42 protein-coding genes (2 of these 42 only partly in view) are annotated in these 57,671 nt (G+C 70.8%); 23 read left to right on the plus strand and 19 right to left on the minus strand.

Annotated elements, in window-relative coordinates; translation table 11 throughout:
- Nucleotides 1-39, minus strand: the beginning of a protein-coding gene (gene ngcE, locus IF28_RS0101755; RefSeq protein WP_030212735.1) for an N-acetylglucosamine/diacetylchitobiose ABC transporter substrate-binding protein. Its footprint begins 1,425 nt before the window's first position; the window shows 39 of its 1,464 coding nt (coding positions 1-39); its start codon is at nt 37-39; the stop codon falls past the left edge of the window.
- A gap of 376 nt (nt 40-415) precedes the next feature.
- Here ngcE and IF28_RS0101760 point away from each other — a divergent pair, with 376 nt between their 5' ends.
- Together IF28_RS0101760 and IF28_RS0101765 are read left to right on the plus strand one after the other, a co-directional pair.
- Nucleotides 416-4,213 carry a GH92 family glycosyl hydrolase gene (locus IF28_RS0101760; protein WP_030212736.1) on the plus strand — a complete coding sequence of 1,266 codons (3,798 nt, stop codon included), beginning with the start codon at nt 416-418 and terminating at the stop codon, nt 4,211-4,213.
- 166 nt (nt 4,214-4,379) lie between these two features.
- On the plus strand, nt 4,380-6,314 hold the full coding sequence (locus tag IF28_RS0101765) for an alpha-glucuronidase (RefSeq protein WP_030212737.1): 1,935 nt from the start codon (nt 4,380-4,382) through the stop codon (nt 6,312-6,314).
- Here the strand turns inward: IF28_RS0101765 and IF28_RS0101770 are convergent.
- Genes IF28_RS0101770 through IF28_RS0101795 form a run of 6 tightly spaced genes read right to left on the minus strand, consistent with a single transcriptional unit; the run spans nt 6,308 to nt 14,095 of the window.
- The gene (locus tag IF28_RS0101770; RefSeq protein WP_030212738.1) at nt 6,308-8,326 is read right to left on the minus strand and encodes a beta-galactosidase; all 2,019 of its coding nucleotides are present in this window, start codon (nt 8,324-8,326) and stop codon (nt 6,308-6,310) included. The two genes, IF28_RS0101765 and IF28_RS0101770, sit on opposite strands and share 7 nt — an antisense overlap.
- Nucleotides 8,323-9,006: a hypothetical protein gene (locus IF28_RS0101775; protein WP_030212739.1), complete on the minus strand. Its 684-nt coding sequence runs from the start codon at nt 9,004-9,006 to the stop codon at nt 8,323-8,325. The genes IF28_RS0101770 and IF28_RS0101775 overlap by 4 nt, the downstream gene beginning before the upstream one ends.
- Entirely contained in the window at nt 9,003-10,520 is a 1,518-nt protein-coding gene (locus IF28_RS0101780) for a GH39 family glycosyl hydrolase (protein WP_030212740.1), read from the minus strand. Before IF28_RS0101780 ends, IF28_RS0101775 begins: the two co-directional genes overlap by 4 nt.
- Entirely contained in the window at nt 10,517-12,172 is a 1,656-nt protein-coding gene (locus tag IF28_RS0101785; RefSeq protein WP_030212743.1) for an extracellular solute-binding protein, read from the minus strand. Before IF28_RS0101785 ends, IF28_RS0101780 begins: the two co-directional genes overlap by 4 nt.
- A gap of 55 nt (nt 12,173-12,227) precedes the next feature.
- Complete coding sequence (locus IF28_RS0101790; RefSeq protein WP_030212745.1) at nt 12,228-13,109, minus strand: carbohydrate ABC transporter permease; 882 nt, start codon at nt 13,107-13,109, stop codon at nt 12,228-12,230.
- Nucleotides 13,103-14,095 (minus strand): ABC transporter permease, encoded by a 993-nt coding sequence (locus IF28_RS0101795; RefSeq protein WP_030212755.1) that lies wholly within the window; start codon nt 14,093-14,095, stop codon nt 13,103-13,105. The genes IF28_RS0101790 and IF28_RS0101795 overlap by 7 nt, the downstream gene beginning before the upstream one ends.
- 264 nt (nt 14,096-14,359) lie before the next feature.
- On the opposite strand from IF28_RS0101795, the gene IF28_RS0101800 reads away from it, so the two are divergent.
- Nucleotides 14,360-15,352: an acetylxylan esterase gene (locus tag IF28_RS0101800; RefSeq protein WP_030212757.1), complete on the plus strand. Its 993-nt coding sequence runs from the start codon at nt 14,360-14,362 to the stop codon at nt 15,350-15,352.
- 62 nt (nt 15,353-15,414) lie between these two features.
- Here IF28_RS0101800 and IF28_RS0101805 read toward each other — a convergent pair whose 3' ends face one another.
- The 4 genes from IF28_RS0101805 to acnA all read right to left on the minus strand — a co-directional run bounded on the left by IF28_RS0101805 (nt 15,415) and on the right by acnA (nt 21,193).
- The gene (locus IF28_RS0101805; RefSeq protein ID WP_030212759.1) at nt 15,415-16,503 is read right to left on the minus strand and encodes a lytic polysaccharide monooxygenase auxiliary activity family 9 protein; all 1,089 of its coding nucleotides are present in this window, start codon (nt 16,501-16,503) and stop codon (nt 15,415-15,417) included.
- Nucleotides 16,504-16,685: 182 nt separating this feature from the next.
- Nucleotides 16,686-17,939, minus strand: coding sequence for a caspase family protein (locus tag IF28_RS39050; protein WP_051713567.1), 1,254 nt, complete (start codon nt 17,937-17,939; stop codon nt 16,686-16,688).
- A gap of 13 nt (nt 17,940-17,952) precedes the next feature.
- Nucleotides 17,953-18,345, minus strand: coding sequence for a hypothetical protein (locus IF28_RS0101815; RefSeq protein ID WP_030212764.1), 393 nt, complete (start codon nt 18,343-18,345; stop codon nt 17,953-17,955).
- Between the two features lie 124 nt (nt 18,346-18,469).
- Nucleotides 18,470-21,193: an aconitate hydratase AcnA gene (gene acnA / locus IF28_RS0101820; RefSeq protein ID WP_030212768.1), complete on the minus strand. Its 2,724-nt coding sequence runs from the start codon at nt 21,191-21,193 to the stop codon at nt 18,470-18,472.
- A gap of 295 nt (nt 21,194-21,488) precedes the next feature.
- Here acnA and IF28_RS37370 point away from each other — a divergent pair, with 295 nt between their 5' ends.
- The 6 genes from IF28_RS37370 to IF28_RS0101845 all read left to right on the plus strand — a co-directional run bounded on the left by IF28_RS37370 (nt 21,489) and on the right by IF28_RS0101845 (nt 29,418).
- A complete protein-coding gene (locus IF28_RS37370; protein ID WP_078620801.1) occupies nt 21,489-21,689 on the plus strand; it encodes a DUF4236 domain-containing protein in 201 nt (66 codons plus the stop codon).
- 70 nt (nt 21,690-21,759) lie between these two features.
- A complete protein-coding gene (locus IF28_RS0101825) occupies nt 21,760-23,289 on the plus strand; it encodes a helix-turn-helix domain-containing protein (RefSeq protein ID WP_030212771.1) in 1,530 nt (509 codons plus the stop codon).
- A gap of 454 nt (nt 23,290-23,743) precedes the next feature.
- Nucleotides 23,744-25,450, plus strand: a complete 1,707-nt coding sequence (locus IF28_RS0101830; RefSeq protein WP_030212774.1) for a M4 family metallopeptidase — start codon at nt 23,744-23,746, stop codon at nt 25,448-25,450.
- Between the two features lie 176 nt (nt 25,451-25,626).
- Entirely contained in the window at nt 25,627-26,523 is an 897-nt protein-coding gene (locus tag IF28_RS0101835; protein WP_030212777.1) for an SDR family oxidoreductase, read from the plus strand.
- Nucleotides 26,524-26,692: 169 nt separating this feature from the next.
- Entirely contained in the window at nt 26,693-28,066 is a 1,374-nt protein-coding gene (locus tag IF28_RS0101840) for a cryptochrome/photolyase family protein (RefSeq protein ID WP_030212779.1), read from the plus strand.
- 197 nt (nt 28,067-28,263) lie between these two features.
- Complete coding sequence (locus tag IF28_RS0101845) at nt 28,264-29,418, plus strand: polyprenyl synthetase family protein (RefSeq protein ID WP_030212780.1); 1,155 nt, start codon at nt 28,264-28,266, stop codon at nt 29,416-29,418.
- Nucleotides 29,419-29,797: 379 nt separating this feature from the next.
- On the opposite strand, the gene IF28_RS0101850 is transcribed toward IF28_RS0101845, so the two are convergent.
- Complete coding sequence (locus IF28_RS0101850; protein WP_030212781.1) at nt 29,798-31,048, minus strand: NAD(P)/FAD-dependent oxidoreductase; 1,251 nt, start codon at nt 31,046-31,048, stop codon at nt 29,798-29,800.
- Between the two features lie 224 nt (nt 31,049-31,272).
- Entirely contained in the window at nt 31,273-32,283 is a 1,011-nt protein-coding gene (locus IF28_RS0101855) for a MerR family transcriptional regulator (RefSeq protein ID WP_030212785.1), read from the minus strand.
- 161 nt (nt 32,284-32,444) lie between these two features.
- On the opposite strand from IF28_RS0101855, the gene IF28_RS0101860 reads away from it, so the two are divergent.
- The 3 genes from IF28_RS0101860 (at nt 32,445) to IF28_RS0101870 (ending at nt 34,633) form a co-directional block, all read left to right on the plus strand.
- Nucleotides 32,445-33,071, plus strand: coding sequence for an RNA polymerase sigma factor (locus IF28_RS0101860; RefSeq protein ID WP_030212787.1), 627 nt, complete (start codon nt 32,445-32,447; stop codon nt 33,069-33,071).
- A 91-nt stretch (nt 33,072-33,162) separates the two neighbouring features.
- The gene (locus IF28_RS0101865) at nt 33,163-34,002 is read left to right on the plus strand and encodes a DUF4397 domain-containing protein (RefSeq protein WP_030212791.1); all 840 of its coding nucleotides are present in this window, start codon (nt 33,163-33,165) and stop codon (nt 34,000-34,002) included.
- Complete coding sequence (locus tag IF28_RS0101870) at nt 33,995-34,633, plus strand: class F sortase (protein ID WP_030212794.1); 639 nt, start codon at nt 33,995-33,997, stop codon at nt 34,631-34,633. Before IF28_RS0101865 ends, IF28_RS0101870 begins: the two co-directional genes overlap by 8 nt.
- Before the next feature lie 4 nt (nt 34,634-34,637).
- On the opposite strand, the gene IF28_RS0101875 is transcribed toward IF28_RS0101870, so the two are convergent.
- Together IF28_RS0101875 and IF28_RS0101880 are read right to left on the minus strand one after the other, a co-directional pair.
- Nucleotides 34,638-35,387 (minus strand): hypothetical protein, encoded by a 750-nt coding sequence (locus tag IF28_RS0101875; RefSeq protein ID WP_158713633.1) that lies wholly within the window; start codon nt 35,385-35,387, stop codon nt 34,638-34,640.
- A gap of 26 nt (nt 35,388-35,413) precedes the next feature.
- Nucleotides 35,414-39,331, minus strand: coding sequence for an SGNH/GDSL hydrolase family protein (locus tag IF28_RS0101880; RefSeq protein ID WP_311709566.1), 3,918 nt, complete (start codon nt 39,329-39,331; stop codon nt 35,414-35,416).
- Nucleotides 39,332-39,656: 325 nt separating this feature from the next.
- On the opposite strand from IF28_RS0101880, the gene IF28_RS0101885 reads away from it, so the two are divergent.
- Together IF28_RS0101885 and IF28_RS0101890 are read left to right on the plus strand one after the other, a co-directional pair.
- Nucleotides 39,657-41,570 carry an SMI1/KNR4 family protein gene (locus IF28_RS0101885; RefSeq protein ID WP_030212801.1) on the plus strand — a complete coding sequence of 638 codons (1,914 nt, stop codon included), beginning with the start codon at nt 39,657-39,659 and terminating at the stop codon, nt 41,568-41,570.
- A 106-nt stretch (nt 41,571-41,676) separates the two neighbouring features.
- Complete coding sequence (locus IF28_RS0101890) at nt 41,677-42,186, plus strand: hypothetical protein (RefSeq protein WP_030212804.1); 510 nt, start codon at nt 41,677-41,679, stop codon at nt 42,184-42,186.
- 4 nt (nt 42,187-42,190) lie between these two features.
- Here IF28_RS0101890 and IF28_RS0101895 read toward each other — a convergent pair whose 3' ends face one another.
- Both IF28_RS0101895 and IF28_RS0101900 read right to left on the minus strand, forming a co-directional pair.
- A complete protein-coding gene (locus IF28_RS0101895; protein WP_030212806.1) occupies nt 42,191-42,376 on the minus strand; it encodes a DUF397 domain-containing protein in 186 nt (61 codons plus the stop codon).
- Nucleotides 42,373-43,257 (minus strand): helix-turn-helix domain-containing protein, encoded by an 885-nt coding sequence (locus IF28_RS0101900; protein ID WP_030212809.1) that lies wholly within the window; start codon nt 43,255-43,257, stop codon nt 42,373-42,375. The genes IF28_RS0101895 and IF28_RS0101900 overlap by 4 nt, the downstream gene beginning before the upstream one ends.
- A gap of 412 nt (nt 43,258-43,669) precedes the next feature.
- Here IF28_RS0101900 and IF28_RS0101905 point away from each other — a divergent pair, with 412 nt between their 5' ends.
- From IF28_RS0101905 to IF28_RS0101915, 3 genes are all read left to right on the plus strand, one after another.
- On the plus strand, nt 43,670-44,065 hold the full coding sequence (locus IF28_RS0101905; RefSeq protein ID WP_030212812.1) for a hypothetical protein: 396 nt from the start codon (nt 43,670-43,672) through the stop codon (nt 44,063-44,065).
- A 106-nt stretch (nt 44,066-44,171) separates the two neighbouring features.
- Nucleotides 44,172-45,167 carry a hypothetical protein gene (locus tag IF28_RS0101910; protein WP_051713570.1) on the plus strand — a complete coding sequence of 332 codons (996 nt, stop codon included), beginning with the start codon at nt 44,172-44,174 and terminating at the stop codon, nt 45,165-45,167.
- Between the two features lie 188 nt (nt 45,168-45,355).
- Nucleotides 45,356-45,805 carry an ATP-binding protein gene (locus IF28_RS0101915; RefSeq protein WP_030212819.1) on the plus strand — a complete coding sequence of 150 codons (450 nt, stop codon included), beginning with the start codon at nt 45,356-45,358 and terminating at the stop codon, nt 45,803-45,805.
- Between the two features lie 34 nt (nt 45,806-45,839).
- Here the strand turns inward: IF28_RS0101915 and IF28_RS0101920 are convergent, their stop codons facing one another.
- A complete protein-coding gene (locus IF28_RS0101920) occupies nt 45,840-47,159 on the minus strand; it encodes a hypothetical protein (protein ID WP_030212821.1) in 1,320 nt (439 codons plus the stop codon).
- 411 nt (nt 47,160-47,570) lie between these two features.
- Here IF28_RS0101920 and IF28_RS0101925 point away from each other — a divergent pair, with 411 nt between their 5' ends.
- The 3 genes from IF28_RS0101925 to IF28_RS38445 all read left to right on the plus strand — a co-directional run bounded on the left by IF28_RS0101925 (nt 47,571) and on the right by IF28_RS38445 (nt 52,343).
- Complete coding sequence (locus IF28_RS0101925) at nt 47,571-48,377, plus strand: hypothetical protein (protein WP_158713634.1); 807 nt, start codon at nt 47,571-47,573, stop codon at nt 48,375-48,377.
- A gap of 158 nt (nt 48,378-48,535) precedes the next feature.
- Nucleotides 48,536-50,635 (plus strand): GmrSD restriction endonuclease domain-containing protein, encoded by a 2,100-nt coding sequence (locus tag IF28_RS0101930; protein WP_030212827.1) that lies wholly within the window; start codon nt 48,536-48,538, stop codon nt 50,633-50,635.
- 367 nt (nt 50,636-51,002) lie between these two features.
- Complete coding sequence (locus IF28_RS38445; RefSeq protein WP_063829292.1) at nt 51,003-52,343, plus strand: DUF4157 domain-containing protein; 1,341 nt, start codon at nt 51,003-51,005, stop codon at nt 52,341-52,343.
- A 9-nt stretch (nt 52,344-52,352) separates the two neighbouring features.
- Here the strand turns inward: IF28_RS38445 and IF28_RS0101940 are convergent, their stop codons facing one another.
- On the minus strand, nt 52,353-52,646 hold the full coding sequence (locus tag IF28_RS0101940) for a trypco2 family protein (protein ID WP_030212833.1): 294 nt from the start codon (nt 52,644-52,646) through the stop codon (nt 52,353-52,355).
- A gap of 91 nt (nt 52,647-52,737) precedes the next feature.
- On the opposite strand from IF28_RS0101940, the gene IF28_RS0101945 reads away from it, so the two are divergent.
- The 3 genes in view from IF28_RS0101945 to IF28_RS0101955 are tightly spaced (at most 56 nt apart) and all read left to right on the plus strand, a layout consistent with a single transcriptional unit that may run on beyond the window.
- Nucleotides 52,738-54,060, plus strand: a complete 1,323-nt coding sequence (locus IF28_RS0101945) for a S1 family peptidase (RefSeq protein WP_030212836.1) — start codon at nt 52,738-52,740, stop codon at nt 54,058-54,060.
- A complete protein-coding gene (locus tag IF28_RS0101950; RefSeq protein WP_030212839.1) occupies nt 54,057-56,360 on the plus strand; it encodes a tetratricopeptide repeat protein in 2,304 nt (767 codons plus the stop codon). Before IF28_RS0101945 ends, IF28_RS0101950 begins: the two co-directional genes overlap by 4 nt.
- Before the next feature lie 56 nt (nt 56,361-56,416).
- Nucleotides 56,417-57,671, plus strand: partial view of a hypothetical protein gene (locus tag IF28_RS0101955; protein WP_037892315.1) — the 5' portion only. The gene runs 137 nt beyond the window's last position; the window shows 1,255 of its 1,392 coding nt (coding positions 1-1,255); the start codon lies at nt 56,417-56,419; its stop codon lies beyond the right edge, outside the window.

Raw genomic sequence — 57,671 nt, forward strand, 5'->3', positions numbered from 1 at the left:
GGAACCGGTGCCGTCGTTCTCGGCGGAAGTGGATCCCATGCTCAAGTCCTCGCCTTCTCCAGGACTCAGGCGGTGAACCGGATCCTCCCCGGCACCGCGTTCGGGTCAAGCTGGGTCGTGCAGGAAGTGCGGCTGGTACGTGGTCGGGTGCGGTGAAGATGCCCCGGAGTGCCGACAGGTATAGTCCACTTCCCGCCGACGGAGCAAGATCGAATGCAAGGTTCACCTCCGGTCTTTTCCGAGTTGAGACCTCGCGGAAATATCCGGCTCCGCCGTGTTCACCGGCGGAAGAATCATTGCCGTTGGACCTGAATGCCGCATTCAACCCCCTTGACACCACGCAGCACTTGACGCACTACTAGACCTTGCGCATCTCATTGACAACGTTGTCCGGCGCACGGGAGGGTGCTCACGCATGCGAAGCAGGGTTCGGCACAGATGGGGAAGGGCGGTCGTCGCGGCGACCGCCTTCGCTTTGGCCGCGGGTTCACAGGGCGTCGCGGTGGCGCTGCCCGAGGCGCCGCCGAAGGCGGACCGCGGGTTCGCCTCGTCGTTCGAGTCCGGGGATCCCGCCCCGGACTGGCTCAACACCGTCGACACCACGCGCGGCGGGAAGAAGCGCGCCTCGGGGGTGGACGGCGGCTTCACGTCCGGCATTCCGGGCAATGTCACCGACCATGTCACGGGCGCCCGCGCGAGCGCGGAGAACACCAACGGCAAGGAGGTGAAGGGCAACCTCTTCGACGGCGAGTCGTCCACCAAGTGGCTGACCTTCGCGCCGACGGGCTGGATCGAGTTCGACCTGGACGAGCCGGCGAAGATCGTCAAGTACGCCCTCACCTCGGCCAACGACCACGACGAGCGCGACCCCGTGGACTGGACGCTGAAGGGCTCGACGGACGGCGAGAACTGGCAGACGCTGGACACCCGTTCGGGAGAGTCCTTCGAGGAGCGCTTCCAGACGAAGACGTACGACCTCGCCGAGACGGCCGAGTTCCAGCACTGGCGGCTGGACTTCACCAGGAACAACGGGGCGGGTGACGCCCTCCAGCTGGCCGACATCCAGCTGTCCACCGGCATCGCCGACCCCATACCGGAGGACATGCTGTCGCTCGTGGACAGCGGTCCGGCGGGCTCGCCGACGGCGAAGGCGGACGCCGGCTTCACCGGTACGCGGGCGCTGCGGTACGCCGGCCGGCACACCGCCGAGGGCCGGGCGTACTCCTACAACAAGGTCTTCGACGTCAATGTGAAGGTCGACCGGCGCACGGAGCTGTCGTACAAGATCTTCCCGTGGATGTCGGACCGTGAGCTCGACTACGACGCCACGAACGTCTCCGTCGACCTCGCCTTCACCGACGGCACCCATCTGAGCGACCTCAGGGCGACGGACCAGCACGGGTTCCCGCTGAGCCCGCGCGGGCAGGGCGACTCCAAGGTGCTGTACGTCAACCAGTGGAACAGCGTGCGCTCGTCGGTCGGTTCGGTGGCCTCGGGCAAGACCGTCGACCGGATCCTGGTCGCGTACGACTCCCCCAAGGGTGAGACCAAGTTCCGGGGCTGGCTGGACGACGTGGTGCTGAAGCAGGCGGCGCCCGAGCGGCCCGAGGCGCATCTCTCCGACTACGCCCTGACGACCCGGGGCACCAACTCCAGCGGCGGCTTCTCGCGCGGCAACAACTTCCCCGCCACGGCCGTGCCGCACGGGTTCAACTTCTGGACCCCGGTCACCAACGCCGGCTCCACGAGCTGGCTGTACGACTACGCGAGCGGCAACAACGACGACAACCTGACGACGATCCAGGCGTTCAGCGCGAGCCACGAGCCCAGCCCCTGGATGGGCGACCGGCAGACCTTCCAGGTGATGCCCTCGGCGGCCTCCGGCACCCCGGACACCGGCCGCGAGGCACGCGAACTCCCGTTCCGGCACGAGAACGAGACGGCACGGCCGTACTACTACGGGGTGCGGTTCGAGAACGGCGTGAAGGCCGAGATGGCGCCGACGGACCACGCGGCGATGATGCGCTTCACCTACCCCGGTGACGACGCGAGCGTGCTCTTCGACAACGTCACCGACCAGGCCGGTCTCACCCTGGACCAGGAGAACGGCACCTTCACCGGCTACTCGGACGTCAAGTCCGGGCTGTCCACGGGCGCCACCCGCCTCTTCGTGTACGGCGAGTTCGACAAGAAGGTCACCGACGGCGCCGCGAACGGCGTCAAGGGCCATCTGCGCTTCGACGCCGGCAAGGACCGCACGGTCACGCTGCGTCTGGCCACCTCCCTGATCAGCGTCGACCAGGCGAAGGACAACCTGAGCCAGGAGATCGGCGAGCGCACCTCCTTCGACAAGGTCAAGCGGGACGCCCGCAAGCAGTGGGACCGGATCCTCGGCAAGGTCGAGGTCGAGGGCGCCACGCGCGACCAGCTGACCACGCTCTACTCCAGCCTCTACCGGCTGTACCTGTACCCGAACGCGGGCCACGAGAAGGTCGACGGTACGTACCGGTACGCCTCGCCGTTCTCCAAGGCGGTGGGCGCCGACACCCCGACGCACACCGGTGCGAAGATCGTCGACGGCAAGGTGTACGTCAACAACGGTTTCTGGGACACCTACCGGACCACCTGGCCGGCGTACTCCTTCCTGACGCCGTCCAAGGCCGGTGAGCTGGTCGACGGGTTCGTGCAGCACTACAAGGACGGCGGCTGGACCTCGCGCTGGTCCTCCCCCGGCTACGCCGACCTGATGACCGGCACCTCCTCGGACGTCGCGTTCGCCGACGCGTACGTCAAGGGTGTCGACTTCGACGCGGAGGCCGCGTACGACGCGGCGGTGAAGAACGCCACCGTCGTGCCGCCGTCGTCGGGTGTGGGCCGCAAGGGCATGGCGACCTCGCCGTTCCTCGGCTACACCAGCACCGACACGCACGAGGGCCTGTCGTGGGCGCTGGAGGGCTACCTCAACGACTACGGCATCGCGAAGATGGGCGAGGCCCTCTACAAGAAGACGGGCGTCAAGCGCTACAAGGAGGAGTCCGCGTACTTCCTCAACCGCGCCCAGGACTACGTGAACCTGTTCGACTCCGAGGCCGGCTTCTTCCAGGGCAAGAACGCCAAGGGCGACTGGCGGGTCGAGTCGTCGAAGTACGACCCGCGCGTGTGGGGTTACGACTACACGGAGACGAACGGCTGGGGCTACGCCTTCACCGCCCCGCAGGACAGCCGCGGTCTGGCCAATCTGTACGGCGGCCGGGACGGTCTCGGTGACAAGCTCGACGAGTACCTCTCCACGCCCGAGACGGCCTCTCCGGAGCTCAAGGGCTCCTACGGCGGTGTCATCCACGAGATGATCGAGGCGCGGGACGTCCGGCTGGGCATGTACGGCCACTCCAACCAGGTCGCCCACCACGCCCTGTACATGTACGACGCGGCCGGCCAGCCGTGGAAGACGCAGGCGAACGTGCGCGAGGTGCTGTCCCGCCTCTACACCGGCAGCGAGATCGGCCAGGGCTACCACGGTGACGAGGACAACGGCGAGCAGTCGGCCTGGTACCTCTTCTCCTCGCTCGGCTTCTATCCGCTGGTGATGGGCAGTGGCGAGTACGCCATCGGCTCCCCGCTGTTCAAGAAGGTCACCGTGCACCTGGAGAACGGCCGCGAGCTGGTCGTCAAGGCGCCGAAGAACAGCGCGAAGAACGTGTACGTGCAGGGTGTGAAGGTCAACGGCAAGCGCTGGAACTCGACTTCTCTGCCGCACTCGGTCGTCTCCCGGGGCGGAACCGTGGAGTTCGACATGGGCCCGCGTCCGTCGTCGTGGGGCACGGGCGAGAACGCCGCGCCCGTGTCGATCACCCGGGACGACGAGGTGCCGACGCCCCGCGAGGACGCGCTGAAGGGCGCGGGCGCCCTGTTCGACGACACGTCGGCGACGAACGCCACGGTGTCCACCGTGGAGCTGCCCGTCACCGGGAACACCGAGGCGGTGCAGTACACGCTGACGTCCTCGGACCACACCAAGGCGCCCACGGGCTGGGTGCTGCAGGGCTCGGCCGACGGCACGACGTGGACGGACCTCGACACGCGAGCCGACGAGTCGTTCCGCTGGGACCGGCAGACGCGCGCCTTCACGGTCGACAAGCCGAAGGCCTACGGCCACTACCGGCTGGTGCTGACCGGTGAGGCGACGCTGGCGGAGGTGGAACTGCTGAGCTGAGCCGACCGGCTCTCACACGGCGGGTCCGGGCATCGCCCGGGCCCGCCTTCGTGTCCGGATCTCCGCAGGCCGGGCGGGTACCTCCCGGGTCGGGGGTGGACCAGAATGGGGGCCTGCCCCCGGTGCTCTCCGGGCGGCGCCCGCCAAGCGAGGGGAGAGCACGGGGATGGATGTCGACGCGGCCTGGCTTCCGGCGGAGGCGTTCCGGGCGGTCGGGAGGCGGCGGTCGCTGGTCCCGGCGGGCGGACCGCTCGTCGACACCGTGCGCCGCGAACTGGAGGACGCCTGCGAGCGGTTCGGCGGCCGGGTCGTACGCGAGGACGCCGAACTGGTCTTTGAGCTCACCGGGGGGCTGGGCGAGGAAGGCTTCGCGCTGACCCGCCGCGACGGCACCACGACCGTCGCCGCGTCGGACGAACACGGGCTGCTGTACGGCCTGTTCCACGTCGTACGGCTCGAGGAGGAGGCCTTCGCCGGTGACCGGCCCCGCGAGGAGCACCGTCCGGCGTACGCCCGCCGCATGCTGGACCACTGGGACAACGTGGCCGTGCACCCCGTCATGGGACAGGTCGAACGGGGTTACTCGGGAGGCTCGTTGTTCTGGGCCGACGGGCGGGCGCGCGGGGACTTCGAGCGGGTGCGGGCGTACGGCAGGCTGCTCGCGGCCTGCGGGATCAACGCCGTCGCCGTCAACAACGTCAACGTGCACGCGACCGAGGCACGGCTGCTCACCGACCGGATCGGTGAAGTCGCCGCGATCGCCGACGTGTTGCGTCCGTACGGCATCCGCACGCATCTGTCGGTCACCTTCGCCGCGCCGATGGTGCTGGGCGGACTGCCCACCGCCGACCCGCTGGACGAGGCGGTGCGCGGCTGGTGGGCGGAGGCGACGCGGCGGGTGTACGAGGAGATCGGCGACTTCGGCGGGTACGTCGTCAAGGCCGACTCGGAGGGGCAGCCCGGCCCGTTCGCGTACGGCCGTTCGCACGCCGACGGGGCGAACATGCTGGCCGCGGCGCTGGAGCCGTACGGCGGCACGGTGCACTGGCGGGCGTTCGTCTACGACCACCACCAGGACTGGCGGGACCGCGGCACCGACCGGGCGCGGGCCGCGTACGACCATTTCACCCCGCTGGACGGGCGGTTCGCACAGAACGCGGTGCTCCAGGTCAAGCACGGCCCGATGGACTTCCAGGTGCGCGAGCCGGTCTCCCCGCTGATCGGCGCGATGCCTCAGACCCGGCTGGCGGTGGAGCTGCAGGTCACGCAGGAGTACACGGGCCAGCAGCGGCACGCGTGCTGGTTGGGCCCGATGTGGAGCGAGGTACTGGGTTTTTGTCCGGACGGCGAGGTGAGCACCGGCCGGCTGGCGAACGGACTGGTGGCCGTGTCGAACGCCGGCGACGACCCGTTCTGGACCGGCCATCCGCTCGCCCAGGCCAACCTGTACACCTTCGGACGCCTGGCCTGGAACCCGGCGGCGGAGCCGAGGGCGATCCTGGACGAGTGGATCGCGCTGACCCATCCGGGAGCCGACGACCGGCTGACGGCCGGCCTCCACACCGTCCTGGACGGCTCCTGGTCGACCTACGAGAAGTACACCGCCCCGCTCGGCGTCGGCTTCATGGTGCAACCGGGCCACCACTACGGCCCCGGCGTCGACGGCTACGAGTACAGCCCCTGGGGCACCTACCACTTCGCCGATCGCGACGGCGTGGGCGTCGACCGCAGCACGGCGACCGGCACGGGCTACGCCGGCCAGTACGCCACACCGTGGTCCGGACTGTACGACTCCCCCGACACCTGCCCCGACGGACTCCTGCTGTTCTTCCACCACGTGCCGTACACCCATGTGCTGCACAGCGGGAAGACGGTGATCCAGCACATCTACGACACCCACTTCGAAGGCGTGGCGGACGTGGAGGAGGCCCGCCGGGTGTGGACGGGCCTCGCCGGCCTGGTGGAGCCCGCCCGCCACGCCCGCGTCGCCGAGCGCTACGAGGAACAGCTCCGCGGCGCCCGCGAGTGGCGCGACCAGATCAACAGCTACTTCTTCCGCAAGTCCGGGGTGCCCGACGAACGGGGGCGGACGATCTACTGAAGGCGCAGGACCGCCACGCCGAGCGGGCCGAGGGGGAAGGGCCGGTCCCGCTCGGTGTGCTTGCCGGTGAGGAGGTCGGTGGCAGGGGCCGGCGCCGTCACGTGGGCCTCCGCGGGTGCGTGGTTGAGGAGGAAGAGGAGGCGGGTGCCGTCGGGGGCGACGCGGGTCGCGGTCTCGACGGCTGGGTGGCTGGTGCGGGGGCCGATCAGGTCGTGGCGGGTCAGGATGCGGCGGATGATGTGGGCGGTGCCGGGGTCGTCCAGGGCCGTGGCGATGTACCAGGCTTCGCCCTCGCCGACGTGGTGGCGGGTGACGGCCGGGGTTCCCGCGTAGAAGTCGGTGGTGTAGGTGCCGATGGGTTCGGCGCCGCGCAGCCGCACGATCTCGAAGATCAGACGGGCTTCGGCGGTGACGTCGCCCAGGCGGACGGGGTTCGTGGTCCTCTCCGGGCGGGCGTCCCACTCGTCGACGCGGATGCCCATCAGCGGGGCGAGTGGGCCCGGAACGTCGGTGAGGAAGGCGCGGTCGTGTTCGTCCACGCGGCCGGAGAGGAACGTGGCCAGTACCGTGGCGCCCCTCGTGGCCGCCGCCTCCAGGCGCGCTGCCAGGTCGTCCTTGATCATGTGCAGGGCGGGGGCGAGGATCACGTCGTACGGGGTGAGGTCGGCGGTGACCGGGACGACGTCCACGTCGGCGCCGGCCTCGCGGGCGGCGCGGTAGTGGGTGTGGACCACCTCCTGGTAGCGGACGAGCCGGGAGGGGCCGTCGGACATCTCCAGGGCCCACCAGCTGTCCCAGTCGAAGAGGAGGGCGGTACGGGCGGGTGTGCGGGCGCCCAGGGTCGTGCCGCCCAGGAGTTCCAGCTCCTTCCCCAGCGCGGCGACCTCCCGGAAGACGCGGGTGTCGTCGCGGCCCGCGTGGCCGATGACGGCGCCGTGGTACTTCTCGCAGGCGCCGCGGGAGGCGCGCATCTGGAAGTAGAGGGCGGCGTCCGCGCCGTGGGCGATGGCCTGGAAGGTGGCGAGGCGCAGTTCGCCGGGGCGGCGCAGCGGGTTGACGTCACGGCAGGCGGTGGTGGACGGGGTCTGTTCCATCAGCCAGAAGGGGGCGCCGTCCTTGAGCCCGCGCATCAGGTCGTGGGCGAGGGCGGCGACGGTCGGCGGAGCGTCCAGGGGCGGGTAGCTGTCCCATGAGGCGAAGTCGAGGTGGGGCGCCCAGCGGTGGTAGTCGAGGGGGCGGAACAGGCCCATGAAGTTGGTGGTGACGGGCGTGTCCGGGTCATGGGCGCGGATCGCCTCCTTCTCGGCGAGGAAGCAGCCGAGCAGGGCGTCCGTGGTGAAGCGGTGGTAGTCCAGGGTGATGCCCTGGAACGCCGTGTGGTCGGGGCCGCGCCAGTGCTCGGTGAGGGCGCTGGGCGGTTCGATCTGGTCCCAGCCGGTGTAGCGGTGCGACCAGAAGGCCGTCCACCAGGCGTCGTTGAGGGCGTCGAGGGTGCCGTGCCGGTCACGGAGCCAGGCGCGGAACGCCTCGGCGCACAGGTCGCAGTAACAGACGCCGCCGTACTCGTTGTTGATGTGCCAGGCGAGTACGGCGGGGTGGCCGGCGTACCGTCCGGCGAGGCGGCGGGCCAGCCCGGCGGCGGCGCTCCTGTACGCCGGTGAGCTGGGGCAGAAGTTGTGGCGCTGGCCGTAGCGGTGGCGCCGGCCCTCGAAGTCGGTGCGGTTGACCTCCGGGTACCGCTTCGCCAGCCAGGGCGGGAGGGCGGCGGTGCCGGTGGCGAGACAGACCTGCCGGCCCTCGGCGGCGGCGCGGTCGAGGATCCGGTCCAGGACCGGGAAGTCGTAGGTGTCCTCGACGGGTTGGGTGAGGGACCAGGCGAAGACGCCGACCGTGAGGGTGTCGATGCCGGCCGCGGTGAAGAGCCGGTGGTCCGCGTCCCACACCTCCTCGGGCCATTGCTCGGGGTTGTAGTCGCCGCCGTACGGGATCTTCGGGGTGCGGGGCGGGGTCATGCGGTGAACTCCTCCTGGGTCTCGGCGATCACCGGGCGGCCGCTGTGCAGCAGGGAGAGCAGCAGCGGGGCGGCGAGGAGGGCGGGCAGGGCCTCGGTGAGCAGGGCGGTGCCGGCGGCGGTGAGGATCAGCAGGGAGAGGGCGCCGAGGGTGACGCGGGGGTGCCGGAGCAGGAAGTAGGCCGCGAGGCGGGCGGTGTCGCGGGCGCGGAAGGTGAACAGGGTGGTGAGGAGCAGGGCGTGCGCGCCCCACAGGAGGGAGCCGGTGCCGATGACGGCGAGGAGCGCCGCCCACCAGCCGGGGAGCCCCGTGGCCGCGAAGTGGGTGAGGGTGAAGGCGATCACCGTGAGCCAGGCGAGCAGCGGCGCCCACAGCTTCAGCACGGGTACGGCGTTCAGGCGCCAGCCGCGCAGGAAGGCGCGGGCGGGGTGGAGTTCGGTGAGGTCGCGGCCGCGGTGGTGCAGGGAGTAGAGGGCGGCGGAGACGGCCGGGCCGAGCGGCAGCAGGCAGAGGGCGGCGATCGGGAGGTTGGCGGGGTCGGGGGCGAGGAGGAGGAGCCCGGCGAGGCCCGGCGCCGCGGTGAGCAGCAGCAGGGCCTCGACGGTGACGAGCGTGTGGATCAGCGCGGCGGAGCGGGACAGCGGGCCGGTGCCGAAGGCGGCCGCCCGTACGGTGCTCACGGCGACTCCCGGCCCAGCAGCCGCCGTTCGTCCCACCAGGGCGGGGCCTCGTCGTGGACGGGGGTGAGTTCGACGAGGGTGATCTCGTGCCGGGCCAGGGTGAGTGCGAGGTCCGTGCGGCCGTCCTCGACCGGCAGCCGGTGGTGGGCGCGGGCGGGTTCGGAGGCGTCGTGGAGGATGTCGAGCTGTCCCGGCCTGGGCGAGCGGGGGCTGCCCATGTGCCGCCAGGCGGTGTACGCGTTGCCGCGCTCCTCGTCGACGGAGGAGCGGCGGACGAACGCCGTGCCGCGCGGTGCGGTGCCGACCGGCAGGGACAGCCGCAGGGTGTGCCGGTCCGGGCCGGGTGTCTCCCCCGTCGGGTCGACGGGCGCCCAGGCGAGCACGGTGACCCGGCCGTCGGCGTGCCGCGTCACCAGGTGGTCGTCGCCCCGGGCCAGTTGCCGCTCGCCCATGCGGGCCATGAAGGCGTACAGGTGGTACGTCGGCTTGCGCAGCTGCCGGTGGGTGAGCAGGCCGAAGCCGCCGTGGAAGAGGGCGGTGGGAATGCCGGACTCCTCGAAGACGTCGCTGAACGTCCAGTAGGAGTACGAGTCCGCGTGGTCACCGCCCGCCGTCACCACCGGGGCGAGGTAGGCGGCGTGGAAGGCGGTGTCGTGGACATGGTTGTCGGGCCGGTAGGAGGAGTTGAACTCGGTGATGTGGACGGGCAGCCCCTCCAGCCGGGTGCCCTCAAGCGTCCGGCGTGGCTCGGCGAACTGGGCGAGGAGGTCGCTCGCCGGGGCAAGGGTCTGGTGGGCGCCGAACGGGACGTGCTGGGCGGGGCCGGAGCTGTAGGCGTGCCGGGAGACGAAGTCGACGGGCACGTCGCGGCGTTCGGCGAACTCGGCGAACCGACCCATCCAGCCGTCCGCGCCGGGCGAGAGAGCCGGACCGCCGACCTGCAGCCCGGCGTCCACCTCCTTCACGGCGTACGCGGTCGCCTCGTACAGCCGGTGGTACGCCGCCTCGTCGGCGTTCAGCCAGAAGTCGGGCAGGTCGGGCTCGTTCCACACCTCGACGGGCCAGGTGCGCACCTCGTCGGCGCCGTAGCGGTCGATCAGGTGGGTCAGGGTGGCGCGGACCAGGTCCGTCCACTCCTTCTCGTCGGCGGGCGGGGTGACGTTGCCCTTCCACCAGAACACCGTCTTCTCCCCCGAGGCGAGCCCGCCCGGCATGAAGCCGAGTTCGAGGAAGGGGCGGACACCGAGGCCGAGGCAGGCGTCGAGGACCTGGTCGAGGTAGGTGAACGCGTGGTGGGTGCGGCGGGTGCCCTGCCACTCGTAGGGGCGGTGGATGCCCAGGCCGTCGCTGAGCAGACCGTGGCCCCGCAGATACCGGAAGCCGATGTCGCGCTGGAGCAGGGCGAGGGAGTCCTGGTAGTCGCGGCGCAGGGCGAGGTCGAGCCGGCCGGTGCCGACGCAGCCGCGCCAGGCGGCGGACAGGGGGCCGGACGGCTCCCCGGGGACGCTGATCACGCGTTCTCCTTCTTGAACCGTTCGTAGGCCTGGTTGTGCAGCTCGATGAACCGGTCCATGTTCTTGGCCTTCAGCTCCTTGACGTAGTCGTCCCACTCGGACAGCGGGCGCTTGCCGAGGACGAACTGGAGGGCGTTCTGGGTGACGTGGTCCTTCAGCGGGGTGTCCCAGAGGGTGGCCTGCTCCTGCTCCTCGGCGCGCAGCGGGTGCGGCGGGTCGGTGGGCAGCGGCTCGCGCCGGGCCATGGCGTCGGTGAACTTCTTCTCGTCGGGGCCGAAGGAGGAGGAGACCAGGGCCCAGCTGCCGCCGTAGGTGAACACACCGTTGAAGAAGCCGAAGTCCTTCTGGAGGTCCTTCGGGGCGTCCGGGTCGGAGCCCATGAGGCTGATGCCGGGCCCGAGTGCGTACGCGCCGGGCCCGGAGCGGGTGAACGTGGTGTTCTCCACGCCCCACTTGCAGAACTCCTGGCCGGCGTCGGAGTACCAGAGCCAGTCCACGAACTGCATCAGCGCGACGAAGTCGTCGCCCTCCAGGGCCTTGCTGGAGATCATCATGCCGTTCTCCAGGCGGGAACCGCCCAGCACGACCGGCCCGGCGGGGCCCAGCGGTACCGGGATCATCTCGATGGTGGCGCCCTTGACCTGCTTCTCCAGGTTGTAGCGGTAGTTCTGCACCAGCTCCTGAGGATTGGCGCTGATCGCGAAGGACTTCTCCCCCAGCAGCTTCCTGACCGCCTCGTCGTCGGTCTGGGTGAAGCTCTCCGGGTCCATGAGCTTCTCGGCGACCAGTTTGCGCAGATACTCGACGACCTGGCGGAAGGCGTCCCTGGCACCGGTGAAGACGAACGTGCCCGCCTTGGCGTCCCAGCTGGTGTTCAGGTACGACCAGCCGGCCCGGACGCCGTGGGCCTGGCCCAGATACTGGAACAGGGCACCCGCGGGGAAGGGGGTGTTGGTGCTCCAGCGGTCGGTGAACGGGTAGCGGTCCGGGTACTCCTCCTTCAGCGCCCTGAAGGTCGTGTACACCTCGTCCCAGGTGGTGGGCAGGCTCAGACCGTGCCGGTCGAGGACGTCCGTGCGGAAGGACAGCGAGTAGCCCTGTTTGACCTTCTCGTGCAGTCCGGGCAGCAGATAGTAGTTGCCGTCGGACTGGCGCAGTGAGTCGACCTCCGGCTGGAGGTTCCATCTCTTCACCTTGTCGCGGAAGTTGGGCATCAGATCCACGTACTCGCTCACCGGGAGGATCGCGCCCGAGGAGACGAACGCGGTCTCCGCGCCCGGGTAGGTCTTGGGGATGAGGAGGGGGGCGTCGCCCGCGCCGATGAGGAGGCTGCGCTTCTTCTCGTAGTCGCTCAGCGGGACCGGGGTGGCCTTGAAGGTGACGCCGGTGCGCCGGGTGAGCTCCTTCCAGAACAGCCAGTCGTCCTTCATCGGGTAGACCGGGTTGTTGTTGTGGAGGAGGGAGAAGGTGAGCGGCTCGGTGGCCTTGAACTGCTGGCCGGCCCGGTAGTTCTTCATGGCGCCGTCGCGCTTCTTCGACAGGTCCTTGCCGTCGCCGCCGTCACCGCCGCCGCAGCCGGTGAGGGCGGCGAGGCCGATGAATCCGGCGGCACCGAGGATCTGGCGGCGCGACAGCTGTCCGGTGTTCTTCACGGGGACTCCCTTGGTACGTCGGCGCGTTGCGGGGACGGCGGGGCGGTGCGGGGGATCAGCCCTTGACCGCGCCGAGCATCACGCCCGAGACGAAGTAGCGCTGCACGAACGGGTAGAGGCAGAGGATCGGCAGCGAGGTCAGCACGATCGTGACGGCCTGGATGTTCGCCGAGACCTGGGTGAGCTGCTCGGTGGCCGCGCCGGCGCCGGCGCCTCCGGTGGCGCCGGCCAGAAGGTTGCGCAGATAGACCGTGACCGGCATCAGTTCGGTGCGGTCCATGTAGAGGAACGCCGAGAACCAGGAGTTCCAGAAGGACACCGAGTAGAAGAGCACCATCGTCGCCACGACCGCCTTCGACAGCGGCAGCACGATCCGCAGCAGGACGCCGTACGTACTGAGGCCGTCGATCTGCGCGGCCTCCTCCAGTTCGGACGGCAGGCTCTCGAAGAAGGCCTTCATCACCAGCAGGTTGAAGACACTGATCGCGTTCGGCAGGGCGATCGCCCACACGCTGTTCTTCAGCCCGAGGCTGGTGATCAGGACGTAGTGGGGGATCAGACCGCCGGTGAAGAACATGGTGAAGACGGCGATCCCGACCAGGGCGCCGCGCCCCTTGAGGTTCTTCTTCGACAGGACGTAGGCGTAGCAGGTGGTCAGCACCATGGCGACGGCGGTGGAGACCACCGTGTAGAAGACGGTGTTGCCGTAGTTGCGCCAGAACATCGAGTCGTGGAACACGATCTCGTACGTGGTGAGGCTGAACCCCTTGGGCCACAGGGTCACCTCACCGGCACGGATCTGCCGCTCCCCGCTGAACGAACGGGCGATGATGTTGAAGAAGGGGTACAGCGTCAGCAGGACGACCAGCGTGAGGATCACCCCGTTGACGCGCTGGAAGACGCGGTGGCCGCGGGTCGGCCGGACGGTGCTCACCACAGGCTCGTCCCCACCGTGCGGCGCGACAGCTGATTGGCCGAGGTGATGAGCACCAGGCCGATGACCGCCTCGAACAGGCCGATCGCCGCCGCGTAGCTGAAGCTGTTGGACTCCACACCGGTCCGGTACAGATAGGTGGAGATCACGTCGGCGGTCGGATAGGTCAGCGGGTTGTAGAGCAGCAGGACCTTCTCGAAGCCGACGGCCATGAACGTGCCGATGTTGAGGATCAGCAGCGTGATCATGGTGGGGCGGATGCCGGGCAGGGTGACGTGCCAGATCTGCCGCCAGCGGCCCGCGCCGTCGATGCGGGCGGCCTCGTACAGGTCCTCGTCGATGGTGGTGAGCGCGGCGAGGTAGAGGATCGTGCCCCAGCCGGCGGTCTGCCAGATCTCCGAGCCGACGTAGACGGTGCGGAACCAGCCGGGTTCCTGGATGAACCGGATCGGATCGTGCCCGAACCAGCCCAGGACATGGTTGACCGGGCCGTCCGTGGCGAGCATCTGCAGCGTGATACCGGCGACGATCACGATCGACAGGAAGTGCGGCAGATACGACACCGACTGCACGAACCGCTTCAGCGACTTTTGGCGCACCTCGTTCAGCAGCAGGGCGAGGACGATCGGGATCGGGAAGCAGAAGACGAGCGTGAGTCCGCCCATCCACAGGGTGTTGTGGAACACCTGCCAGAAGGTCGGGTCGGACAGGAACATCTCGACATAGCGCAGCCCCACCCAGTACTCGCCGAGGATCGAGCCGCCCGGCTCGAAGCGGCGGAACGCGATCACATTGCCGATCATCGGCAGATAGCGGAACACCAGGAAGAACAGCAGCGGCAGCACCGCCAGCGAGTACAGCTGCCAGTCCTTGCGCAGCGCGCGCCGCCGGCCGGTGCGCGCGGGGGAACGGGTGCGCCGCGGGGGTCTCTTCGTCGGCGGCGGGTCCTGCGTGCCCGGCGGTTGAGCCGACGTGGTGGAGGTGCTCATTGCTCGGGCCTCCCGTGCCGATGACGCGGAACCGAAACTTTCGAGCTCTTACCGATAACTTCGCGGCAACCTATGAGCAGTGGTAAGCGCTGTCAATGGGTGGTGCGCGGGGAATTCCAGAGGTCGGGACGGTGGTCGGATCCGGTGCGTACGGCTGTGGAAGGGGGCCCTGATCTGTTAACGTCCCCGGAACTTTCCGCGTCTCGTCCGCAACGATCGGCCGTATCGCTCATTCGACTCCGCTTCGACTCCGCGAGGTGTCCCGTGCCCGCGTTCGACCTGCCCCCGGCTGAACTGGAGCGCCACCGCCCCGACATCGAGGAGCCCGCCGACTTCGACGCGTTCTGGGAGCGCACGCTGGAGGAGGCGTCGGCGCAGGGGGATCCGCTGGTGTCGGTACGGCCGGTGGCGAACGGGCTGCGGCTGACGGAGTCCTGGGACGTGACGTTCCGCGGCTTCGCCGGCGACCCGGTGCGCGCCTGGTTCAGCCGCCCGGCGGGCGTGACCGAACCCCTCCCGGCGGTCGTGGAGTTCGCGGGTTACGGTCGCGGGCGGGGCCTGCCGCACGAGCGGCTGACGTGGGTGAACGCCGGGTACGCGCATCTGCTGATGGACAACCGGGGGCAGGGCGACCAGTACGGCTGCGGCGGCGGCACCCCCGACCCGCACGCACGGGCGCCGGGCGGCCCCGGTCCGGCGGTGCGCGGGCTGCTGGACCCGCGGGACTACCACTACCGCCGGCTGATCGCCGACGCGGTGCGTGCGGTGGCCGCCGTACGCGCGCTGCCCGGGGTCGACGCCCCGCGTGTCGCCGCCGTGGGCAACAGCCAGGGGGGAGGGCTCGCGCTGGCGGTCGCCGGACTCGTACCGGATCTGGCGGCGCTGCTGGTCACCGCTCCCCTGCTCTGCGGCATCCGCCGCGCCCTGGACCTCACCGACGTGCCGCCGTACGGCGAGATCAGCGCCTATCTCTCGGTGCACCGGGGCGCCGAGCAGGCCGCCTACCGCACGCTGTCCTATGTGGAGGGCGTGTCGTTCGCCCGCCGGGCACACGCCCCGGCCCATTTCGGGGTCGGGCTGCGCGACACGGTCTGTCCGCCGAGCGGGGCGTACGCGGCGTTCAACCGGTACGCGGAACGCGCGGACGGGGACCCGGCCAAGGTGCTGCACGCCTATCCCTTCAACGGGCACGAGGGCGGGGACGCCGTGCATGTACGGCGGCAACTGGACTGGCTCGCGGCGCTGTCGGGCGGCTGAGCGCGGGTGCGGGCGGCACCGATGACGACCGGACACGCCATCGGGGCCGCCCACGGGGCGGTTCAGCCGACCCGGCAGGGCAGGGTCGTCGTACCGTCACCGCCCGAACCGGTGACCACGTAGCCGAACGTCGCGCTCTCCCCCGGATCGAGGGAGCCGTTGTGGCCGGCGTTGTGGACCATCACGTTCTGACCGTCGTAGGTGGCGTCGCCGTTCCACAGGCTGGCGACGCTCTGCCCGGCCGGGAGGGCCCAGTCGACCATCCAGCCGAGCATCGGCACGTCGCCGCTGTTGGTGACGGTCACCTCGGACTGGTGGCCGCCGTTCCAGCTGCCCGTCGTACGGCGGGTGGCGGAGCATTCGCCCGGAACGGGTTCGGCCGGGTTGCCGGGGTCCTTGATCCCGGTCACCTCGCCGTTGCCGCCGTCGAAGACGACGTCCGAGCAGGAGTAGAAGGTCTCCGCGCTGTCCGAACGCTGCCAGACCATATAGATGATGTGCCGGCCGGACTTGCCGTCCGGAAGCTGTCCGCTCCAGCGGTAGTCGGCCTCGACACTGCCCGGGGACCCGTTGAGCGGCGGGTGGTCGACGGAGAGGAAGGGCTGCTCCTCCATGTCGTCCCAGGTGAGCGTGGCCGTCGGGTCGAAGCCGTCCTTGGTGATGTAGACGTGGAACCAACCCGGGTGCGCGGCCCAGGCGTTGTAGGAGAAGTCGACGGTCGCACCCGAGGTGAGATGGGTGACCGGCCAGTCGGCGCCGGGCGTGTTGAAGCCGCTGAAGTTGGTGTTGCCGCCGCTGCACAGCTGCCCGTCGGGCACGAAGCCGCTGGTGCGGCCGGCACCGTCGGAGCGCAGCACCGAGAACCAGTTGTAGAAGGCGGTGGTGCCGCTGACCTGCGCGGCGGTCCTGCAGGCCGGGTTGACCGGCTTGATCTCGCCGGTGTCGGACAGCGCGTCCTGCCAGCACAGGAAGGTGCGGCTGCCGGGCTTCATGGGGGTGCCGTGGGCCTCCGCGTCGCCGCCCGCCGTCACGACCAGGCCGATGGCCGGGATGGTGGCGAGCAGGGAGACCAGGACGAGGAAGAGGGCTCGGGTACGGGTGGGAAGCGGCGAGTGGGGAGCGGTATCACTCCTGGATCTTGATGTGATCATGACATACCTGTCCGTGGGGTGAACGGTCGTCGCAGGCGGGTGGCCGGGCGCGGCGGGAGGACCTCGACGGCGGGTTCCGGTCCACCGAAATATGGGAGCGCTCCCACCACGCCCGTGAGGGGACCGTAGCGCGGAGCGACGCTCTTGTAAACGCTTACTGCGCCGCGGAGTTGTGGGGTGGGTCAGCCGATGTCGTTGATCACGCGTCGGAGGTTCTGCGCGACTTCGCCGCCTTCGAGGAGGAAGACCAGCCTTGTCAGGTGGGTGTCCCCGCGTGGCGTATTCCGGACGGCGTGGGCGATCGCGACGGCGTCCTCACGCATGCGGACACCCCGCAGGTCGACCTGGCGGCCCAGCTTCTCGCTCAGGAGGATCGCGAACCGGATCCGGGACTGGGGGTCCTGTACGCACGGGAGGGTGATGAGGGCCTCGGTGAGGCGGACGAGGGGGTCGAGGGAGCTGTCGTCGTCCGATGCGGCGTCCGGGTGCGCGGGCGGGGGCTCCGCGGGCGGGAATCCCACGGGCCGGGACGAGCGAGGCGGCGGCGCGGGGGCCGGGACGAGCGAGCGCGGCGGAGGCGCCGGGGCCGGACCGAGCCGGGGCGAAGCCCGGTAGGAAGGTGACATCCGAGCCGACACGGGCGGTGCCGGGGCCGACGCGGGCGGTGCCGAACCCGACGCCCCCGGGTTCAGCACCGAGCGGGCGATCACCACCCGGCGTTCCAGCTCCGCCCACATCTGCGGGCGTTGCCGTACGTCCGCGCCCTGCAGTTCCTCGTACACGTAGTCGTACAGTTCGTGGACGCCGATCCAGCCGTCGCCGTCCCGGTCCGCCTCGCCGGTGCTCAGGCCCTTGATCACGGCCCGGGTGAACCGGGACGACTCGGTCTCCGGCTCCAGCCGCGTGACCGGGTCGCCGCCCTCCCAGGCATACTCCGTGCGGTTCGTCGCGGTGAGCACCGCGCGGCCGTGTCCGGCGAGTTCGTCCTCGAGGTGGACCGCGCCGTCACCCTTGCTGCCGGTGAGGAAGGCTCCGCTGTAGCAGCAGTCCAGCAGCAGGACGACCGACCGGGCCCGGCACTCGCTGATCCGCTGCCGTACGAACTGGGCGGAGACGGAGGTGGAGGCGAGCCATCGCGCGTCGGTGTCGGTGGCGGCGAAGTGCAGCTCGCCGTTGTGGTTCTTGAGGCCGTGGCACGAGATGTGCAGCAGCAGCACATCGTCCCTGCGCCGGTCCTGGAAGAAGTGCTCGATGGCGAGGGCGACTTCGTGGTGCGGGGCGTCGACGACCATCCCCACCTCGAAATCCCCGATCCGCGAGTCCTCGAGCACGTCCGCCAGCGCCTGGGCGTCATGGGCGGGTGAACGCAGCTGCCTCAGGGGCTGGTTGTCGTACGTACCCGTCGCGACGAGCAGCGCGTACCGTCGTGCGGCCACGGTCGTACGGCCCTCAGTCGCCCTGGCCGGCGGCCGGCTCCGGCTCCGCCTGCGGACCGTGTGCGGCCAGGAAGGCGTCGACGATGCGCCGCTGGTCGGCCGAGGACACGGCCTCCAGCTCCAGGCTGTCGTCGCCGAGGGTGACGCTGACCGTGCGCACCGGGCGGTTCTCGATCCAGGTCCGTACGAGGTCGAGCACGGAGCGGAGCGCGATGGGGGCCAGAGTCAGGGCGAGCGCGCCGACCGCGATGGCGTCCACGGGCTTGGCCCCGTCGGGGACGTCCCCGGAGCGGACGGTCTCCACGGCCTCGACGTCCAGTTCGAGCAGCCGCTCGCGCAAGAGCAGTGTCAGTTCGTCGAGTTCTTCCTGGTCACTGTCCTGACGTCCCGTCAGTTCCAGTCGCATGCGCCGTGTGCCGCCCACCGCCACCCCCGTCGTCCGGTGAGATGTCAGCGTACAACGGGGCGACGGCGAGGGCCGCGCCCCCGGTCGCCCGGGGACACGGCCCTCGATCGCTGTGCCGTACCGCCTACTTGCGGATCAGGCTGCGCAGCACGTACTGCAGGATGCCGCCGTTGCGGTAGTAGTCGGCCTCACCGGGGGTGTCGATGCGGACGACCGCGTCGAACTCGATGCCCTTGTCGGTGGTGACCTTCACCGTGCGCGGGGTGGTGCCCTCGTTGAGCTCGGTGACGCCGGAGACGGAGAAGGTCTCCTCACCCGTCAGGCCGAGGGACTCGGCGGTGTGGCCCTCGGGGAACTGCAGCGGCAGGACGCCCATGCCGATGAGGTTCGAGCGGTGGATGCGCTCGTACGACTCGGCGATGACGGCCTTGACACCGAGCAGGGCGGTGCCCTTGGCGGCCCAGTCGCGGGACGAGCCGGAGCCGTACTCCTTGCCCGCCAGGACGACCAGCGGGATGCCCTGGTCGATGTAGTTGCGCGAGGCGTCGTAGATGAACGACACCGGAGCGCCGTCCTGCGTGAAGTCGCGGGTGTAGCCGCCCTCGGTGCCCGGCGCGATCTGGTTGCGCAGGCGGATGTTGGCGAACGTACCGCGGATCATGACCTCGTGGTTGCCGCGGCGGGAGCCGTAGCTGTTGAAGTCGCGGCGCTCGATGCCGTGCTCCGTGAGGTACTTGCCGGCCGGGGTGTCGGCCTTGATGGCACCGGCCGGGGAGATGTGGTCGGTGGTGACCGAGTCGCCCAGCTTGGCGAGCACGCGGGCACCGGAGATGTCCTCGACCGGGGCCGGCTCCATGCCCATGCCCTCGAAGTAGGGGGGCTTGCGCACGTAGGTGGACTCGGCGTCCCACTCGAAGGTGCCGCCGGTCGGGATGGGCAGCGCCTGCCACTGGGCGTCGCCGGCGAAGACGTCGGCGTAGGACTTGGAGAACATGTCCTCGCCGATGGCGTTCGCCACGACGTCGTTGACCTCGGCCTCGGAGGGCCAGATGTCCTTCAGGAAGACCGGGTTGTTGTCCTGGTCGTATCCGAGGGCCTCGCGGGTGATGTCCACCGTCATGGAGCCGGCGAGCGCGTAGGCGACGACCAGCGGCGGGGAGGCCAGGTAGTTCATCTTGACGTCGGGGTTGATCCGGCCCTCGAAGTTGCGGTTGCCGGAGAGCACCGACGTCACGGCCAGGTCGTGCTCGTTGACCGCCTGGGAGACCTCCTCCGGCAGCGGGCCGGAGTTGCCGATGCAGGTGGTGCAGCCGTAGCCGACGAGGTTGAAGCCGACCTTGTCGAGGTACGGGGTCAGACCCGCCTTCTCGAAGTAGTCGGTGACGACCTTGGAGCCCGGGGCGAGGGTGGTCTTGACCCACGGCTTGCGGGTCAGGCCCTTCTCCACCGCCTTCTTGGCCACCAGCGCGGCGGCGACCATGACGTACGGGTTGGAGGTGTTGGTGCAGGAGGTGATGGCCGCGACCGTCACCGCACCGTGGTCGATCGTGTAGGTCGTGCCGTCGGCGGCGGTGACCTCGACCGGGTGGGAGGGGGTGCCGTTAGAGATGGCCGGGGCGTCGGAGGCCGGGAAGGACTCCTGGCCGGCCTCGTCGACGTCACCGCCGTCCTTGACGTAGTTGCGCACGTCCTGGGCGAACTGGGCCTTGGCGTCGGCGAGGACGATACGGTCCTGCGGACGCTTCGGGCCGGCGATCGACGGGACGACCGTGGCCAGGTCCAGTTCGAGCTTCTCGGAGAAGTCCGGCTCGGCCTTCGGGTCCAGCCAGAGGCCCTGCTCCTTGGCGTACGCCTCGACCAGGGCGACCTGCTGGTCGCTGCGGCCGGTCAGGCGCATGTAGTTCAGCGTCTCGTCGTCGATCGGGAAGATCGCGGCGGTGGAGCCGAACTCCGGCGACATGTTGCCGATGGTGGCGCGGTTGGCGAGGGAGGTGGCGGCCACGCCCTCGCCGTAGAACTCGACGAACTTGCCGACGACGCCGTGCTTGCGGAGCATCTCGGTGATCGTGAGCACCAGGTCGGTGGCGGTCGTACCGGGCTTGAGCTCACCGGTCAGCTTGAAGCCGACGACGCGCGGGATCAGCATGGAGACCGGCTGGCCGAGCATGGCGGCCTCGGCCTCGATGCCGCCGACGCCCCAGCCGAGCACACCGAGGCCGTTGACCATGGTGGTGTGCGAGTCCGTGCCGACCAGGGTGTCGGGGTAGGCCTTGCCGTCCCGGACCATGACGACGCGGGCCAGGTGCTCGATGTTCACCTGGTGGACGATGCCGGTGCCCGGCGGGACGACCTTGAAGTCGTCGAACGCGGTCTGGCCCCAGCGCAGGAACTGGTAGCGCTCGCGGTTGCGGCCGTACTCCAGGTCCACGTTCTGCTTGAACGCGTCGTTGGTGCCGAACTTGTCGGCGATGACGGAGTGGTCGATGACCATCTCGGCCGGGGAGAGCGGGTTGATCTTGTTCGGGTCGCCGCCCAGCTCCTTGACGGCCTCACGCATGGTGGCGAGGTCGACGACACAGGGCACGCCGGTGAAGTCCTGCATGATCACGCGGGCCGGCGTGAACTGGATCTCCTGCGACGGCTGGGCCTGGGAGTCCCAGCCGCCCAGGGCGCGGATGTGGTCGGCGGTGATGTTCGCGCCGTCCTCGGTGCGGAGCAGGTTCTCCAGCAGCACCTTCAGGCTGTAGGGAAGGCGCGCGGAGCCCTCGACCTTGTCCAGCCGGAAGATCTCGTACGACTCGTCGCCCACCTGCAGCGTGCTGCGGGCGTCGAAGCTGTTCGCCGACACGACAGTCTCCTTCATTGATGTGCGCGTACCACCGCATCCTGCCGCCACGCCGCCCTGGCCTATCCGTTAAGGTAAGGCTAAGTTAGGTAGCCCTTACCAGGGTGGCGGCTGCGGTGCGCCTCGGCAGATATCTCGATGTCGAGATAACTCTAGTACACGAGGGCCGAATGGTCATGCCCCGGACCCATCGCACCACCGCCACGCCCCGACCGCATCGCGACCGGGAGTCATCAGCACGCCCGGCCGGGGTAGGCGACTGATACGAAGTCAGTTCCGGACGGGAAGGGACACGGGCATGCCGCTCACGTTTCGCAAGAGCTTTCGGATCCTTCCGGGGGTGCGGCTGAACATCAACAAGCGGTCGTGGTCCATCACCACGGGCAGCAAGAACGGCCCCCGGTACACACGGAGCAGTACGGGGCGTCGTACGACATCGATGGATTTGCCGGGACCTTTCGGCTGGCGCCGGACTCGCCGGACGCGCCGCACCGGGTGACACTGACGTCACGTCACCCGAATGGACCCCCCAGGATGTGCCATCTCATATCTGAGATAACCTCATCCTCATGTCAGACGACTACCTCGTACGCATCGGCAAGCTCATCCGTGACGCCCGTCAGCATCGCGGGTGGACGCAGACGCAGCTGGCCGAGGCGCTCAACACCAGTCAGAGCGCCGTCAATCGGATCGAGCGCGGAAACCAGAACATCAGCCTTGAGATGATCGCCCGGATCGGCGAGGCCCTGGACAGCGAGATCGTCTCGCTGGGCTATGCCGGACCGATGCATCTGCGCGTGGTGGGCGGCCGCCGCCTCTCCGGCGCCATCGACGTCAAGACGAGCAAGAACGCGTGCGTGGCCCTGCTGTGCGGCTCGCTGCTCAACAAGGGGCGCACCGTGCTGCGCCGCGTCGCCCGCATCGAGGAGGTCTACCGCCTCCTGGAGGTGCTGAACTCCATCGGCGTACGCACCCGCTGGATCAACGACGGCGTGGACCTGGAGATCGTGCCGCCGGCCGAGCTGGACCTCGCGTCCATCGACGCGGAGGCCGCCCGCCGCACCCGCTCCATCATCATGTTCCTCGGCCCGCTGCTGCACCGCCTCGACCGCTTCATGCTGCCGTACGCCGGCGGCTGCGACCTGGGTACGCGCACCGTCGAGCCGCACATGATCGCGCTGCGCCGGTTCGGCCTGGACATCGCCGCGACCGAGGGCCAGTACCACGCGGTGGTCGACCGCTCCGTCGCCCCCGACCGTCCGATCGTGCTCACCGAGCGCGGGGACACCGTCACCGAGAACGCGCTGCTGGCCGCCGCGCGCCACGACGGTACGACCGTCATCCGCAACGCCTCCTCCAACTACATGGTCCAGGACCTGTGCTTCTTCCTGGAGGCGCTGGGCGTCAAGGTCGACGGCATCGGCACCACCACGCTCACCGTGCACGGCGTGCCGAACATCGACGTCGACGTGGACTACTCCCCCTCCGAGGACCCGGTCGAGGCGATGAGCCTGGTGGCCGCGGCCGTGGTGACGGAGTCCGAGCTGACGGTCCGCCGGGTGCCCATCGAGTTCCTCGAGATCGAGCTGGCGGTCCTGGAGGAGATGGGCCTCGACCACGACCGCTCCCCCGAGTACTTCGCCGACAACGGCCGTACGCGCCTGGTGGACCTGACCGTGCGCCCCTCCAAGCTGGAGGCGCCGATCGACAAGATCCACCCGATGCCCTTCCCGGGCCTGAACATCGACAACGTCCCGTTCTTCGCGGCGATCGCGGCGGTGGCCCAGGGCCAGACCCTCATCCACGACTGGGTCTACGACAACCGCGCCATCTACCTCACCGACCTCAACCGCCTCGGCGGCCGTCTCCAGCTCCTCGACCCGCACCGCGTCCTGGTCGAGGGCCCGACCCGCTGGCGCGCGGCCGAGATGATGTGCCCGCCGGCACTGCGACCCGCGGTCGTCGTCCTCCTGGCGATGATGGCGGCGGAGGGCACGTCCGTACTGCGCAACGTGTACGTCATCAACCGCGGTTACGAGGACCTGGCGGAACGCCTGAACTCGATCGGGGCGCAGATCGAGATCTTCCGGGACATTTGATGTGCGGATGCCGCCGCACCCTGTTCTGCCCGCTGCTCAGCGGGTCAGGACGGGGGCGGCGGCATCCGTCCCGGTCCGGCGCTCGTGCGCTGTGGGCGCGGTGAGCATGCGCGGCCCGTTTCACGGGGACGGCAGCGCGGACTCCGGGAAGAAGTAACGCGCCCGGGAGTTCACGGACGCCACGGTTCTGATCGCACATCCCAAGATGCGACGCGGATACGCTGAAGCTAGTTTGGACATGTGCTGATCGGGGCCGGATCGTCGAACCTGGTCGAGCCCCAGCCCGCTCCGTTCGGTTGAGAAGCCGGACCATTCCCGTATTGCCTTCTTCACGCTCGCACTGGAGTGCGCCGCTGTGCCCGTCGCTCACTTCCTGTGGGTGAGAGCGCGGCAGAGAGGGCGGTGAGCGAGTCTCTCGCGACATCCCGCGCCCTGCTCGAGAAGGAATGTCTTCATGCCCGATCAACAAGCCGCAGACAATGGTCTGAGCAACTTCTCCTTGCACACGTTCGACGAGTCGTCGTCCCGCACCGTCGCGCAATTGCAGGAGGAGCAGGCTGAACGTCCAGGGATCAGGCCGGAGGGACTGGTAAGCGAGCGCGACCTCGATCCCGAGACGGCGGCGCGTCGCTACCTCGAACAGGCCCTGGCAAGCGCGACGGTGCCGTCCTTCAACGCTCCGGTGGCGAACGGAGTCACCAGCCGGTTCAAGACGATCGGCACGGAAACACTCCCGCTCACCGACACCCGCACGGTGAAGTTCCGTCAGACACTGAACGACATCCCGGTCTACGGCTCACTGGTGACTGTGGAACTCGACAAGGACAACGACCTGATCGGCATCGACTCGGCTCTCGGCGATCCCCGGGAGGTCGACCCGGTCGCCACCGTCTCGGCGGGCGACGCCCTGGCGGCGGCCGCCGCCGGGCCGCATGGTTACGTACCCGTCCTGGCCGGTGTGGTTCCCCACCTGAACCACTACTTCGACGCCACCGCGTCTCGCTGGCGGCTCGTGTACATCCTCGAAGACGTGCCGGTGACCCTGGACCACACGATTGAGCCTCGGCCGGGCGAGGAAAGCACATTCGAGCCGCCCAGGTTCGTCGACTACGTGGTGGACGCCCACGACGGGCACGTCGTAGCCGTCCTGCCGCGCACACCCAGCATGGCCACTGGTGAAGAGCAGACGGCGGCCGACAGCTTCGGCGTCGCTCGCACCTTCCTCGTCTCACGGCAAGGCGAACGCCTGGTGATGGACGACCCCATCCACCATGTGCAGACCTTCGGCTTCGCTTTCGGTGACCCCTCCGTCGACCATGACCGGCTGCCGGGTTCCCTCATCACCGATCCGCCGAGCTGGACACCGAGCGCCGTCAGCGCCCACGTCAACGCCGTCGCGGTGTCCGAGTTCCTGCGCGATGTGCTGCGCCGGGACAACATCGACGGTCGAGGTGGTTCCATGCGGTCGACCATCGACTGCGTCGTCGCCGACAGCAGTCCCGGCCCCAGGCAATGGGTCAACGCCTTCTGGGACGGCCGGCAGATGGTCTACGGCCAAGTGCTGCGCGGGGACGAACTGCTCTCTCTTTCCGCCAACATAGACGTGGTGGCGCACGAGATGTTCCACGGCGTCACGGACCACACCTCACGTCTGGAATACGCCTTCCAGCCAGGGGCCCTCAACGAGTCCTACTCCGACATCTTCGGAACGATCGTCGCCAACTCGGGGAAGGAGGATCCCCGCACCTGGGACTGGCTGCTGGGTGAAAACCTCCTGCCCGGGGACAAGCCGTTCCGGGACCTGTCGGACCCGCCTCGATTCGGGCAGCCGGCACACATGGACCAGTTCCGCGTGCTGCCCAACACCCGGGCCGGTGACTGGGGCGGGGTGCACGTCAACAGCGGGATACACAACAAAGCGGCCTTCCATCTGCTCACCGCACAGGCCGACGACGGCTCACTCGAAATGAGCCCGGCCGAAGTGGCGGCCGTGTTCTATCTGGCCCTCACGCAGCGGCTGTCGCGGACCTCGCAGTTCACGGACAGCCGACGCGCGGTCGTGGCCGGCGCGCGGACGCTGTTCCGAACACTGCCCGCAAACCGGCTGACCTCCAAGGTCGCCGCAGTCGAAGCGGCCTTCACCGCGGTCGGGATCCCTTGAACCTGGTGACGGAGCCGGTGAGCGGCCGGCCGCGTGCCATCAGTTGCGGCTCCCGGTTCCTCCGGTACCGGAGCCGGGCCGGGCCGGGTCGGGTCGGCAGGGAGCGGCTGACGTGCCCCCTTACCGGAAGGCGTCTAGCGTGGGCCGGGCAGACCCACCGCGGAAAGGGGCCAGCCATGCCGGTCGTCCGTAGCCCTCTGGCCGGTCGCGTCGCCGTCGTGACCGGGGCCGCGCGGGGCCTCGGGGCGGCGATGGCGGAGGTACTGGTCGAGCGGGGCGCGCGGGTGGCGCTGCTGGGCCGGGAGGAGCGCACGCTGGCCCGGGTCCGGGACTCGCTGCCGACAGGGAGCTCCGCGTGCTGGGAGGCGGATGTCACCGACGACCGCGGCATGCACCGGGTCGGCGCCGAGATCCGTGCCCGGCTCGGGCCTGTCTCGGTGGTCGTCGCGAACGCCGGGGTGGCGGAGGGCGGTCCGTTCACCGAGTCGGATCCCGCCGTCTGGCGCCGCGTCGTCGAGGTGAACCTCATCGGCAGCGCGATCACCGCGCGCACGTTCCTGCCCGACCTGATCGACACGCGCGGTTACCTCCTGCAGGTGGCGTCACTCGCGTCGATAGGCGCGGCACCGATGATGAGCGCCTACTGCGCGTCGAAGGCGGGAGTGGAGTCGTTCGCCCACGCGCTGCGGGCCGAGGTCGCCCACCGGCGGGTGGGCGTGGGGATCGCCTACATCAACTGGACGGACACCGACATGGTGCGCGACGCCGACGAGCACGCGGTGCTGCGGGAGCTGCGCGGGCACATGCCGGCTCCGGCGCGCAAGGTGTTCCCGGCCGCGTACGTGGCGGGGCGGCTGGTCACCGCCGTCGAACGTCGCCGTGCGTCCGTGTACGTCCCCCGTTGGCTGCGCTCGACCCAGTTCGTACGGGCCGCGATGCCGCCCGTCGTCACCTGGCTGTCCCGGCGCGAACTGCCGCGGCTCGCGGCGGCGGAGCCGTTCTCGGCGACGGGGCTGCTCGGCGCCGGCGGCCGGGCCGACCACGCGGCGCACCACGGCGGTCCGTCCGGTTGAGCGTTCGGGCCACGCGGGAGCCGGCCCGGCCGGCACGTGTTCACGGCCCGCGGGAGTGATCAGCGGCCCGCGACGCATCCGGCGTCGGCGTCCCCGGCGAAACGTGGAGCACGAGGCACCCGTTCCCGTAGCAACGCGTACCACTGCCCACTGCGCCAGGAGTGATGCCATGACCGTCGCGGTCGTCCTGTTCACCTCGGACCTGCGTCTGCACGACCATCCCCCGCTGCGCGCCGCGCTGAAGGCGGCGGACGAGGTGGTGCCGCTGTTCGTACTCGATCCCGGCATCCACGCGGCAGGCTTCGACTCGCCCAACAGGAGTGCCTTCCTCGCCGACTGCCTGGACGACCTCGACGCCTCGCTGCGCCGCCGCGGTGGCCGGCTGCTGATCCGGAACGGGCCGGTCGTCCGTGAGGTCCGCGAGGTCGCCGCCGAGTGCGGGGCCACCGAGGTGCACATGGCCGCGGGCGTCACCGCGTACGCCCACCGCCGGGAGGAGCGGCTGCGCGAGGAACTCCGCGGCGGTGGTGCCGTACTGCGTGTGCACGAGGCGGTGATCACCGCTGTCGCCCCGGGGGCGGTGACGCCCTCCGGCTCCGACCACTTCGCCGTGTTCACCCCGTACTTCCGCCGCTGGTCGCAGGAGCCGCTGAGGGAGCCGCTCTCCGCGCCGCGAAGCGTGCGCGTCCCCGGCGGGATGCGCGGCGAGCCGCTGCCGGACCGGGCGAAGGCGGCCGGCGCCTCGCCCGGTCTGCCGACCGGTGGGGAGTCGGCCGGACGCGACCGGTTCTCCCGGTGGACGCGTTCCGGACTGTCCCGTTACGAGGACCGGCACGACGACCTGGCGGGTGACGCCACGTCCCGGCTGTCGCCGTACCTGCACTTCGGAGCGCTGTCACCCGTGGAGCTGGTGCACCGCGCCCGGAAACACGGCGGGCCGGGCGCGGAGGCGTTCGTACGGCAGCTGTGCTGGCGGGACTTCCACCACCAGGTGCTGGCCGCCCGGCCCGGTGCGTCGGCCGAGGACTACCGCACGCGCCACGACCAGTGGCGGAACGAGGAGGACGCCGCCGAGGACATCGCCGCATGGCGGGACGGCCGGACGGGCTATCCGGTCGTCGACGCGGCCATGCGCCAGCTGCGCCACGAGGGCTGGATGCACAATCGCGCGCGCCTGCTGGTGGCGAGCTTCCTGACGAAGACGCTGTACGTCGACTGGCGGATCGGCGCCCGGCACTTCCTGGACCTCCTCGTGGACGGTGACATCGTCAACAACCAGCTGAACTGGCAGTGGGTCGCCGGCACCGGCACGGACACCCGCCCCCACCGTGTCCTCAACCCCCTCGTCCAGGCCAGGAGGTTCGACCCGGACGGCAGCTACGTACGCCGCTGGGTTCCCGAACTCGCGGGCGTGGAGGGGAGGAAGGTGCACGAGCCCTGGCGCCTCCCGGCGGACCGGCGCGACGCACTGGACTATCCGGAACCGGTCATCGACCTCGCGGACGGGCTCGCGCGGTTCAAGCACGCCCGCGGCCGCGACTGAGGAGCCCGCCCTCTCGCACCCCGGCTCTCCGGGCGGCCGGCCCGGCCCTGCGCCGTCCGGGTACCCGGGCCGGTGAGCCGCTGAGGTGAAGTTCGTCCGGCACCGGCGCGTAACCGGGCAGGAATCAGCGCATCCGTACGAGGGCCCTCGGCCGAAGCACTGCCGTGCGGATGACCGAGAGCGAGAAGGGGTCGTACATGCCTGGACTGCCGCCGATGGTTGCCCCGTCGGACGAACTCGTCGACGGCCCGGTCACCGCGCCCGGCGCCACGGAATCCGTCCGCACCGTGCTCGAGCAGGTCCTCGACGAACGGCTGCGGCGTTCCCGGGCCGTCGACCCCGTCTTCGCCCGGGAGCTGGCCGCCCGCCTGGTCGCCCTGATCGCGCGGGGCGGAAGACGGCTGCGTCCGGCGTTCACGGACTGCGGCTGGCGTGCCGCGGGCGGCTCGGGCGACACCACCGGGGTCCTGCGCACGGGAGCAGCCCTCGAACTGCTCCAGGCCTGCGCCCTCGTGCACGACGACGTGATGGACGGGTCCGTGCGGCGCAGAGGCGGTCCGGCCCTGCACGTCGAACTGGCCCGCCGTCACTGGGCCGGGGGCATGCACGGCTCCGCCGAGGAGTTCGGGACGTCGGCCGCCGTGCTCGCCGGTGACCTGGCGCTGGCCTGGGCGGACGACCTGCTGACGGAGACGGCGCTCGGTACCCCGCACGGCCGGCGTCTGCTCGAGGAGTGGCGGGCGATGCGCACCGAGATGGTCGCCGGGCAGTACCTCGACCTGCGTGCCCAGGCCGCTCGTTCGTCGGGGGCGGACGAGGCGCTGGCCATCGCCACCCTGAAGAGCGCGATGTACACCGTCGCCCGGCCCCTGGCCCTCGGAGCGCTGCTCGCCGGAGCGGACGATCACGTGCTGGACGCGCTGCGGGCGGCCGGCCGGTGCGCCGGGCTGGCCTTCCAGCTCCGTGACGACGTCCTGGGCGCCTTCGGCGACCCCGCGCGGACCGGCAAACCGGCCGACGACGACCTGCGCTCCGGCAAGCTCACCTATCTCCTCGCCGTCGCCCTGCGGCTCGCCGACGCCGCCGACGGTCTCCAGGCCGCCGCGGCGCCGCCTCCGCACCCGGACCCGGACCCGGACCCCGGTTCCGGGCACGCCGTCGAACGGATGCGGGCGGCGCTGCGGCGCACCGGAGCCCGGGACCTGGTGGAGGCGAGGATCGAGGAGCTGACGGACATGGGCATCGCGCACTTCGAGGCCACGGGCGCGCCCCCGGCCGTGCGGCGCGAGTTCGCCGCACTGGTCCGGCACGCCACGGGCGTGGCCCCCCGCCGGGCCGAGGAGGTCGCGTGAAGGGAGTGCCCGGGCCGACCGGCGGCCATGTCGTCGCGGTGGGCGCCGGGCTGTCCCGGCCGGCCTGCGCCCTTCGTCCGCCGCACGTCCGCCGCGCCAAAGGCCGCGGCTCCGGACGCGCTGACGACGGCGTCCAAGCCTCCGAGTGCGGCGTGGGCCGGGCGGCCCGGGTCGCGTCCGGCGCGGGCCACCCGCGCGCCCCGGCCGGCCGGTTAGGCGGTGATCGCACCGCCCGGCACTCCGGTGGCACCGGCCACCAGGACTCGGGCGTCCGTCGGTTCCACGCCCTCCTCCGCACGCGGACGACGGGTTGATCCACGCGTCCCCGCTTCGGCGGCGGGGCGCTGGGGGATGCGGCCCTCGCGGCGCACTCCCGGCGTCAGCTCCCCGGCCCGAGGTCGGCGGACACCTCTCGCGCGGCGCGTGTGCCCGAAGCCAGGGCACCCTGCACCGAGCCGGTCGCCCGGTGGTCCCCGCACACATACCTGCCCCGGGCGAGGCGGGTGGTGCGGCTCAGCGGCCAGGGGGGCGGCATCGCCGGCAGCGCGCCCTCGACGGTGCGGGCGGCGACCTGCTGCCAGCCGCTCGTGCCGGTCCCGTACAGCTCGGCCAGGCGCCGGAGCACCGCCCGCGCCCTGCCGGGGAGATCCGTTCCCAGTACGGAGGTGGAGATCAGCGCGGTGCCGGGGGGCGCGTAGGTGGGAGCGACCGCGCTGATCACGCAGGTGTTCAGGACGGTGCCGGTGCTGTCCGTCATCAGGGTCGGTCCGGCCATGGGTGTGCTGTCGGTGGCGTGGTAGTAGGTGGTGACGGTGCGTGTGTCCGGCACGGTCAGGTCCGGCAGCAGGCGGGCGGCGGCCGCCGGTTCCGTCGCCACCACGACGGCCCGGGCGGGCACCTCGCCGCCGTCGCCCAGCAGCACTCCGGCGTCGGTCACCTCCGCGACGGGTGTGCCGAGGCGCAGGACGCCGTCGGGCAGGCCCTCGGCGAGCTGCGCGGGTACGGCGCCGATGCCCTCCGCCGGCAGGCACAGAGACCCGCGGACCATGCTCCGCCAGACCAGGTGGAAGAACCGCGCGGAGGTTTCCAGCCGGTCCTCCAGGAACACACCGGACAGGAACGGCCGCAGAATGCCGGCGATCACGGCGTCCGACAGTCCCGCCCGGGCGAGGGCTTCCGAGGTGGGGCGGTCCCGGCGCCGTCTGGTGGCGGACACGGGCAGCACGGCGTCCCGTGCGGTGAGTGCGGCCAGCGCGGCCAGGTCCCGGGCCGGCAGGACCCGCCCCGGCAGCAGGGTCCCTGCCGCACCGGGCTCCCTGGTCGGATCGAAGAGGCGGACAGGCCCGCCCGGAGTATGCGCGACGACACCCGCGGTGAACGGGCGCAGCCGCAGGCTCCTCAGCTCCACGCGCCGCTTCACCTGCGGATACGAGGTGTTGAACACCTGGAATCCGCGGTCCAGCAGGAATCCGTCCCGCCGGTCCGTGCGCATCCGGCCGCCCACACCGTCGGACGCCTCCAGCAGGGCCACCCGCCATCCGGCGCGGCACAGGTCCAGGGCGCACGCCAGGCCGGCCAGGCCCGCACCGACGACGACCACGTCAGGTGCCCGGCGATGTTCGTCGCTCATCCGTCTCCTCGGGGTCGACGCCGTACACGTGGCGCCCGGAGGCCGGAGCCGTCCGCTCGGCCTCCGCCATTGCCGGTACCCGCGACCGGACGGCACAGACCGGTGCCGGACACGCGCGGGAGCACGCGCCGGCGAGCGGCGCGGCCGTGACCACAGGTCCAGCGGACCACGTCCCCCGGCCGGCAGCCAGGCGCCACGGCCGAGAGGCGTCGGACGACAACCCCTCACGGGGACCCCGGCGCCTCCAGGGCGGCGACCGCTTCGGCGAGCCCCGACGGACGCGCCGCACCGGCCACCGCCTGCCCGGCCCAGCCGGGTCCCAGGGTCAGGACGACCGGTCCGCGACGGGCGCCGCGCACTCCCCACTCCATCGCGGCCACGTGCCGGGCCAGCGGCCGGCTCGCGGTGGTACGGGACTGCGCCCACAGTCCCACCGCGGCCGGCCCGGTCCTGCGCACCGCCGCGACGAGCGACTCGACGGGCAGGGCACCGCCGAACATCCGCACCGGGACGCCTCGCTCCGTCAGTGCCGCGGACAGCACCTCCAGCGGCAGGGTGTGGTGCTCCCCCGGCACACAGGCGAGGACCGTGGTGGCGCCGGGACGGTCCGCGACCGTGTGGGGCGTGGCGCGCCGAAGCGCGCCGGAGACATGCCAGGACAGGAAGTGCTCGACCTCGACGTACCTCTCGCCCGAGGTCTCCCATTTGCGGCCGACGGCTTGGAGCGTCGGCACGACGACCTCGGTCCAGGCGGCGACCAGTCCGTGTTCGGTGATCGCGGCGAGCAGCAGTTCGTCCAGGGCGGCGGCGTCCAGACGCAGGGCGGCACGGGCGATTCCCCTGCACTCCTGACGTACGTCGCCGAGTTGCAGGCCGCTCCCCGCCCGGCTCCGGCGCGGAGCCGGGGCCTGTGGCGATCCGGCGGCGCGAGGAGACCGGGAAGCCGCGGCCGGCGGCTTCCCGCTGCGCGCGAGCCGTGCTGCCTCGGCCGGCGGCAGCCCGGTCGCCGTCAACGCGCACATCCGCTCCAGCCGCGCCACGTCCGCCGCCGTCCAGCGCCGGTGCCGGCCGCCCGTGTGCGCGTCCGGGCCGAGTCCGTACCGGCGGTCCCAGGTGCGGACCGTGGTGGGGGCCACCCCGAGACGCCGGGCCACCTCGCCGGTGGTCAGCCCGGCCGCGCCCTGCGGACCGCCGTCGCCGGCCCGGTCCTCACCGTTGTCCCTCCGCACGCTCATACCTCCACCGTACGACGCACAAACGACGCATGTTGCCTGCGTCGTTTCGCGCATTCGACACTGGGAGCACGCGCACGGTGGGGATGCGAGCCGGACCGGCGGATCCGCCGTCCGGCGGACGGCCCTCCGTCCTCGTACGACGCACGGCAGGAGGAACGGCCATGGACACGCACCCTCGACCGGCCACCGCCCCCGTTCCGCCCGGGGAGGAGAAGCGGTACGAGGAGGACCTGGCCCGCCGCCTCGTCGGCGCCGACGAGGTCGCGTTCGCGGCCATCTACCGGCGCTGGGGCTCACTGGTGCACACCATGGCCACCCGGTCCCTCGGCGACACGCACGAGGCCGAGGACGTCACCCAGCAGGTGTTCATCGGCGCCTGGCGCGGGCGGCACGGCTTCCGGCCCGAGCGGGGCGCGCTCGGCGCGTGGCTGGTCGGCATCGCGCGCCGCAAGATCGTCGACGCGCTGGCGGCTAGGACCCGGCGCCTGTCCCTGATCGAATCGGCCGCGCGGGACACCGCGCCGGCCGGACTCGTCCAGCAGGCGCCGGACGTGGTGCTCGACCGCGTGCTGCTCGTCGAGGCCATGTCCCGGCTGCCGCGCACCCAGCGCGAGGTGCTGTGCATGGCCTTCTACGAGGACCTGACGCAGGTCCAGATCTCGGAACGCACCGGAGTGCCCCTGGGCACGGTCAAGAGCCACACCCGCCGCGGCCTGCACCGGTTGCGTACGGCCGTCGGTCAGGGCGACGCGCACGGCACCCGGCGTGCGACCGCGTCGAAGAAGTGACGCCCCGGGCGCATCCACGGCGCCGCCCGCCCGCGAAACCCCTGTGAGACTCCGCGACAGGCGGAGACTCCCTACGAAGGGATGATCCCCCATGACTTCCCGGACCACCATCGCCGTCGCCGCCTCCGCCGGGGCCTGCGCCCTGGTCCTCGGCATGACCGCACCCGCCATGGCGGCGGCCCCCGCCCAGGCGCAGGACAAAGCCATGGTGTCCGTCTTCCACGGCATCCCCGGCATGACGGTCGACGTCTACGCCAACGGCGACAAGCTGCTCGGCGACTTCGAGCCGGGCACGGTGACCGACCCGCAGTCCCTCGACGCGGGAACCTACGACATCCAGATCTTCGAGGCGGGCCAGGGGCCCGACGGAACACCCGCCCTGGAGAAGCAGGTGAAGGTGCCCGAAGGCGGCAACGCCACGGTCGCCGCCCATCTCTCCGCCGACGGCGAACCCCGGCTGACGGCATACACCGACGACGTCTCCGAGGTGGACGCGGGCAAGGCCCGTCTGACCGTTCGCCATGTCGCGGCCGCGCCCGCCGTGGACGTCCGGGCCGGCGGACAGCCCGTCTTCACCGACCTGACGAACCCCGGCGAGGACACCGCGGCGGTCGACGCGGGCAGCGTGAACGCCGACGTCGTCCTCGCGGGCACGGACACCGTGGCCATCGGACCGGCCGAACTCGACCTCAAGGAGGGCACGAGCAACGTCGTCTACGCCTGGGGCAGCGCCAAGGACAAGAACCTGGCCCTGGCCACCCAAACGCTCAGCGGCATGGAGACGACGCCCAACGCGGTGCACGCGGGCGGCAGCGGTGCCGCCGTCACCCCGAACTCCTCGGACCAGTGGCCGGCCTGGGCCGCGGCGGCCGGAGCGATCACGCTGACGGGTGTCGTGGTGGCCCGGCGGATGGCCGGCCGGCGTGGCTGACGCCGCGCGCCGGCTGATCCGACCGGCGATGGCGGCTGCTGCTCTGGCGGCCGTCCTCGCCGTTTCGGGCGGGCCGTCGGAGCACGCGCCCGCCCCCGCCGACTTCGGATCCACGCCCTCGCAGCGAGCGGTGGCGGCCCCGTCGCCCGGCGGTACGGAGTCACCGACCGGCACCGCCGCGACCGCGCCGCCCGAACGTGTCCGGGTCCGCGACGTGGGTCTCGACGCGCGTGTGCGACCGGTCGGCGTGACCGGACGGGGAGCCATGGCCGTCCCCGACGACCCCTCCGTCGCCGGCTGGTACCGCTTCGGACCGGTCCCCGGAAGCCCTCGGGGCTCGGCCGTACTCGTCGGACACGTGGACGGGGAAACGGGCGCCCTCGGCGAGTTCGCCGCCCTCTACGACGTACGGCGCGGTGACCGCGTCGAGGTCCTGCGGGCGGAGGGTGCGCCGGTCGTCTACCGCGTCGTCTCGCGCACCACCCTGCCCAAGGACGAGCTGCCGCCCTCCGTGTTCCGCCGGACGGGAGACCCGGTCCTCACGCTGATCACCTGTGCGCCCCCGTTCGAACCCGAGCACGGGGGCTATCTCGCCAATCTCGTCGTCACGGCGGAGCCGGTGCGCGAGTGACAGCTCAGCAGGAGAGCGCCGGGACCGCTGTCGCGGAGTTCGGGCCGCTGACGTCCTGGACGGGCCGGGTGAAGCGGTAGCACTGGGCGGTCGTCGCTTCCGGGGCCGTGACGAGGACGGAGACGGTCGCCGTGTCCTTCTCGTGTGCCGCGCTCCTGACGTCGTAGGTGCGTCCCCGGCCGGTGGGGTCGAGGGCCTTTCGCACTCCGGCCCGCGTCAGGTCCTCGGTGTGCAGGTTCGCGATGCGGGTGCGCGCGAGGTTGACCGCGCCGCTGATGCCGGTGCCCGGACGGCACGCGTCGGCGGCCCGCTCGGACACGCGCGACGTCCACGCCCGGCCGGGGTGTCGGGTGTAGGCGACGACGAAACACCGGGTCACCATGTCCGGCCCGCCGCCGTGGAGCAGGGCCTTCCTGGGGTATTCGGCGTGGCTCGTGGCCGTGGCCGTGAACGCCTGGCGGGACGCGTCGTAGGTGATCACGGGAGCCTCGGAGTGCCGCCAGATCACTTCCGTGAGCGCGTCGGCGTCGGTGGTGCCGGCCGTGCCGAGGGCGCGGGCCGTATCGTCCGCCGTGTCACGGGCCTGTTGGCGGATCGACACGTACGCCGCTTCCCTGCGCTCGTCGTTGACCTTCCCGTCGTGCCAGGCGCGGTACCACAGCCAGGAGGCCACGGTGCCGAAGACGACGATCAGCACGGCCAGTACGGTGAGACAGCCGGTGGTCACGAGGCCGGTCGCCCGACTCGTGACCACCGCACTGCCGTTTGTTTCAGAGCCCACTAACTGCCTTTGTATCCGATGTCGGCCAGCTTCTGGTTCATCACCCCGGCGTAGCCCGTGGTGCCGGCGTTCTTCGGGTGGAACGACTCGAGGCTGGCACAGATGTTCTCCCCGGGCCAGGGCAGGCACGGGGCCTGGTTGGCCGGGTCGCCGTCGTGGAAGTCTCCGTCACCGTTCGGGCCGGCGACGACGCCGTTGATCCACTCGTCGGAGTCACAGACCCCGTGGCCCCGGAACGCGGGGATCGCGTCGGCGAACTCCACCTTGACGCCCGCCTTCTTCAGCTCCTCGACCTTGGCCTTCTGCTTGTCCCGGACATAGTCGGCCAGCTCGTTCAGCGCGGAGTTGACCGCGGTGCACTTCTCCTCGCTGACCAGACGGGGATAGCCCATGAGCACGATCTGCGCCTTCGACGCGGCACCGGCGATCTGGTAGATCACCGACTCGGTGTCCTCGACCGCCGTGTCGACCTTGCCCTTGTAGTCGTCGGGGTCGCACACCCCGATGACGTAGCAATTGGTCACGGCGTTGGTGAAGTTGTCGCCGTCGTTGCCGCCGATGGTCAGCATCACCAGGGTGGTGTCGTCGCTGAGGACGCCGGAGTCGAGCTGGCTCTTCTCGTGGTAATTGCCGATCTTCCCCCACGGTGTGGGGTCTCCCGAGGTCAGCTGCCAGGTGTGCGCGCCCGAGCAACTGACGTCCAGGTAGTCGACGGCGGTGCTGCTGCCGTCCGAGAGGGTGCCGATGCTGGAGCTCTGACCGGGCAGCTTCACCTTGCGCGGCCAGGAGTTGTCGCCGCGCCGGCACGCGTTCCAGCTGGTCTTGCCGTGGCCCCGGTCGGACTCGGGCGAGTAACTCCCGGAGCCCTCGCCGGAGGTGTAGGAGTCGCCCATGGCGACGACCATGTGCTTCGGCTTGCCCGACAGCGGCTGGAAGGCGACCGCGTCCCAGGCGACGTCCTCGTCCGCGGTGCCGTCCTCCGTGGTGTTCGTCAGCTCCACCCGCGGGGTGCCGGTGAAGCGGTAGACGCCCAGCTCCACCCAGGTGTTCTCACCGAAGCGGGTGTTGATGTAACGGTCGCGGTCGCCGCCCTCGACCCCCTTGATGACGTAGTGGGCCTGCTGGGTGTGCGCCCCGGTGTCCGGCATGTGCGCGTAGACGCGGGCCCATTCGACGCTGCTGCCGAGGGTCCAGGTGCCGTCGATGGTCATCCGGCCGCCCGAGCCGCCGAGGTGGGCGGTGTCGCGGGTGTGCGTGTACCAGAAGTGGCCGCCGTGTCCGCCGCCGATCTGGTGGAGGTCGCCCTTGGCCTCGTACGGGCCGAGCCCCGGTCCGGTCGCCGCCGGGTTGGGATGGAACGTGAACTGGAAGCTTCCGGAGTCGGTGCCCGACGACCCGCAGTCACTGTAGGTCTGGATGCCGTCCGGGACGGAGTCCACGATCAGCGCCCCGGCCGGGGCGGCGCCGCACTCCGAGTTGCCGTACTGCAGCCGGAAGCCGCGCCCCGGTTCCTCGCGCAGCGTCACGTACTTGATGTTCTCGTTGCCGCAGTCGGCGTCGCAGTTCGCCTTCCACGTCACGTTCGATCCACGCCACCAGTACTTCTCGTAGCACTGCGCGTCGGGGCAGTCCGGCGGGTTGGCGGAGTCGCAGTTGTTCGTGGAGTTGCAGAACGCGTCCAGCGGCGGCTTCACCCGGTCGCGCTGCCCCGGGTTGACCCACCAGGCGGGCCGGAAGCCGGCACTGGCGAAACCGGACTCGCCGGGCCAGTCCTGCCGTCCGTCGGTGCCGTAGGAGTAGCCGGTGTCCATGGACCAGGCGGCCCAGCCCATCACCTTCTCCTCGTACGGCCAGTTCTGGGGCTTCGCGGCGTCACGCGGGTCGCTCATGAACGGGTGCCGTGACGGCGGGTAGAAGGGGTTCGCCGGGTTGTTGTACCAGCCCAGGCCCCACGGCTTGCCGTCGCCGTTGTTCGGGTTGAAGCCCAGGTTGTAGTTCCACAGCGCGGCGAACCAGTTCTCCGGCTTGGACGGGTCGTCGTTGTTGACCGTGATGGTCTGACCCGAGGTGTGGAGCTGGTTCCACTTGTCCGCGAGGATGTACATCGACGCGGCGATGTTGACCGAGTAGTCCAGGGCGACGGCCTTCTGCGCGTTCGGCGCCAGAGAGGTCTCCCCCTCCTTCTCGTAGCCGGCGAGCCTCATGCCGTCGGTGACCTGGCCGACGCCGTAACCGCAGTCCGACTTGTTCCACTTGATGCGCCAGTACTCCTCGGACGTCTCGCCCTCGTGGCCGTAGAACCCGGCGATCGCGGCCAGCGGATTGCCCATCTGGCCGGGCACGGAGCCGGATTCGGCCTGCCACAGGTTCGACTCCTGGGCGAGCACACCGAGCAGTACCTGGGCGGGGATGCGTCCGCCGCCCTTCAGCGTCGGCGGCGGGAAGAGGCCCTGCGGGTCGATGGTGCCGAGCCCTGTCTGGGAGCGCCAGCCTCCCTGCTTGATCCACTTTGCGCGCAGTTCACCGCGGATCGCCATGTCGACGGCCCACTCGACCTGGTTCGGGGTCGGCTGCAGGGCGAGCGCCTTGACGTCGTTGCGCGGGACCGAGCACCAACGGTCGGTGTCGACGGGGTTGTTGGCCCGCGCGTCGGCGGCCAGTGCGGCTCGCGCGCTCTGCTTGCCGGTGGCGGGGAGGGCCGGTGAGAAGGATTCCTTGCCGGTGGCGGCAGTCGTGTCCAGGACCGTCTGGGTGAGCTTCTCGCCGGTGGTGGTCGCGGTGCTCTCGACGGTCAGCGGTGTGGCGGTCGCGGCCGCGGGCCCCTGCCCGGTGCGGGCGGTGTCGGGGGACGGTTCGGACTTGGTGAAGCCCTTGCCCGCGTTCTTGATGTGGTCCAGGCCGGTGCGTACGCCGGGGCCGAGGACGGGTTCGACGGCGAGCCTGCCGTGGCTCGACACGGCGGCGTCGGCCGGCACGTCCAGGACGGTCACGCCGCTGCCGGCCACCGGAGCCTTCTCGGGCTGCCCGGTGAGGAACACCCGCCCGCCCGCGCCCTGTTCGAGGGCGAGGTCTCCCACCTTGCCGGACGCCAGCGTCGACGGCTCGCCGCTCCCGGTCCACAGCCGCGCCCGGGCCTTCTCGCCCGAGCGGTCCAGGAAGGCGACCCCGTCACGCGTGGGACGGATCTGGAACGGGACGCCGTCCGCGCCGGCCAGGGTGCGGGTCTTCCCGGAGGGGCCGAAGTGGACCAGGTCGTGTCCCCGGGCGGCGACGAGGCCGTCGTCGACGGGCACGGCCGAGGTCACCTGGCCGTTCACGGAGTCGTCCGCGGTGGTCTTTCCGTCGGTCGTGACCGTCAGCAGCCGGGTCCTGTCGTCGCGGAACGCGGTGAACGCGGCGGTGCCGGTCTCGGGGTTGCAGGTCGGGTCGAAGTAGGCGAGCGAGGCGGTGAACGGAAGTTTCGTCACCGTGCCGTTCTTCACGTCGACGACGGCGGTGAACGCGCCGCCCTGCATCAGGTCCGGCTTGTTGGTGAACGTACGCGGCGCGTAGACGGCGGCCACATGGTCGCGGTCCATCACGCACGCGTTGCCGATCCACGTGTCCGCCGGCATACCGGGCTCGGCGAGGGTGGCGACCGTCCGCCACTGATAGGCGTCCTTGCTGTCCGCGACGAGGATCTTCAGCCCGCCCGCGTCCGTCGCCGTGGTCACGGCCCGGTCGGCGGAGGACTTCCAGTCCTTGCCCAGCTTCTTGCCCGGGTCCTGTACCCGGGCGGCCGGCTCCGCCGGGCGGCTGCTGTCGGGCTCCGGTGACGGTGGTTCGGGGGCCGCCAGGGCCGGAGCGGCCTGGACCAGCCCGGTCAGGAGCGCGATGGCCGCGAGGCCCGCGATCCTTCTTCGAGCGTTTCTCTGCACCTTCAAATCCACTCCCGTTCCATGGTTCCACGCGATTGCCATGCCCACGTCAGCATGCAGGCCAGGAGTGATCTGCCCCGCCCGGGTGACGACCAGTCATCCGCCGCGGCGATGACCCTCGTCGGGCGAGGAATGGTCTGGTCCACTCCCCCTGAGCGGCGCAACTGTAGGCACCGCCCGGGTGCGCCGGGCAACACCGCGGACACGCATCGGCCGGAAACCGCCGTTCCGGCTGCGACTCAGGGGCTCAGATTGGCTGGTCCTTGATCAGCGGGGAGCAGACGCTCCGGCCGCGGCTGTCAGTGCCGGCTGCCACAATCGGCCCGTGATCGAGACCACCGGGAACCGTATCGACTGGCAGCAGTTCCTCCGCCGTTGGCAGGAGGAATGGGTTCCGGGCGAGGACGACGTAGAGGACCTGTCGGAGGGCGGCGTGACCCTGGCCGACCTCGCGCTCGCCGCCGCGCCCGCGACGGAGGCGCAGGTGGCCGCCGCCGAGGAGCGCCTGGGTGTGCGGCTCCCTCCGTCGTACCGGCGGTTCCTCGCGGCCAGTAACGGCTGGCGGCTCGACGAGGGGTCCGTCCACCGGCTGGGCGCGGCGCACGAGATCGACTGGTTCGGGGACCCGTTCGACATGACCCCGCTGTACGAGCAGGGGCTGACCGGGCGTTCGACCGAGGAGGAGGTGCTGCTGGCCGGCATGTGGCGGCGGGCACTGCGGCTGGAGACGGACTCGGACGTGTCCTACGCCCTGCTGGATCCCGGTGACACGGACGAGGACGGGGAGTGGGCCCTGTACGTCTACAAGGGGTGGAGCGGTGAACTCCCGGACCGGTATCCGTCGTTCCGCGCGTACATGCAGCGGATGTACGAGCACTTCCACGCCGGCCGGGCGAGCGTACCCGGCTTCGTGAACGACACCACCCGGGCCCTGGACGCGGACGTGGAGCGCGCCCGGGACGAGGCGCTGAGCGGGAGGTGGGAGACGGCCCGGGAGCTCCTCACCGAGGCGGAGCGCTACGGACGGCCCCGCGCGCGGGGCATGCTGCACCAGCTGGCGGCGCTGTCGCACAGCGGTGGGGGCCACGGATTCGGTGCACTCGTCGCCGACCCCCTCTACACGGACGAACTGGTCCCCGTGATGGCCGCCAGGCACCTGCGGGACAACTGCCGCCGCCCCGGTCCCCACCGGTTCCTGCTGGGTGCCGGGACCACTGACGACATCACCGCCGTCGCGGACGTGATCCTCACCCGCATACGCGACCGGTCCTACCGCTACGCGCCGGGCGGCGCGTTCGGCCGGGCGGTGGCCGAGGCGTGGGAGTCGGCGCGACGGGGGGACACGGACACGGCGTGGCGGACGATCCGCGCCGCACTGCCGTCGTGGTCGCCGCCGGGGCCGGACCTGCTGGCACCGCTCGGCCTGCTGGGCGACCCCGTGCTGGGCCCGGTGGTGACACGGGAGCGCGGACTCGAGCTGCTGGCCACACCCCGGGCCGGCCGCTCCGGTCCGGCGCCCGATCCGGTGCCGGACCTGGACCCGCCGGGACTGTGCTGGCTGGCGGAGCCCGCGCGGTGGGACACCCCGTACGACGCCTACCGGTGTCTGTGGGTGGAGGGCGCGGAGCCGGAGGCACTGCCCGGCCTGATCGGGGAGGACGGGAGCACGGGCCTGACGGCTCCGCCCGTCCTGCCCGACGGGTGGTTCCCCTACGACTACCGGCAGCGGGACGACTTGGCGCCGTGGGAGGACCGGGCCGTGGTCGCGGTGGGCCGGACGGCGTCCGGGTGGGCGTTCGGCGTCGACGCGGTCCCGCGGGCGTCGGCGCCCGGCGGCTTCTTCGTCTCCCCGGCGGCCGCGGCGTCGCGCGACGGCCGCGCGGTGGTGCTGTGGGCGCGCCGCGGTCGCGACGGCGGCCTCGCGCTCTTCCACCTGTCGGTCGCCGAGCGGGGCGAGGAACTGTACGCGTACACACTGCGCGACAGTGACGTCGAACGCTCGGGTCCGGTACCCGCCGCCCTCGACCCGGACCGGGTCCTGCACGGCATCGGCGAAGCCGACCACCACCGGCGCCTGCTGACGGCCGTCGCGAAGGAATTCGGCCTCTCCCTGCCCCGGCACGCCCTGGTCGAGGGCATACTGCCGCAGCTGACCACCCGCTCCTGGAACCGCGCACCACGGGAGGGCGAGCCGTACGCGTACGCCAGGATCACCTTCGGGACGGATGAACGGCGTTGACAACGCCAACGTAGACCCACAGGGGTGTACGCTCCCTGCAAGTCATCCGGGCCCGTACACCGAGAGCGGGTCCGGCACCTGTCACCCACCCGAGGAACCGACGCACGTGGTACGCCGAAGCCAGAGCAGCAACCCCCGTTCCGTCGTCGTCCTGACCTCGGGCACGGACTGGGGCACCCGCGCCGCCGGGCAGCGGCGGAGCAGCGGGGCGGAGTCCGAGATACCCCGGCGGCAGCCCGCGAAGATCAAGGCGCTCCGCCAGGCTCTCCATCTGGCTCGTACGGCGATCGGCAAGAAGAACTGGCACGCGGCGCGTCACGGGCTCAGCCGGGCCCGCGCTCTCACCAACGCCCTTACCCCCGGAGTGGCCGTCCGGGAACGTGAGCAGCTCTCGGAACTCCGGAAGAAGTACGCGGCGCGCGATACGCCGGCCGCGAAGAACGCCAGGCAGGCGAAGACGGCACCGGCCAAGCGGGCAAGCGCCAAGAAGCCCGCCCCCGCCGCGAAGAAACCCACCACACAGAAGCCCGGGCCCGCGCCCGTGCGCGACCTCGGTGACCGTTTCATCAACCGCGAGGCCCTCGGCTACGGAGCCGAGGGCTCCCGGACGCGGTGAGGGCTCAACGCTCCGACGCGAACCGTACGAAGCGCTCCCAGCCCTGGCGGTGCACGGCGAAGGGCGGGCGGGTCGTGTCCTTGGAGTCGCGTACGTGGATGGCCTGTTCGGTGACGGCGACCTCCACGCAGTCATCGCCCGAGCTACCGCTGTAGCTTGACTTGAACCAGGCGAGTTCCGTCGTGCTCATGTCTCTCCTCGCAGTCGCTCCAGCAAGGCCCGGGAGTCCTGGGGGTGCAGGGCCTGCGACCGCAGTGTGTCATAGCGCTGCTGGAGGACTCTCACCTCTTTCGAGTCACCGATCAGCCGCCCGCTCTCCTGCCCCTCCGAGTATGCGAGCCGACGCCCTTCCGGGGTCTCCAGCAGGCGCAGAGGCCCATCCATGCACGAGTGGTACTCGGCCTCCAACGGCATGATCTGCAACGTCACATTGCGAGGTGACGTGTGCTCCAGAACGTAGTCCAACTGCTCGCGCCGGACGACCGTGCCGCCCAGCCTCCGTCGCAGGACCGCTTCCTCAACGATGAAGTGGAACGGCACCGTCGGGCGCTCGTACAGCATCCGCTGCCGCGCCATCCTCGCCTCGACCTGAGCCTCCAACTGCTCATCCGTCAGCAGCGGAATCCGGTTCTCGAAGAGCGCCCGCGCGTACCCCTCCGACTGCAACAGCCCCGGAACCAACCGGCACTCGTACGTGCACAGGCTCACCGCCTCGCGCTCCAGCCGGGCCCACCGCCTGAACCAAGCCGCCAGCCCCGCCTCCCCCCGCGTCAGATGCCGCGCGGCCCTCCGCAGCGCACCGGTGTTGCCCAGCGCCTCCTCCGCCCGCTCCACGAACGCCTCATCCGGCATCCGACGCCCCAACTCCACCGACTCCACGGTGTGCTTGGAGTACCGGACGAGCGTTCCCAGCTCGGCCCAGCTGAGGCCCGCGTGTTCCCGCAGCGCCTGAACGAAAGCGCCGAACGTCCGCAGGCTGTCCGACGGATGCGGCTCCCGCTCCCACTCCCCCGCCGGAACCTCCTGCGGCCCGGCACCGACCGCCTCCCCTTCGACTCCGACACTGCCCATCCGCCGCCCCTTTCCTCCATGCCGCGACGGCTCCTCACGCCACCCGCGCCGACCTCCAGCCTGACGGGCCATCAGACGTACCGTCCACTCTGCGTGTCCGTACCCTGACTCACCGTACGGAGTCCCGCACTCGTCCCCGCCCCTGTCCGACCGCCACTCTGAGGTCACGAAGAACCAGGAGAAGCCGTCCACGTACACCGCTCGCCTGCGGAAACACCAGGCGGCGGCCGTACCTCGCCGCCTGGACGAGCGGGAGGGTGCAGTCATGCAGAACGGAACCAACCGGCAAGCCCTCGCACGCCCCTCGTACCTCTCCCTGGCCGTGGTGACGTGCTCCCCGAACCGCGTGCTTCCCGAACTGGCCTGCCCCCTCTCGTAGTCGGCGGGCCGGGGTTGGGAGAGACTGACCACGATGAGGACACGGATCAAGCTGACCAGGGCCGGTGAGGCGTTCCAGGGACGGCTCACGGCGACGCAGACGGACATGATGTGCGAGGCGTTGAGCACGCTCGACGGCTGGGCCTCCACGGACGAGATTCTGGTCGTGCAGCTCGGCGCGGATCGCGAGGAGGTCCGCCGGCTGTACGACCGGCTCCAGGGTGACCACAAAACCTCCCGGGAGTTCACCCTGACCGCCCGCGAACTGCACGTCATCCATGCGGCGATCACGGCCATCGCCCCGATGTTCCTGTCGAACAGCGGATTCTCGGAGGAAGCGTTCTACATCAGGACCGGCTTCTTCCGGGAGAACTTCGACGCCATGGCGTCGAGCATCGTCAGCGCCGTATCCGAGGCCACGGCGCCGTAGGCGGGCCGCAGGCTTCGGCGTCAGCCGGTCTCCGGGGACTCCCTCAATCGGGTGATCACCTCCCGGAAACCGACGGTTGTTCCCGCGTCGCACGTAGTTTCACGCCATGCCCAACGTCAGTCACGACACCCTGCACGGCTTCCTGCCGGGGCGTCCCAAGGCACTGAACCGTGCGCTGGACCTCCTGGACCTCGGAATCCCGACCGGTGTCACCACCGAGACCCTCCCGACGGACGCGTCCGGTGCCCCGAAAATGTTTGCCCGGCAGATGGACTCCGTACTGCGGGTGGTCCGCCCCGACGGGCGCGATCCGTTCATCCTGTTGGTCGAGGCGCAGACCCGAATCGAATCGAAGAAGGAGACTTCATGGCCGTACTACGTCGCGTACTTGCGTGACCGGTACAAGCTCGAAGTCGTCCTGCTGGTCCTGTGCGTGGACAGGGCGACGGCGGCATGGGCGGCCAGACCTCTGCGCACCGGTCTGGGACGCCCCACCCAGGTCACAGTGCCTCACGTACTGGGACCGTCCAACGTTCCGCGGATGAGCCGGATCCAGGACGCCTCGGCCGACCTCGACTTCGCCGCGTTCTGCCTGTGGATCCACAGCAACGACCCGAACATCGAGGGCATACTGACGGTAGTGGGCGAGGCACTGGCCCAGGACACGGACCGTGAAGCACGGGACGACCTGGCGGGACTGATCGAGGACGGCTTGGGCAGCGAACACGCCCAGAAAATCTGGAGGAACCTGATGGAAACCCTCTTCACCCCCCGGCAAGGCACCATCGTGGGCGACGCCCGCCTCGCAGGACAGGAAGAAGGACGGCAGGAAGGACGCGTAGCCGGAAAGGCCGAGCAACTGCTGCGCCTAATGGAGCGCCGCGGCTTCTGCCTGACGGAAGAGACCCGACAGCGCGTCATCACCTGCGCGGACATGCCGCTCCTGGATCTCTGGTTCGACCGCGCCATCGACGCCACCACCCTCGACGAGATCTTCGCCGCCCCCTCTTCCACGGACCGTGTCCCCGCCCCCGCCCAGAGCCCGGAGGACACCGCAGTTGCCGGCCAAGGGCCAAGGGCCCCCGGCTCCTCGACCAACTGACACCAAGGGCGCACACTCGGCCGCACCCCACTCCGGGGTGCGGCCCGCTCGGTTCACGGCGCGATCCCCCCATGCCTCGTGCATGCCCGTTCCGGAAGCGCACCAACTCCTCTCCACCTCCGTACGGTCACCCCGCGTACGGGGCGCGGCACTCGCTCCCGCCCGCACCCGACCGCCACTCTGACGCCATGAACCACGCAACACCCCAAGTCGGTGCCCCCGTGAGCACCTTCACCCAACTGCTGTCGTCCACGCGGCGCGGCGCCCGCCTCGCCCGGCTGCTGGCGGTGGCCGAACTGCGCTCACGGGGCGTCTCGCCGGAGCTCACGGAGCGTGCCGAACTCGTCGTCGCGGAACTCGCCGCCAACGCCGTCCTGCACGGCCGCCTCCCTGGCCGCTGCTTCCGGCTCACCCTCGTCCTCGACCCGGCCGGCGGCCACCTCCGCATCGAGGTCAGCGACGCCCGCGGAGACCTGAGCCCGCGCTCCCTCCCGGCGGACACCGAACCCGACCCGCTCAGCACCTCCGGACGCGGCCTGACCCTCGTCACCGCCCTCGTCGACCACTGGGACTGCGTCCCCTACCCGCCCAGCGGCAAGACCGTCCGGGCGGTGCTGACGACACCGGCCGGCGCGTGACCGCGTCGCCCGAGGAGAGCCGTACGCCCCGCGCCTACCCTGCCGCGGCCAGTGCGGGGAACACGACCACCGAGCCGTCCTTGTCGCGGGCGATCTCGATCGCCACGTCCGTCGGGCGGCCGCCCACCGCGACGCCGTCGCCCAGCCCACGGATCTGGTACGCCGTACGCATCAGCCGGTCGACCTCACCATTCGTCAGGACGGGACGCACACTCTTCGGCCGGGCCAGCTCCAACGCCGACAGGCGCAACAGGACACCGGCAAGGCCCGACTCCAGCTCATCGAGGCGCTGCTCGTCATCCCGCAGCGCGCGGGTGAAGCTCTCGAACTGGTTGTCGGGCTCGCTCTGGGCCAGCTCGACCGCCTGGAGGACGTTGACACGCCGCTTCAACGCGATGGCCAGGGCGGCCAGTTCGAGGTGGGTGCGGAACGTGCCGCCCTGGTCGTCCACGCCAGGGAACGACTCGGTCAGCGTGCCGATCTCGACGGGCTCGCCGTCGGGAAGCTTGTCGAGCGCGCTCGTCCACCGGGCCAGGCGGATGTCGGCCTTGCTCAGCGCGGTGTCGATGGCGTGCACCGCCGAGTCGAGTCCCAGCGATACACCGAGCCTGCCCTGGTCCAGCAGGATGGCCGTGGCCTTGTCGATGGCGGGACGGCAGCCGTTGAGCGCGCTGTGCTCGTCGTCGAGCTTGTCCGCCTGAAGCTGCTCCAGCAGTTCCGTGATGTGCGCGATGGCCTCCTGCCGCTTGGCGTCGGCGTGCGCGCTCACCCCGACCGCCACGGCCATGAGCACGAGCGGTGCGGCCACGGTGATCGCCGCGCTGCCGGCGGCCGCGACGCCGGCTGTCGCACCAGCTCCACCGGCTGCGCCCGCCGTTGCCGCTTTACTGACCGGGACGTACGTCACACCGGCGACGATCTTGCCCGTCACCGGATCCACGACGGAGCCACGGACACCGCCGGCCACCGCCTTCGACGGCATCAGGCGGAGGATGCCCTGCCCCAACTGCTTGGCGACCTTCGCGGGAACCACGATGCGGTACAACCCTTCGCCGGAAGCCGTCGCCTTGGCCGCCGCGGAACCGCGCGCCGACTGCGTGATCAGCTGCGACAGGTGCTGTGCCAGCGGACTCGCGGCGTCGAGCGAGATGCCCCGGCCGCGGTCGAGCTTGTCCGGCAGCGGATGCGCCTCGAGCGTGGCGATCGGCCGGTCGGCCAACGCGGCCAGCACACCGCGCAGTTCGGCCAGACGCTCAGCCGTCATCGGCCCGTCCCCGGCCACCGCCGGCACCTGGACGTCACCTGTCGCCAGCGTCCACACCGGAACGGGTGTTGCCTTGCGATAGTCGATCATCGTCCCCCCTGACTCATCCCCACGTCAGCCCGCGGCTGACGTCCCAGCAGAACGGTATAGCCGAATCACGGCACCGTGTGTCGCTCGATCCACATCGACCACTTCCCCGCGCGGCGGGTCGGCGCAGGCCGACGCGCGGACGACGAGCGGTGCCCGCCGAGTGGCCGAAACCGTGAGAGTCGAACAGCCACCAGCACAGGCTCCGTTGACAGCGCCAACGCACCATCTTACGGTTCTGGCGTTGCTTGAGTATGCGGGTGCCACGTCTTGAAGGACGGCCTTTCGTCCGGACCGAGGTAGAGCCGCACAGCGTGTCACTGGTGGGGGGATGCTTTGACGCGGAACCGGGTACGTCTCAGCGGCGGCTCGAGCTGGCAGACGGACTTCCGTCGCAGGACAACGGGGCGCCCTGTGCGCTCCGTTATGGACGTCGCCCGTCTCCACCGGGACCTCAACCACATCCTTCTGGACCTTCGGCTTGCCGTGGAGAGGTACGCGGTGGCCGAGGCGACCGGCCTGTACTCGCTGGCGTGGTCCCAGGTGGCGGAGGTGCCGCCCAGCGAGACCAGGAAGCAGCGGGAAGAACTCCAGGCGTTCAAGAAGGTACTCGACTCCGCTTCCTGGCTGGAGGAGGGGCGTCGACGTGCGGCAACGCCCGATGTGCGGCAGGAGTCCCCGACCCGGCAGCGCTCCACGGTACGTCCGAGTCGCCGCCCTGCCGAGAAGCGCGCGAGCGGTCACGTGCCGCATCGCGGAACGAAGCCCTTCAAGGACACCGGGGCGACCCGTTCGCCCTCGCACACGGCCGGTCCAGGTTCTCGGACACCGGCTCGTCGTGACGAGCCGCCCCTGCTGAGGGCTGGTCATCTGTCGGAGATCGCCACCGAGCTCCGCCCGCTGCTGGAGCAGACCGCCCGTATGGGCGCAACGACCTCCTGGTCCCGTATCGGCACGCGCCTCCCCGCACTGCCGCGGCTCCACCGCGACGACCAGAGCGTCATCCTGTGGCTGGTGGACGAGGAGCGGGAGAAGGGAGAGCCCCTTCTCTGCGCCCTCGTCACGGTCGGCGACCGGCAGATGCACCCCCGTTTCCCGGTCATCGCGGAACAGCTCGGCCTGGCGTGCTCAGAGACCGCCGCCCAGCAACAGACGGCATGGAGCTACGAAGTGCTGAAAGTCCATCAGTACTGGCGGCATCGGCGCCCCGGGCGCGGCTGAGGGATCCGGCTGCTCGTGGGGCACCCGACCGAGTGCAAGGAAACGGCCGGATCGACGCGCGGCGAGGTACCGGAAACCCGACCGGCGCATTGCTCACCGTGACCGGCTGATCCCGCAATCCGCCCTTCCTGTCCACACATCCAGAGGAGACCCGGCCGATGGCCACCGTGCTGTTCAAGGACACGACCCACCAGGTAGCCGACCTGATCACCGACATTCGGCGCGGTGAGATCGCCCTGCCCGACCTGCAACGACCCTACGTGTGGCAACCGGCCAAGGCGCGCGAGCTGTTCGACTCGATGTACAAGGGGTTCCCGGTCGGCTATCTGCTCTTCTGGGAGACCGGGATCGAGCCCGGGGCCCGGCAGATCGGCGAAGGGGTCAAACCGGAGGCGGCTCGCCGGCTCATCGTCGACGGCCAGCAGCGTCTCACCTCGCTCTTCGCCGTCATGACCGGCACGCCCGTGGTGAGGGAGGACTACCTTGCGACGCGCGTCCGGCTCGCCTTCCGCCCATCGGACGACACCTTCGCCGTCACAGACGCGGCCATCGAGAGGGACCCCGAGTACCTCCCCGACATCAGCGTGCTGTGGGACACCGCGACAGGACGCCGCAAGGTCATCCGTGACTTCCTCGCCCGCCTGAACGACAAGCGTCCCCTCACCGAGGCCGAGGAGGACCGGATCCAGGACGCACTCGACCGTCTGCACGACCTGGAGAGCTACCCGTTCAAGGGGGTTGTGCTCTCGGCCGACATCGACGAGGAGCAGGTCGCGGAGATCTTCGTCCGCATCAACAGCGAGGGCGTGAAGCTCGACCAGGCGGACTTCATCCTCACGCTCACCTCCGTGTTCTGGGAGGAGGGACGCCGTGCCTTGGAGGAGTTCTGCCGACAGTCGCGCACTCCGGCTCTCCACAGAGCATCACCCTTCAACTGGTACATCAAGCCCAAGCCGCCCCAGCTGCTGCGCGTGGTCGCCGCCGTCGGCCTGGAATCCGCCGTGCTCAAGCAGGTCTACGCGACCCTGCGCGGGCGGGACACCACCGGCAAGCTGTCCTCCGGGCAACGCGAGGCACGCTTCGAACAACTTCAGCAGGCGCAGAAGCACGTCCTCGACCTCCAGCACTGGCACGAGTTCTTCCTCTGCCTGGAGCGCGCCGGCTTCCGCGGCGAGAAGATGATCTCCAGCCAGAACGCGCTGCTCTACAGCTACGCGCTCTGGCTGATCGGCCGCGTCCGCTACAACGTCCCCATCGACCGGCTCCGGTCCGTCATCGCGCGCTGGTTCTTCATGGCTCAGCTCACCGGCCGCTACACCGGTTCGGTGGAGTCCCAAATGGAGCACGATCTCGCACTGCTGCGGAACATCCCGCGCCGCGACGCGGACGGCTACACCACTGCCCTCGACCGGGTCGTCCGGGAAACTCTCACCTCGGACTTCTGGACCATCACCCTGCCCAACACACTGAACAGCTCCGCCGCCAAGTCGCCCGCACTGCTCGCGTACATCGCGTCCCTCAACATCCTGGACGCGGACGTCCTGCTGTCCGACGTCAAAGTCCGAACCCGGCTCGACCCGGCCGTCCTCGCGCGCAAGGGCGTCGAGCGGCATCACCTCTTCCCCCGGAAGTACCTGCAGAGCTCCCTCGGGATTACCACCAGCGCACGCATCAACCAGATCGCCAACATGGCACTGCTGGAGTGGAGCGACAACATCGCCATCTCCGACCAGGCGCCCTCGCAGTACTGGCCCGCACAGCTGGCCGCCAAGGGGCTGCCAGCCGATGTCATGGCCCGTCAGCGCCATCTGCACGCACTGCCGGAGAGCTGGCCCTCGATGGACTACGACGCCTTCCTCACCGCTCGCCGTGCCCTGATGGCGCAGGCCGTCCGTGACGCCTTTGGGCAGTTGGAGAGCGACTCCTACCGCCCTGTATACAGCGTCCCGGCCGTCGTGCCCGAGCAGCGCACGGCGAGCGGGCTCCCCTCCCGCCGGATCAAGCTGTCGGAGCTGCTGGACGCCGGCCTGATCAGCGCGGGAACCGTCCTCACCCCCGCGTGGGAAGAGTACGGGCAGGCAGCCGTCGTCGACGAACAGGGCCGCATCCGGCTCGACGAACAGATCCACGACACCCCGTCCGGAGCCGCCAACGCGGTCGGAGCTGGGACCAATGGCTGGACCTTCTGGCTGGCCGACACCCCCGAAGGCCAGGTCTCGCTGGCCGATCTGCGCGCCGCCCTGTCGGAGGAGGCCTGACATCCCACCCATACTTGTTGACGGTGTCAACATGTAGTCTATGCGTGTTCGACGCAGACGTCGCCCGCTCCTGGAAGGTCACCCACGCCCCAGCCCGACCGCCTCCGCAGTACACCCGAGTTCCGCATGACGATGCCGAGGCGCGCGAGAGCGGTCGGGGCGTGACGGTGTCCGCTGAGGGCCCCGCGTGGCGTTCACCGTGTCCAGCGGGGCAGGGGGCACGAGGCCCCCGAACGTTGGCGTTCGGTCGGGGTGTGCCCGTTCGGGCAACGGATCGTGCCCTCGGTTTCGTCCGTCCGGCCCTGGATGCCGGGCCGGTCGTGCGGGAGAGTGGACGGCTCGGTACATCAGGTCACCGGAGGATGACATGCGTGCTCAGCGGACCGCCCAGCAGGCCGGCGACGAGAAGCTCCGTTCCCGCGGCGAGAGCGTGCGGCGGTCGTCCTCCGCCGTGGGCCCGGCCGCGTTGTCGGCGCTGCAGCGTTCCGTCGGGAACGCCGCCGTCTGCCGCATGCTCGAGGAACGGCGGGGGTCCGGTTCCTCACCGGTGGTGCAGCGGTCGGGCGTGCACGAGGTGCTGAAGACTCCGGGGCGGCCCCTGGATCCGGCCGTCCGGGCCGAGTTGGAGCCCCGGATGGGTGCGGACTTCTCCGGTGTCCGCGTTCACGACGACGCCGCGGCGCGGGCCTCCGCGACCGAGGTCGGCGCCCGCGCCTACACCTCGGGGCACCACATCGTCGTCGGCGAGGGCGGCGCGGACAAGCACACCCTGGCCCACGAGCTCACCCATGTCATCCAGCAGCGGCAGGGGCCGGTCGCCGGCACCGACAACGGCAGCGGCCTGCGGATCTCCGACCCCGCCGACTCCTTCGAACGGGAAGCCGAGGCGAACGCCCGCCGGGTGCTGGCGGACCAGGACCACGCCCCGGTCCAGCGGATGGCCGGCGGACCCCTCGCGCCGTCCAGCACGATCCAGCGCATGAGGGACGACGATTTCGATGAGCTGATGAACGACAGGGACATCGACGCGTCGAGCGACGACATGGATTACGAGTTCGCGCTGGAGGACGCGCTGCGTTTCGCTCCCGCCGGAACGAGTACGGAGGAGAACCCCTTCGTCGAGGAGGCCGTCGAGAAGGCCACGGACGGCGCGTCCCGTCTGAAGCGCGCCAACGAACGCAGTACGGCGCGCGGAGTGCCGGCGAAGAGCGCCCTGGTCGGGAGCAAGCCGCAGACGCCGTTCGGCACGGTGTCCCTGAACCAGGGGTACCAGGGAGACCTGGGGACCGTGGTGAAGAGCAAGAAGGACGACTACCCCGGGACGGAGGGGCGGGACTGGGAGAAGTACTCCCATCTCCTGCCGCATCTGAGCGCCGCGCAGAGAGTGGCCCTCGCGGACGCGGTGGGGACGGGTTCGCTGGCCGCCGGCTCCGCCGGCCTCTTCCAGGACGACAGCAAGGCGCGACGTGCCGCCGCCGTGTTGTACGGCGTGGCGCGCAACTCCGAGGAACTCCGCTTCCCCGGAGCGGGCAAGGTCCTGCGCGCGGCGTTGCGGAAGAACGGCGGAAGCTACTCCGTGGAGGAGTTCTACGAGGCCTTCCCGATGGCGAAGCCCGGCGGCGCGGGGTCGTTCCGCGGGGAGCCGGAGCTGTCGTCGCCGACGCTGGCCACGCTGGAGGCGATGTCCGAATCCTCCGACGAGGATTGAGGGGACCGGCTACCGGCCGACCAGGTGATGCGTCCCGTCCGGGCGCGGAACGGGTTTCAGGTTGACCTCGATACGGTGGGTGGCGTCGTGGCTCACCGAGCCGCCCAGGCGGGCCTCGACGACACCCAGGCGCAGGCCCGCCCCGCCCTCGCCGGCGCGGTGGAACTGGACCGAGAACTCCAGGCTGACCTGCTCCACATGGAACCGCCAGTCGCTCTGCGCGCCCTCGGCCTGGGCACGGGCCAGTTCCGCACGTACCGTGCCGATGGCCTCCGCCAAGCCGATCGGTTCCGCGTTCGCCATATCAACACACCGCCACTTTCGGTTGATTGACCGGTACAGCCTGCTCACAAGTCTAGGGACGTCCCACGCTTTGCACGTAATGTGAATCGGTATGGGGGAACTGCGTGCGGACTGGAGACTCAGGCTGCGACGCGAGGACGCACACGGGCCGATCTGCGGCGCCGGCGTGCTCGTCGACCAGTACACGGCGCTGACGTGTGCGCATGTGGTGCGCGAGCCGGATGCCGTCATGTGGCTGGAGTTCGCGGAGAACGGCGGGCTGCCGCCGGTGTCCGCACGGGTCATGCCCGGGGGCTGGCTGCCGGCGGCCGCCGGTGGTGAGGATGTCGCCGTGCTGCGTCTCGACAGCCCTCGTCCGCAGGCGCGGCGTGCTCCGCTGGACACCCGGCTGTGGGGCGGTATGGAGGTCTACGCGACCGGCTACGCGGAGGGCTTCGACGACGGCATGAGTCTGTGGGGGCGCATCGGCGGCGCGAGCGGGGAGCGCGTGCAGCTCGATGCGGTCACCAGGTCGGAGGTGGTGCGGGCCGGGTTCAGCGGTGCCGGTGTGTGCACCCGGCCGGAGGAGGGGCGGCCCGCGCGCGTGGTGGGCGTCGTCGTGAGCTGGCGGGGGGACCTGGGCGAGGCTCTGCCGGAGGACAACCGGCTCTCCTTCTCGTATCTGATCCCCGTCGAGCGCATCGCCGAACTCTCGCCCGTCGTCAAGGGGTTGAGTGCGCCAGGGGCCTGGGACCACGGGTTCGAGGAGCGGTTGGGCCGGTGGTTCGACGATCCGGACGAGGACCCGGTGAAGATCACCGTGGTGGCTCCGGGGAGCGGGAAGGAGCGCTCGCTGCGGCAGCTGGCGCACCGCGCCCATGTCGTCCACCGGGGCGGGGCCAGCAGGCCGGACCTCATCGACCACGCTCTCGATCAGGTGACGTTTCCCGCCGGTGAGTACCTGGCGTACTGGGACTGGCTGCGCGGCGCCAAGGGCCGGCCGGAGCGGGCGGGCGACCGTGCGCCCCTACGGCCGGTGACGGTGCTCGTGGACGGGCTCGACGAGGAGGCGCAGCCGGGGGCCCTCATCGAACTTCTGGCCAGGTTACGGGTGTTCGGATTCCGGCTGCTGCTCGTCTTCCGTCACGAGGGCGGGCCCGGCTGGACCGCGTCCCGTGATCTTCTGCTGCTGCCCGCGCTGCTGCGGCACGCGGACGGCCTCCTCGACCGCCTGCAGCGCGCGGAGTTCGGCCGGGCCGTACAGCGCGACATCGTCAACAGCGCCTCCCTCGGCTCCGTGACCGAGACCGCCGACCGGCACCGGGCCACACGCCGCCTCCTCGAGGACGTACGGGATCCGCAGCAGCGGCTCAACCGGCTGCGCGGGCTCATCAGGACGCTGCGCGCCGACCTGAGCAGGGCAGCCCGGGGATGACCGGCTGCCCGCACCGGCGCTTCTCCGGCGGCCCCTGTGGCGGCGCGGTACTGCCCACCGGCTACTGCGGCGCGTGCGGGCGTGCGCAGGACGGGCCCGGTCTGCCGGAACTACCGGCACACATACATGAGTTCGGGCCACGGGAACTCCTCGAACTGCCCGAGCGTGAGCCGCGTCCCGCCGGGGAGCGGCTCATCCGGGCCGAGGCGCCGCTGCGTATCCGGATGAGCTGTTCGGCCGCGGGCTGCGGAATCGTCTTCGCGCCGCCCTACACCGAGGGGCCCGTGCCGATCGAGGGGTTCTGCCCGGCGTGCGGGGCGCGCTACTCGTACCGGCCCGAACTCGCCGAGGGCGATCTGCTGCGCGGCCAGTACCGGGTCATGGGTCCCATCGCGCACGGCGGTCAGGGCTGGGTGTACCTCGCCGAGGACACCCATCTGGGTGACGTCGTCGCCGTCAAGGGGCTGCTCAACCGGTACGAGCAGGACGGCGCCCGGCTCGCCGACGTCGAGCGCCGCAATCTCGTCGCCATACGGCATCCCCGTATCGTGCAGATCCGCGACTTCGTCGCCCGCGGGGACGACGGCGGGCAGGTCACCGGCGGCTACATCGTCATGGACGACGTGGGCGACGGCACGCTCGCGAAGGTCGCCGAGGAGGTGCGGCGCGGGGAGTCCGTGCTCGACATCGAGCATGTCGCGGCGTACGGCTGTCAGATCCTCGAGGCCTTCGTGCATCTGCACGCCGACGGTGAACGGGTCTTCGTGTACGGGGACATGAAGCCGTCGAACGTCGTGCACCACCGGGACGGCATCAAGGTCATCGACCTCGGCGGGATGCGCGAGCAGGGACAGAGCCTGCCGCCCGCCCATGTCACGGCCGACTACATGGCGCCCGAGACCGGGACGTCGGCCGCGCCCACGGTCGCCCACGACCTGCACACCGTCGGCGTCACCCTGCGGGAGCTCGCCCGCTGGGCCGTGACCGAGGTGCCCGGTCTCGGTACGGCCTCCTTCGACCGGGTCGTCGACCGTGCCGTACGCACCGATCCCGGCCGCCGTTTCGCCGACGCACGCGAGATGGTCGGCCAACTGCGGGGCGCGCTGCGGGAGATCCGCGCGCTGCGCGGCAAGAGCGATCCGCCGGAGCCCTCCGACCACTTCCGGCCGTCGGCCCGGCTGCTCGGCGCCCGGCTCGGTGCGGTGCCCGGCATCGAGCACTGGCTGAACCGGCCGCACCGCGACCGGTACGCGCCGCCCGTGGCACCGGTCCTCGACCTCGGCGCGCCCACCCCCGCCGAGATCGCCGCCTGTCTGCCGGTGCCGAGGCCCTATCCGGGCGATCCGCAGGCCGCGCGGTTCGAGGTGAGCAGCGGCTACGACCCGGACCGGCTCCTGGAGCAGGAGGACGAGCGGCCGCACTCGGTGGAGATCAGTCTGCACAACGTGCGTGTCCTGCTGGGCCGGAACACCACCGACGACTGGCAGCGGGCCCAGGAGGAACTCGACACCGCGGACTCCATCCCGGGACCGTCGGCCGTACGGCGGTGGCGGCTGGAGTGGCACCGCGCCCTGCTCGCGCTGCGCGGCGCCCAACTCGACGAGGACCCGCGCCAAGTCGGCGAGGCCCGGGACCACTTCAACGAGGTGCATCTCGAACTGCCCGGCGAGTACGCGCCCAAGCTGGCCCTCGCCTACTGTGCGGAGTGGCTCGGCGACGCGACGGCCGGGCCGACGGCGGAGGAGCTGTACGAGGCGGTGTTCGCCCGTAATCCCGCGCACGGCGGCGCCGCCCTCGGGCTGGCCAGGCTGGCGCTGCGGGCGCATGACCGGCGGACGGCCATCGACGTGCTCGGCCGGGTGCGGGCGGGGACGCTGGACCACACCGTCGCCCGGATCGCGTCCCTGCGGATCCGCGCGGCCCGGCTGCCCGGGGACGGTGATCCGCTGCCCGTGCCCACCGAGGTCGACGCGGCGCTGGCCGAGCTGCGGGGCATGGAGGGCCGGCGTCCGGGCGACGGGGAGCCGGGCCTGTCGGAGGACGAGGCACTGCGGCTGAGCACCGAACTCCTCGAGTGGAAACTGGACGCGGTGCACGGCCTCAGTGACCGTCCCGGCGTGCCGGGAAGCGGTGCCGGACGGCTCACGGCCCGTGCCCTGCGCCGGCTGAGCGCTCCGGAACGGGCGTTGCGGGAGCGACTGGAGACGCAGTACAAGCGGCTGGCGACACACCATCAGGCCGAAGCGCGCCAGGACCTCGTGGACCTGATGCACGCGGTACGGCCGCAGACCGTGATCTGACGCAGGGGAGGGCGACGGTGCCCGGCGACGAAGGTGAAGGAGCGGTGACACAGGGGATGAGCAGCCACACCACCCGGCCGCCGAAGCCGGGCATCCGGCTGCACGTCGATCTCGGCGGCGATCCGCGCCCGCACCGCAGCGCGAAGATCGAGGCGCATCTGCGGGTCGACGTGGCCGCCGACGGCGCCCCCACCGACCTGCCCGCCGTCCAGCTCGCCGTGATGATCGCGGTGGACGTCGCCGAGTCCAACCGGGCGGCCGTCCGGCACGCCCTGCCGGCGGCACTGCGCGCGCTGCCCGACCGTATCTCCTTCACCGTGCTGGGCAGCGGGCCGGAACCGGTGCGGTGCTTTCCGCGCGACGACGACGAGTGGGCCGTCGCCGACCAGAACGTGCGACGCCGGGCCGCGTTCGTCGCGGGCTCGCTCCCGCTTCACCGGGAGGGGCCGCGTCCGGCCGGGTATGCCGCCTGGGTGGCCGGCGCGCGCGCCCTGCTCACCGGCCGGCCGGTGTCCGTACGCCATCTGGTGCTGATCACCGACGGCAGCAGCTTCTCCACCGAGGACCGGCTGGAGGAGGAACTGGACGCCTGTGCGGGCCAGTTCACCTGTGACGTGTTCGCCGTGGGGGTGGACTGGAAGCCCGACCCGCTGCTGAAGCTGGCCGAACGGCTGCACGGTTCGGCCGAGTTCGTCGACGAAGGGCTCGGGCGGGCGATCACAGGGGCCATTCAGCGACTGCGCCGCGTCCACACACCGCAGTTGCCGATCGAGGTGACCGTACGGCCCTCCGTTCGGCAGGTGTCGCTCGCCGAGAAGACGCCCCGGCCGCACCGGCTCGGCGGGCTGCCCGAGAGCGGCCGGCCGCACCGCTGGAGCTTCCCGACGTACCAGTGGGAACAAGGCCGGCGCGACTATCTGCTCACCCTGGTCGCCGACTCGGACGCCGACCCGCTGGAGACGGAGCTGCAGTTCGCCATGGTGTCCATCGGGGGCGTGCACGCCCCGGTCACCGCCCGCTGGCATCATCCCGAGCAGTCCCCGCTCCAGGAGTTGGCGGGCGCCGACAGCGTGCGTACCCTCAACGCCACCGCCCGGATGCGCAGTGCGCTGCGCCGGGGGCTCATCGCCCTTCAGGAGAACCGGCGGGATGTCGCGCTGGAGCGGTTGGGGCAGGCCGCCCGGCTGGCGGTGCGGCTCGACGCGGAATGGGTGCTGGACGAGATCCGCACGGTCGCCGACGTCGAGGACGCGGCCGGGGGGCGGGTCAGGCTGCGCAGCGTCGACGCCGGCACCCTCGGCCCGATGATCC

The sequence above is a fragment of the Streptomyces sp. NRRL WC-3626 genome, from assembly GCF_000718785.1.
Taxonomy (GTDB): Bacteria; Actinomycetota; Actinomycetes; order Streptomycetales; family Streptomycetaceae; genus Streptomyces; species Streptomyces edwardsiae.

Bases quoted from the DNA above. Each gene is read 5' to 3' on its own strand.
- IF28_RS0101760 (WP_030212736.1), top strand. From the start codon at position 416: ATGCGAAGCAGGGTTCGGCACAGATGGGGAAGGGCGGTCGTCGCGGCG.
- IF28_RS0101765 (WP_030212737.1), top strand. From the start codon at position 4,380: ATGGATGTCGACGCGGCCTGGCTTCCGGCGGAGGCGTTCCGGGCGGTC.
- IF28_RS0101770 (WP_030212738.1), bottom strand. From the start codon at position 8,326: ATGACCCCGCCCCGCACCCCGAAGATCCCGTACGGCGGCGACTACAAC.
- IF28_RS0101795 (WP_030212755.1), bottom strand. From the start codon at position 14,095: ATGAGCACCTCCACCACGTCGGCTCAACCGCCGGGCACGCAGGACCCG.
- IF28_RS0101805 (WP_030212759.1), bottom strand. From the start codon at position 16,503: ATGATCACATCAAGATCCAGGAGTGATACCGCTCCCCACTCGCCGCTT.
- IF28_RS0101815 (WP_030212764.1), bottom strand. From the start codon at position 18,345: ATGCGACTGGAACTGACGGGACGTCAGGACAGTGACCAGGAAGAACTC.
- IF28_RS37370 (WP_078620801.1), top strand. From the start codon at position 21,489: ATGCCGCTCACGTTTCGCAAGAGCTTTCGGATCCTTCCGGGGGTGCGG.
- IF28_RS0101825 (WP_030212771.1), top strand. From the start codon at position 21,760: ATGTCAGACGACTACCTCGTACGCATCGGCAAGCTCATCCGTGACGCC.
- IF28_RS0101830 (WP_030212774.1), top strand. From the start codon at position 23,744: ATGCCCGATCAACAAGCCGCAGACAATGGTCTGAGCAACTTCTCCTTG.
- IF28_RS0101835 (WP_030212777.1), top strand. From the start codon at position 25,627: ATGCCGGTCGTCCGTAGCCCTCTGGCCGGTCGCGTCGCCGTCGTGACC.
- IF28_RS0101840 (WP_030212779.1), top strand. From the start codon at position 26,693: ATGACCGTCGCGGTCGTCCTGTTCACCTCGGACCTGCGTCTGCACGAC.
- IF28_RS0101845 (WP_030212780.1), top strand. From the start codon at position 28,264: ATGCCTGGACTGCCGCCGATGGTTGCCCCGTCGGACGAACTCGTCGAC.
- IF28_RS0101850 (WP_030212781.1), bottom strand. From the start codon at position 31,048: ATGAGCGACGAACATCGCCGGGCACCTGACGTGGTCGTCGTCGGTGCG.
- IF28_RS0101855 (WP_030212785.1), bottom strand. From the start codon at position 32,283: ATGAGCGTGCGGAGGGACAACGGTGAGGACCGGGCCGGCGACGGCGGT.
- IF28_RS0101860 (WP_030212787.1), top strand. From the start codon at position 32,445: ATGGACACGCACCCTCGACCGGCCACCGCCCCCGTTCCGCCCGGGGAG.
- IF28_RS0101865 (WP_030212791.1), top strand. From the start codon at position 33,163: ATGACTTCCCGGACCACCATCGCCGTCGCCGCCTCCGCCGGGGCCTGC.
- IF28_RS0101895 (WP_030212806.1), bottom strand. From the start codon at position 42,376: ATGAGCACGACGGAACTCGCCTGGTTCAAGTCAAGCTACAGCGGTAGC.
- IF28_RS0101900 (WP_030212809.1), bottom strand. From the start codon at position 43,257: ATGGGCAGTGTCGGAGTCGAAGGGGAGGCGGTCGGTGCCGGGCCGCAG.
- IF28_RS0101905 (WP_030212812.1), top strand. From the start codon at position 43,670: ATGAGGACACGGATCAAGCTGACCAGGGCCGGTGAGGCGTTCCAGGGA.
- IF28_RS0101910 (WP_051713570.1), top strand. From the start codon at position 44,172: ATGCCCAACGTCAGTCACGACACCCTGCACGGCTTCCTGCCGGGGCGT.
- IF28_RS0101915 (WP_030212819.1), top strand. From the start codon at position 45,356: ATGAACCACGCAACACCCCAAGTCGGTGCCCCCGTGAGCACCTTCACC.
- IF28_RS0101920 (WP_030212821.1), bottom strand. From the start codon at position 47,159: ATGATCGACTATCGCAAGGCAACACCCGTTCCGGTGTGGACGCTGGCG.
- IF28_RS0101930 (WP_030212827.1), top strand. From the start codon at position 48,536: ATGGCCACCGTGCTGTTCAAGGACACGACCCACCAGGTAGCCGACCTG.
- IF28_RS38445 (WP_063829292.1), top strand. From the start codon at position 51,003: ATGCGTGCTCAGCGGACCGCCCAGCAGGCCGGCGACGAGAAGCTCCGT.
- IF28_RS0101940 (WP_030212833.1), bottom strand. From the start codon at position 52,646: ATGGCGAACGCGGAACCGATCGGCTTGGCGGAGGCCATCGGCACGGTA.
- IF28_RS0101945 (WP_030212836.1), top strand. From the start codon at position 52,738: ATGGGGGAACTGCGTGCGGACTGGAGACTCAGGCTGCGACGCGAGGAC.
- IF28_RS0101950 (WP_030212839.1), top strand. From the start codon at position 54,057: ATGACCGGCTGCCCGCACCGGCGCTTCTCCGGCGGCCCCTGTGGCGGC.